This window comes from Mucilaginibacter sp. (assembly GCF_025359345.1).
Lineage (GTDB): Bacteria > Bacteroidota > Bacteroidia > Sphingobacteriales > Sphingobacteriaceae > Mucilaginibacter.
The window spans coordinates 173,015-230,685 of sequence record NZ_JANYGQ010000032.1; the positions used below are offsets into that span (position 1 = coordinate 173,015).

53 protein-coding genes (2 of these 53 running past the window's edge) are annotated in these 57,671 nt (G+C 42.7%); 27 read left to right on the forward strand and 26 right to left on the reverse strand.

Annotated elements, in window-relative coordinates:
* The 5 genes in view from moaA to Q0R52_RS21205 are tightly spaced (at most 39 nt apart) and all read left to right on the forward strand, a layout consistent with a single transcriptional unit that may run on beyond the window.
* Positions 1 to 43 carry the end of a GTP 3',8-cyclase MoaA gene (gene moaA, locus Q0R52_RS21185; RefSeq protein ID WP_295798187.1) on the forward strand. It extends 947 nt beyond the left edge of the window, so 43 of the gene's 990 nt are visible here — the last part of the coding sequence; its start codon lies off the left edge, out of view; it ends in the stop codon at positions 41 to 43.
* Between the two features lie 26 nt (positions 44 to 69).
* Entirely contained in the window at positions 70 to 1,263 is a 1,194-nt protein-coding gene (locus Q0R52_RS21190) for a molybdopterin molybdotransferase MoeA (RefSeq protein ID WP_295798191.1), read from the forward strand.
* A gap of 39 nt (positions 1,264 to 1,302) precedes the next feature.
* Positions 1,303 to 1,773, forward strand: a complete 471-nt coding sequence (gene moaC / locus Q0R52_RS21195; protein ID WP_295798194.1) for a cyclic pyranopterin monophosphate synthase MoaC — start codon at positions 1,303 to 1,305, stop codon at positions 1,771 to 1,773.
* Complete coding sequence (locus Q0R52_RS21200) at positions 1,733 to 2,920, forward strand: NTP transferase domain-containing protein (protein ID WP_295798196.1); 1,188 nt, start codon at positions 1,733 to 1,735, stop codon at positions 2,918 to 2,920. The genes moaC and Q0R52_RS21200 overlap by 41 nt, the downstream gene beginning before the upstream one ends.
* Positions 2,917 to 3,975: a HesA/MoeB/ThiF family protein gene (locus Q0R52_RS21205; protein ID WP_295798198.1), complete on the forward strand. Its 1,059-nt coding sequence runs from the start codon at positions 2,917 to 2,919 to the stop codon at positions 3,973 to 3,975. The genes Q0R52_RS21200 and Q0R52_RS21205 overlap by 4 nt, the downstream gene beginning before the upstream one ends.
* A gap of 59 nt (positions 3,976 to 4,034) precedes the next feature.
* On the opposite strand, the gene Q0R52_RS21210 is transcribed toward Q0R52_RS21205, so the two are convergent.
* Positions 4,035 to 4,454, reverse strand: coding sequence for a molybdenum cofactor biosynthesis protein MoaE (locus tag Q0R52_RS21210; protein ID WP_295798201.1), 420 nt, complete (start codon positions 4,452 to 4,454; stop codon positions 4,035 to 4,037).
* A gap of 131 nt (positions 4,455 to 4,585) precedes the next feature.
* Here Q0R52_RS21210 and Q0R52_RS21215 point away from each other — a divergent pair, with 131 nt between their 5' ends.
* Entirely contained in the window at positions 4,586 to 7,636 is a 3,051-nt protein-coding gene (locus Q0R52_RS21215) for a COR domain-containing protein (RefSeq protein ID WP_295798202.1), read from the forward strand.
* A 9-nt stretch (positions 7,637 to 7,645) separates the two neighbouring features.
* Here the strand turns inward: Q0R52_RS21215 and Q0R52_RS21220 are convergent, their stop codons facing one another.
* Positions 7,646 to 7,888 carry a MoaD/ThiS family protein gene (locus Q0R52_RS21220; protein WP_252790479.1) on the reverse strand — a complete coding sequence of 81 codons (243 nt, stop codon included), beginning with the start codon at positions 7,886 to 7,888 and terminating at the stop codon, positions 7,646 to 7,648.
* Positions 7,889 to 8,043: 155 nt separating this feature from the next.
* Here Q0R52_RS21220 and fdhD point away from each other — a divergent pair, with 155 nt between their 5' ends.
* The 10 genes from fdhD (at position 8,044) to Q0R52_RS21270 (ending at position 18,745) form a co-directional block, all read left to right on the forward strand.
* A complete protein-coding gene (gene fdhD, locus Q0R52_RS21225) occupies positions 8,044 to 8,907 on the forward strand; it encodes a formate dehydrogenase accessory sulfurtransferase FdhD (RefSeq protein WP_295798205.1) in 864 nt (287 codons plus the stop codon).
* Entirely contained in the window at positions 8,891 to 9,247 is a 357-nt protein-coding gene (locus tag Q0R52_RS21230) for a hypothetical protein (protein ID WP_295798208.1), read from the forward strand. Before fdhD ends, Q0R52_RS21230 begins: the two co-directional genes overlap by 17 nt.
* Positions 9,244 to 11,568, forward strand: coding sequence for an FdhF/YdeP family oxidoreductase (locus Q0R52_RS21235; protein WP_295798210.1), 2,325 nt, complete (start codon positions 9,244 to 9,246; stop codon positions 11,566 to 11,568). Before Q0R52_RS21230 ends, Q0R52_RS21235 begins: the two co-directional genes overlap by 4 nt.
* A gap of 32 nt (positions 11,569 to 11,600) precedes the next feature.
* Entirely contained in the window at positions 11,601 to 12,155 is a 555-nt protein-coding gene (locus Q0R52_RS21240; RefSeq protein ID WP_295798213.1) for a histidine phosphatase family protein, read from the forward strand.
* A 150-nt stretch (positions 12,156 to 12,305) separates the two neighbouring features.
* Positions 12,306 to 13,169: a fumarylacetoacetate hydrolase family protein gene (locus Q0R52_RS21245; protein ID WP_295798214.1), complete on the forward strand. Its 864-nt coding sequence runs from the start codon at positions 12,306 to 12,308 to the stop codon at positions 13,167 to 13,169.
* A gap of 7 nt (positions 13,170 to 13,176) precedes the next feature.
* Positions 13,177 to 14,409, forward strand: a complete 1,233-nt coding sequence (locus Q0R52_RS21250) for a DUF6786 family protein (protein ID WP_295798216.1) — start codon at positions 13,177 to 13,179, stop codon at positions 14,407 to 14,409.
* A gap of 69 nt (positions 14,410 to 14,478) precedes the next feature.
* The gene (gene fucP, locus Q0R52_RS21255) at positions 14,479 to 15,756 is read left to right on the forward strand and encodes an L-fucose:H+ symporter permease (protein ID WP_295798218.1); all 1,278 of its coding nucleotides are present in this window, start codon (positions 14,479 to 14,481) and stop codon (positions 15,754 to 15,756) included.
* Between the two features lie 103 nt (positions 15,757 to 15,859).
* On the forward strand, positions 15,860 to 16,648 hold the full coding sequence (locus tag Q0R52_RS21260; protein WP_295798220.1) for an SDR family oxidoreductase: 789 nt from the start codon (positions 15,860 to 15,862) through the stop codon (positions 16,646 to 16,648).
* 94 nt (positions 16,649 to 16,742) lie between these two features.
* Positions 16,743 to 17,573, forward strand: coding sequence for an amidohydrolase family protein (locus Q0R52_RS21265; protein WP_295798223.1), 831 nt, complete (start codon positions 16,743 to 16,745; stop codon positions 17,571 to 17,573).
* 5 nt (positions 17,574 to 17,578) lie between these two features.
* The gene (locus tag Q0R52_RS21270) at positions 17,579 to 18,745 is read left to right on the forward strand and encodes a glycoside hydrolase family 172 protein (RefSeq protein WP_295798227.1); all 1,167 of its coding nucleotides are present in this window, start codon (positions 17,579 to 17,581) and stop codon (positions 18,743 to 18,745) included.
* An 88-nt stretch (positions 18,746 to 18,833) separates the two neighbouring features.
* On the opposite strand, the gene Q0R52_RS21275 is transcribed toward Q0R52_RS21270, so the two are convergent.
* Positions 18,834 to 20,066, reverse strand: coding sequence for a PDZ domain-containing protein (locus tag Q0R52_RS21275; protein WP_295798229.1), 1,233 nt, complete (start codon positions 20,064 to 20,066; stop codon positions 18,834 to 18,836).
* A gap of 481 nt (positions 20,067 to 20,547) precedes the next feature.
* On the opposite strand from Q0R52_RS21275, the gene Q0R52_RS21280 reads away from it, so the two are divergent.
* Positions 20,548 to 21,903, forward strand: a complete 1,356-nt coding sequence (locus Q0R52_RS21280) for a hypothetical protein (protein ID WP_295798231.1) — start codon at positions 20,548 to 20,550, stop codon at positions 21,901 to 21,903.
* Between the two features lie 56 nt (positions 21,904 to 21,959).
* On the opposite strand, the gene Q0R52_RS21285 is transcribed toward Q0R52_RS21280, so the two are convergent.
* Positions 21,960 to 24,092, reverse strand: coding sequence for a tetratricopeptide repeat protein (locus Q0R52_RS21285; RefSeq protein ID WP_295798233.1), 2,133 nt, complete (start codon positions 24,090 to 24,092; stop codon positions 21,960 to 21,962).
* A 334-nt stretch (positions 24,093 to 24,426) separates the two neighbouring features.
* Between Q0R52_RS21285 and Q0R52_RS21290 the strand changes: the two genes are divergently transcribed.
* The 4 genes from Q0R52_RS21290 (at position 24,427) to Q0R52_RS21305 (ending at position 28,037) form a co-directional block, all read left to right on the forward strand.
* Positions 24,427 to 25,515 (forward strand): aromatic ring-hydroxylating dioxygenase subunit alpha, encoded by a 1,089-nt coding sequence (locus Q0R52_RS21290; RefSeq protein ID WP_295798235.1) that lies wholly within the window; start codon positions 24,427 to 24,429, stop codon positions 25,513 to 25,515.
* Between the two features lie 179 nt (positions 25,516 to 25,694).
* Positions 25,695 to 26,231 (forward strand): YceI family protein, encoded by a 537-nt coding sequence (locus tag Q0R52_RS21295; RefSeq protein ID WP_295798237.1) that lies wholly within the window; start codon positions 25,695 to 25,697, stop codon positions 26,229 to 26,231.
* Positions 26,232 to 26,503: 272 nt separating this feature from the next.
* Positions 26,504 to 27,298, forward strand: coding sequence for a hypothetical protein (locus tag Q0R52_RS21300; RefSeq protein WP_295798240.1), 795 nt, complete (start codon positions 26,504 to 26,506; stop codon positions 27,296 to 27,298).
* A gap of 118 nt (positions 27,299 to 27,416) precedes the next feature.
* A complete protein-coding gene (locus Q0R52_RS21305) occupies positions 27,417 to 28,037 on the forward strand; it encodes an L-threonylcarbamoyladenylate synthase (protein WP_295798242.1) in 621 nt (206 codons plus the stop codon).
* A gap of 98 nt (positions 28,038 to 28,135) precedes the next feature.
* On the opposite strand, the gene trpA is transcribed toward Q0R52_RS21305, so the two are convergent.
* From trpA to trpD, 4 genes are all read right to left on the reverse strand, one after another.
* The gene (trpA, locus tag Q0R52_RS21310; protein ID WP_295798245.1) at positions 28,136 to 28,906 is read right to left on the reverse strand and encodes a tryptophan synthase subunit alpha; all 771 of its coding nucleotides are present in this window, start codon (positions 28,904 to 28,906) and stop codon (positions 28,136 to 28,138) included.
* 147 nt (positions 28,907 to 29,053) lie between these two features.
* A complete protein-coding gene (trpB, locus tag Q0R52_RS21315; RefSeq protein ID WP_295798248.1) occupies positions 29,054 to 30,235 on the reverse strand; it encodes a tryptophan synthase subunit beta in 1,182 nt (393 codons plus the stop codon).
* Entirely contained in the window at positions 30,235 to 30,861 is a 627-nt protein-coding gene (locus Q0R52_RS21320; protein WP_295798251.1) for a phosphoribosylanthranilate isomerase, read from the reverse strand. The genes trpB and Q0R52_RS21320 overlap by 1 nt, the downstream gene beginning before the upstream one ends.
* Positions 30,861 to 31,850 carry an anthranilate phosphoribosyltransferase gene (trpD, locus tag Q0R52_RS21325; protein ID WP_295798253.1) on the reverse strand — a complete coding sequence of 330 codons (990 nt, stop codon included), beginning with the start codon at positions 31,848 to 31,850 and terminating at the stop codon, positions 30,861 to 30,863. The genes Q0R52_RS21320 and trpD overlap by 1 nt, the downstream gene beginning before the upstream one ends.
* A gap of 475 nt (positions 31,851 to 32,325) precedes the next feature.
* On the opposite strand from trpD, the gene Q0R52_RS21330 reads away from it, so the two are divergent.
* Entirely contained in the window at positions 32,326 to 33,120 is a 795-nt protein-coding gene (locus Q0R52_RS21330) for an ion channel (protein WP_295798255.1), read from the forward strand.
* A 91-nt stretch (positions 33,121 to 33,211) separates the two neighbouring features.
* Here Q0R52_RS21330 and Q0R52_RS21335 read toward each other — a convergent pair whose 3' ends face one another.
* From Q0R52_RS21335 to recR, 3 genes are all read right to left on the reverse strand, one after another.
* Positions 33,212 to 34,027: an SDR family oxidoreductase gene (locus tag Q0R52_RS21335; RefSeq protein WP_295798258.1), complete on the reverse strand. Its 816-nt coding sequence runs from the start codon at positions 34,025 to 34,027 to the stop codon at positions 33,212 to 33,214.
* Between the two features lie 196 nt (positions 34,028 to 34,223).
* Positions 34,224 to 35,054, reverse strand: a complete 831-nt coding sequence (locus tag Q0R52_RS21340; RefSeq protein ID WP_295798261.1) for a glycosyltransferase family 2 protein — start codon at positions 35,052 to 35,054, stop codon at positions 34,224 to 34,226.
* 254 nt (positions 35,055 to 35,308) lie between these two features.
* Complete coding sequence (gene recR / locus Q0R52_RS21345; protein WP_295798265.1) at positions 35,309 to 35,926, reverse strand: recombination mediator RecR; 618 nt, start codon at positions 35,924 to 35,926, stop codon at positions 35,309 to 35,311.
* Positions 35,927 to 36,044: 118 nt separating this feature from the next.
* Here recR and Q0R52_RS21350 point away from each other — a divergent pair, with 118 nt between their 5' ends.
* The 4 genes from Q0R52_RS21350 to Q0R52_RS21365 all read left to right on the forward strand — a co-directional run bounded on the left by Q0R52_RS21350 (position 36,045) and on the right by Q0R52_RS21365 (position 40,965).
* Positions 36,045 to 37,541: a sodium:solute symporter gene (locus Q0R52_RS21350; protein WP_295798268.1), complete on the forward strand. Its 1,497-nt coding sequence runs from the start codon at positions 36,045 to 36,047 to the stop codon at positions 37,539 to 37,541.
* Between the two features lie 92 nt (positions 37,542 to 37,633).
* Positions 37,634 to 38,341, forward strand: a complete 708-nt coding sequence (locus tag Q0R52_RS21355; protein WP_252790506.1) for a TIGR00730 family Rossman fold protein — start codon at positions 37,634 to 37,636, stop codon at positions 38,339 to 38,341.
* A 65-nt stretch (positions 38,342 to 38,406) separates the two neighbouring features.
* Positions 38,407 to 39,645: a TCR/Tet family MFS transporter gene (locus Q0R52_RS21360; protein ID WP_295798276.1), complete on the forward strand. Its 1,239-nt coding sequence runs from the start codon at positions 38,407 to 38,409 to the stop codon at positions 39,643 to 39,645.
* A gap of 105 nt (positions 39,646 to 39,750) precedes the next feature.
* Entirely contained in the window at positions 39,751 to 40,965 is a 1,215-nt protein-coding gene (locus Q0R52_RS21365) for a TCR/Tet family MFS transporter (RefSeq protein WP_295798279.1), read from the forward strand.
* A gap of 102 nt (positions 40,966 to 41,067) precedes the next feature.
* Here the strand turns inward: Q0R52_RS21365 and Q0R52_RS21370 are convergent, their stop codons facing one another.
* The 15 genes from Q0R52_RS21370 to Q0R52_RS21440 form a co-directional block, all read right to left on the reverse strand.
* Positions 41,068 to 41,748 (reverse strand): TIGR02117 family protein, encoded by a 681-nt coding sequence (locus tag Q0R52_RS21370; protein ID WP_295798281.1) that lies wholly within the window; start codon positions 41,746 to 41,748, stop codon positions 41,068 to 41,070.
* A 154-nt stretch (positions 41,749 to 41,902) separates the two neighbouring features.
* Positions 41,903 to 43,150: a glutamate-5-semialdehyde dehydrogenase gene (locus tag Q0R52_RS21375; protein WP_295798284.1), complete on the reverse strand. Its 1,248-nt coding sequence runs from the start codon at positions 43,148 to 43,150 to the stop codon at positions 41,903 to 41,905.
* Positions 43,144 to 44,223: a glutamate 5-kinase gene (proB, locus tag Q0R52_RS21380; protein WP_295798286.1), complete on the reverse strand. Its 1,080-nt coding sequence runs from the start codon at positions 44,221 to 44,223 to the stop codon at positions 43,144 to 43,146. Before proB ends, Q0R52_RS21375 begins: the two co-directional genes overlap by 7 nt.
* Before the next feature lie 237 nt (positions 44,224 to 44,460).
* Positions 44,461 to 45,222, reverse strand: coding sequence for a phosphate ABC transporter ATP-binding protein (locus Q0R52_RS21385; protein WP_295798289.1), 762 nt, complete (start codon positions 45,220 to 45,222; stop codon positions 44,461 to 44,463).
* A gap of 1 nt (position 45,223) precedes the next feature.
* Positions 45,224 to 46,069, reverse strand: coding sequence for an ABC transporter permease subunit (locus tag Q0R52_RS21390; RefSeq protein WP_295798292.1), 846 nt, complete (start codon positions 46,067 to 46,069; stop codon positions 45,224 to 45,226).
* Positions 46,066 to 46,959, reverse strand: a complete 894-nt coding sequence (pstC, locus tag Q0R52_RS21395) for a phosphate ABC transporter permease subunit PstC (protein ID WP_295798293.1) — start codon at positions 46,957 to 46,959, stop codon at positions 46,066 to 46,068. Before pstC ends, Q0R52_RS21390 begins: the two co-directional genes overlap by 4 nt.
* A 102-nt stretch (positions 46,960 to 47,061) precedes the next feature.
* Positions 47,062 to 48,036 carry a PstS family phosphate ABC transporter substrate-binding protein gene (locus Q0R52_RS21400; protein WP_295798295.1) on the reverse strand — a complete coding sequence of 325 codons (975 nt, stop codon included), beginning with the start codon at positions 48,034 to 48,036 and terminating at the stop codon, positions 47,062 to 47,064.
* A gap of 11 nt (positions 48,037 to 48,047) precedes the next feature.
* Positions 48,048 to 49,181: a porin gene (locus Q0R52_RS21405; protein ID WP_295798297.1), complete on the reverse strand. Its 1,134-nt coding sequence runs from the start codon at positions 49,179 to 49,181 to the stop codon at positions 48,048 to 48,050.
* Positions 49,182 to 49,536: 355 nt separating this feature from the next.
* Complete coding sequence (locus tag Q0R52_RS21410) at positions 49,537 to 49,965, reverse strand: MarR family transcriptional regulator (protein ID WP_295798299.1); 429 nt, start codon at positions 49,963 to 49,965, stop codon at positions 49,537 to 49,539.
* 1 nt (position 49,966) lies between these two features.
* Positions 49,967 to 51,052, reverse strand: a complete 1,086-nt coding sequence (locus Q0R52_RS21415; protein ID WP_295798301.1) for an efflux RND transporter periplasmic adaptor subunit — start codon at positions 51,050 to 51,052, stop codon at positions 49,967 to 49,969.
* A gap of 4 nt (positions 51,053 to 51,056) precedes the next feature.
* Positions 51,057 to 54,290, reverse strand: a complete 3,234-nt coding sequence (locus Q0R52_RS21420) for an efflux RND transporter permease subunit (RefSeq protein ID WP_366520929.1) — start codon at positions 54,288 to 54,290, stop codon at positions 51,057 to 51,059.
* Positions 54,291 to 54,302: 12 nt separating this feature from the next.
* The gene (locus Q0R52_RS21425) at positions 54,303 to 55,643 is read right to left on the reverse strand and encodes a TolC family protein (protein ID WP_295798307.1); all 1,341 of its coding nucleotides are present in this window, start codon (positions 55,641 to 55,643) and stop codon (positions 54,303 to 54,305) included.
* Positions 55,644 to 55,781: 138 nt separating this feature from the next.
* Positions 55,782 to 56,150, reverse strand: coding sequence for a hypothetical protein (locus Q0R52_RS21430; protein WP_295798309.1), 369 nt, complete (start codon positions 56,148 to 56,150; stop codon positions 55,782 to 55,784).
* A 118-nt stretch (positions 56,151 to 56,268) separates the two neighbouring features.
* Positions 56,269 to 56,688, reverse strand: a complete 420-nt coding sequence (locus Q0R52_RS21435) for a hypothetical protein (protein ID WP_295798310.1) — start codon at positions 56,686 to 56,688, stop codon at positions 56,269 to 56,271.
* Positions 56,689 to 56,709: 21 nt separating this feature from the next.
* Positions 56,710 to 57,321, reverse strand: a complete 612-nt coding sequence (locus Q0R52_RS21440; protein ID WP_295798313.1) for a WbqC family protein — start codon at positions 57,319 to 57,321, stop codon at positions 56,710 to 56,712.
* Positions 57,322 to 57,357: 36 nt separating this feature from the next.
* On the opposite strand from Q0R52_RS21440, the gene Q0R52_RS21445 reads away from it, so the two are divergent.
* Positions 57,358 to 57,671 carry the start of a lysophospholipid acyltransferase family protein gene (locus Q0R52_RS21445; RefSeq protein WP_295798316.1) on the forward strand. It continues 571 nt past the right edge of the window, so 314 of the gene's 885 nt are visible here — the first part of the coding sequence; it begins with the start codon at positions 57,358 to 57,360; its stop codon lies beyond the right edge, outside the window.

The window sequence follows — 57,671 nt, forward strand, 5'->3', positions numbered from 1 at the left end:
AAACGTAAGAATACATGAATCAATGGCCACCATTGGTGGTTAATAGTTTAACATTACAAAGCCGGTGCTATGATAACTGTTGAGGAAGCCGAAAAAATAATACTTGCACAGGCAACGGATTATGGTGCTGAAATTATCCCGTTTGAGCTGGCCCTGGGCAGGGTACTGGCCGAAAATATAAAAGCCGACCGCGACCTGCCGCCATTTGACCGGGTAACTATGGATGGCATTGCCATTAATTACGACGCTGTTGCAGATGGTATAAGCACTTTTAAGATAAAAGCCACCCAGGCTGCCGGAGATGAACCGGTTGAAATAGAAGAGAATGACGAGTGCGTAGAGATAATGACAGGGGCAATGCTGCCTGCATCGGCCGATACGATAATCCGCTATGAGGATCTGTCGCTTCGTGCCGGTTTGGCAACGCTTGTAACGCAGGAGATAAAACGCGGGCAGAATATTCACTACAAGGGTAAAGACAAAAAGCATAACGACCAGGTAGCCGAAATAGGCCAGGTAATAACGCCGGCGCTGATCAGCATGATAGCCTCGGTTGGCGAAACGGAGTTAAGGGTGAAAAAGCTGCCCCGGGTAGTTATTATTTCTTCGGGCGATGAACTGGTTGAGGTCGACCAAATCCCGTCGCCATACCAGATACGCCGGTCGAACAATTACACGGTAAAAGCAGTTTTACAGCAGCATAATATTGAAGCCAATATGCTGCATTTGCCGGATGATCCTGAGGTTATAAAAAAACAATTAAAAACCTGCCTTGAAAATTATGACGTATTGTTGCTTAGCGGCGGCATATCGATGGGCAAGTTTGATTATATGCCAAAAGCGTTGGAAGAACTGCATGTGGAGCAATTGTTTTATAAGGTGCAGCAGCGCCCGGGAAAGCCGTTTTGGTTTGGCAAGCACAATAAAGGGCCGTTGGTTTTTGCTTTCCCTGGCAACCCTGTAGCCACGTTTATGTGCCTCCACCGCTATTTTTTACCCTGGTTAAATGCATCGGTAGGGAAGGAGCCGCAAATAACAATGCGGGCTGTATTAAATAACCGGGTAAGCTTTCATCATCCACTAAAATATTTTTTGCAGGTAAAACTAGACCAAAACGAATACTGCCAATTGGTAGCTACCCCGGTTGAAGGCAATGGCTCAGGCGATTTTGCTAACCTGACGGATACTGATGCGTTTATGGAGCTGCCTGCGCAGCGCAATGAGTTTAAAAAGGGAGAGGTTTTTAAGATATATACTTTTTAGTTTTGAACAGTGGTTCGTACAAAATTGACGGAATAAAAAATGCTAACGCACATAGATAATAAAGGCAACCCTACAATGGTAGATGTATCTGTTAAACAGGTTACACATCGTACAGCAACGGCGCGTAGTATTGTATTTCTTCCCGCCGAAGTTCTGGAACATTTAACTAACGATGATATACAGACCAAAAAAGGCTCTGTATTTCAAACGGCAATAATTGCCGGTATTATGGCAGCTAAAAAAACAGGTGATCTGATTCCGCTTTGCCATCCACTGGGTTTGGACAACTGTAAAATAGAGATCGGCTTTAATGAGAAACAAGAAGTGGTTATTGATTGCACTGCAAGCATCACTGCTAAAACCGGAGTAGAGATGGAAGCCCTGGTTGGTGCCTCGATAGCTGCTTTAACTGTTTACGATATGTGCAAGGCTATGAGCCACGATATAATAATAAAGGAAACGAAGCTAATTGAAAAATCAGGGGGGAAACGTGATTTCAAAAGAGCATAGCAAACATACGGCCCTTGTTAGGCCCGCATTCGGAACGTTTAACCGCAACGAGTGGGCAATTGTTGGCGCACCCTGCACTAATATTAAATTATTGGCCGGCCAGGTTATCAGCGCTTTACAGTCAAATTACAAATGCGCTTATGTTGATACCACACACAACGATCACGTTGTTCAATTACCGGGTAAACTAGCTTCGGGTGCTGTATTCGAATATACCGACGAAATTAATTACCGCCAACTGAATTACAGCACTGATTTTAACAGTTTTAAACTGCGGGAAACATTTGCAGCGGCCGATTTGGTAATGGCAAACGGCAACCATCACCAATGCAAAGCGCAGGTGGTTATTATCAGCGAAAATAAAACGGCGTCCTTACAAAAAAGAATCGACCAGCTAACCAATGTACAGCTATTGCTGCTGGCCGATGGTACAGAAGATGTTTTCGACTTTATTAAGGATGCAATACCGAACTGGCAGCAACTGCCGCTTTACCAGGTTAGTGACATTGAAAACATCGTTACATTTTTTAAAACACAAATGCAAAAAGCCAAGCCTGTGTTAAACGGACTGGTACTAGCGGGCGGCAAAAGCCAGCGCATGGGTTTTGATAAAGGCGAGGTTAACTGGCACGGCAAGGCACAACGCTATCATATGGCCGATATGCTGAAAGCGTTTTGTAGCGACGTTTATATTTCGTGCCGTACCGATCAGCAACAGGAAATTGACGCTTCTTACACGAGCCTGCCGGATACTTTTACCGGTCTTGGGCCTTATGGCGCCATATTATCTGCATTTAGAGAAAAACCAGACAGCGCCTGGTTGGTTATAGCATCAGATTTACCGCTGATGGACAAACCCGCATTACAATATTTGACAGATAACCGTGACCCCTCATCTGTCGCCACGGCTTATAACAGTCCGCAAAATGAATTCCCGGAACCGCTGATAACCATTTGGGAGCCAAAGAGCTATCCCGTGCTGTTGTCTTTTTTGGCGCAGGGTTATTCGTGTCCCCGCAAGGTTTTGATAAATAGCGATGTTACACTTTTAAACGCACAGAACCCAGACGTGCTTACCAATGTTAATACACCCGATGAACTGGAACGTATAAAAAGAGTTCTTCATCAAAAAATAGCTGCAGAATGAATCCCGAATTTTTACGATACAGCTGCCAGATAGCTTTGCCCGGTTTTAGCGAACAAAGCCAACATCAATTACAAAACGCCAGGGTACTGGTGGTTGGAGCAGGAGGACTTGGCTGCCCGGCTGCCCAATATTTAACAAGCGCCGGCATAGGCACCATCGGAATCGCCGATTTTGATATCGTATCAGAAAGTAACCTGCACCGCCAGGTATTATATGGCCCGGCGGATTTTGGCTTAAAAAAAGTTGCAGTGGCCTGCGAACGCTTACAAAAACAAAACCCGGATGTAAAATTAGTGCCGCACGATGTAAGGATAACATCGCAAAATGTAATGGAGTTGATCGCCGGTTACGACATAATAGTTGATGGAACTGATAATTTTGAAACCCGTTACCTTTTAAACGACGCTGCGGTGTTGAGAGGCATACCACTGGTTTATGGCGCTATTTACCAGTTTGAAGGCCAGGCAGCGGTGTGGAACTATAAATGCCCTAATGGCAAACTATCGCCCAATTACCGCGACCTTTTCCCGAGCGTAAACGCTGCCCAAATTCCTAATTGTGCTGAAGGTGGTGTAATACCCACCCTTGCCGGGATAATAGGCTGTATACAGGCAAACGAAGTGATCAAATATACTACCCAAACCGGCGAGCTGCTGGCCGGGAAGATTTTGGTTTTCGATGCACAAACCATGCAAAGCCGGGTAATAAAAATTGGTGAGGCAACCCAAACCCATATAACAAAGCTGGTAGAAACGATGGTGATCCCAACCCTAACGGCTGATGAATTAAAAAATGATTTAGCGCAAAGTGCGGTCAAGCTAATTGATGTGAGAACAGAGGAGGAACGCGAAGAATTTAACATAGGCGGAGAACACATCCCCATAGCTAACGTTCTTGCTAATGTAGATGCTATTGCTCAAAACAATAAAACAGTTTTCTATTGCACAACAGGTAAACGCAGCGCCGAAGCGGTGAAAATCGTCAAAAATAAATACCCGGATGCAAATGTGTTTTCGTTAGAGGGCGGAACACGATTGATAGATTGGAACGATTAGCAGGATAAAACATTCGAAAGATTAAAAATCTTGTAAATCCTCAGCATCCTTAAATCGTGTTAAGGATGCGCTGCCACCCAAACTTCGCCATCTTCAAAAATTTCTTTTTTCCAGATAGGCACGGTTTGTTTCAATGTATCAATGATGTAACGGCATGCATCAAACGCGGCAGCACGATGTGCAGCTGATACAGCAATAACCACAGGCACCTCGCCAACGTCCAATACTCCGGTACGGTGATGTATCAACACCTTTTGCACCGGCCATTTTTCAAAAGCCTGGTTGGCGATTTTCTCCATCTCGGCAATGGCCATTGGCTCATAGGCCTCGAACTCCAGCCGGATTACTTTTTTGCCTTTGGTTGCATTACGCACAGTACCGATAAATACATCGATGCCGCCTGATTCGGGCGACATGATCCAATCGATGGAAGACTGGGTGTTGAGCGAAGTAGTGGATATTTGGATTTGCTTAAACAATTTATTACGTTTATAAAGATTATCAAATTGCACCTAAATCATGTCGCGATTTTACTCATTCCGGTTTTAAAAACCCTTTCCCAATATGAATAATAGTTCAATCGTGGTAACATCATTAATGTTGGAGGAATATGATAGACTACAATAGTATTAAAAAAATTGAAGAATTACTGAAACAAAGGTTTTTCTTAGAAAAAAGTACAGAAGATGAAGGTAATAGTTATTACGTTGACGAGTCCGACACTATTACTAGATTATCGGTAACTGGTTGTGATTTAAGTGAATTTGATGAATTTGTCAATTGTTTGAAAGATTTTAACGGTTTGGAAGACTTACGATTAAATAATGACACCATCACTAATATTTCATCGCTAAGAGAGTTGGAAAATTTAACAAGCTTGTATTTGAGTGGAATTACCTCGCTTGACATTTCTTCTATTATCGAGCTGAAAAAACTGAGACTTTTGTCTTTGTATTCTAATAAAGTTATAAATATTTCGTCTTTAAAAAAGATGGAAAAGATAGAAAGTTTGACGATTAAGAAACAAGAGCTTATAGATATCTCGTTCTTAAGCAATTTAAATAATCTTAGGCATTTAAATTTAAGTCAAAATAAGATCAAAGATATTTCGCCTCTACGAAAGCTTAGCCAATTAGAAATATTGACACTTGAAAGTAATCATATATCCGACGTCTACCCTTTAAAAGAGTTGACTAAATTAAATGATCTACGATTGAATTTTAATAAAATTTCGGATATAACAAGTTTGAAAGAATTAATAAATCTACACCATTTATCAATTCATGATAATCAAATTGAGAACCTATCACCATTGGAAAATTTATGTAATTTAGAGTCACTATATTTAAAACAGAACAAAATATCGAATATAGAGCCATTAAGAAAGCTATTTAAATTAGAACTTCTGTTGCTCTACCAAAATCGAATAAAAGATATTTCCGCCTTAAAAGATCTAAAGAAATTAAGCAATTTAGGTTTGAATGATAATCAGATCGAATATCTACCTCCTTGGATTACTAAATTCACTATGAGAATAGGCATGAATGCGGTATGGAAGCACGGTTTTATTACACTGAATGGAAATCCGCTCAAAAGTCCTCCACAAGGAATAGTTCAGCAAGGGAAAAAAGCCATTAAAAATTATTTTAACCAAATCGAAAAAGAAAAAGGGAAGATAGAATATTTATTCGAGGCTAAATTGTTAGTCATAGGTGAAGGTGGAGCAGGTAAAACAACATTTACTCGAAAGATAATCGATTTAAATGCTAAAATGCCTAACGAAAAGGATACGACGCTCGGAATTGAAATAGGTAAATGGACCTTCGATAGCAGTCATGTTTTAATGAGCGGAAAAGAGGACGTGAAATTTCACGTTAATCTCTGGGACTTTGGAGGTCAAAAGATCTACCAAGGCACCCATCAGATATTTTTTAGTGACAAATCGTTTTATGTACTGCTCTCCGATACCAGAGAACAAAAAACGGATTTTTCTTATTGGCTAAACACTGTTGAGCAACTAGGTGGAGCTGAGAGTTCGCTAATTATAGTTTTGAATAAAAAGTTTGGACATGAATCGAAAATTGATGAAAGTGGTTATCGAAGTCATTTTGGAATGATAATAAAAGATGTCATAGAACTAGATTTAAAAAATGATGTCGGTAATTTAGTTTTATTACAAGAAAGGGTAAAGTTATATTTAAAAGATCTTCCAGGGATAGGAGATCCTTTACCTTCATCTTGGGTCGACATAAGGGATGACCTGTCTCACGAAAAGTTAAATTTTATTTCTTTTGACAGATTTAAAGAAATTTGTCAACAGCGAAGCATCGATGATCCGAGTATTTTGCACACTCTAAGTGGATATTTTAATAGAATTGGGGCTTTTACACACTATATCGATGATCCCCTACTACAGGAGAGGATTTATCTAAATTCTAATTGGCTAGTTAAAACAGTTTATGAAGTGTTGGACAATGAACTCGCAAAGTCTAAAAAAGGTAGAGTTAACGGTCTAGATATAAAAAGGATTTGGATAAACAATGAACTTCATTATGAAGTCAATAAACTTACTCAATTAATGCACAAGTTTGGCTTGATGTATCATATCCCAGATACTGATGATTATGTGATTCCAGCACATTTACCAACCGTTACTCCTTACAAAAAGTGGGGGTATTCTTCAAATAGCGGAATTCTTCAATTTACATATGAATTTGATAAGTTCATGCCACAAGGCATAATGTCTCGTTTAATTGTTTCATTAAATCATCATATTAAAAACCATGATTTAGTTTGGCATAGGGGAGTCAACGTCGAATATAACGGAACTTATGCTGAAATAATTGAAAGTTATGGTGGAAATAATCGTTTTGAGATCCGAATTGTGGGGGGTAACAAGATAGAACTACTTGCAATAATACGGGAGCGTTTTGCTGAAGTATTAAAGCCCTTTAATAATTTAAAATATAAACAATTAGTTCCGTGCATATGTGAAGAGTGTAAAGATTCTACTGAGCCTGCATTTCATGATTATCATTTATTACTCAAGTTTAAAGAAAAAGGAACTGGCTCACAGTGTAGTAAAACAGGTGAAATTATAATCGCGGACGAATTATTGAAAATAATTGAATCTTCAAAAAAAACGTTGAATCTTGACACTAGCAATGAGACAGCTATCCGGACAGTTAAAATTTTCTTGGCTTCTTCATCTGAGTTAACAACTGACCGAAAGGAATTCCGTGAATTCATTAGTGTTGAAAATGATCGCCTTCATAAAAAGGGCATTTATCTGGAAGTCGTTCAATGGGAATACTTTATTGATTCGATGTCAAAACAAAGCTTGCAGACAGAATATAACAATGCGCTTAAGGATTGTGATATTTTTGTCAGTTTGTTTTTTTCCAAGGTAGGTAAGTACACAACTATAGAATTTGAAAACGCGTTCGGCGAATTTAAACGCAATGGCCGACCTCTAATTTACACATTTTTCAAAAATGCAACTGTTGATTATAATCTTATAAAAAAGGCCGATATTAATTCAAAGTTCAAGTTGGAGGAAAAATTAAAGAGACTAGGGCATTTTAAAACAATTTACAAAGATCTTAACGACCTGAAAAATCAATTCAAACGGCAATTGGAATATTTTTTAGATGGTGAGTGAATGCGTTTTTCATCCCCCGCTAACTGGCGGAATTATGGCTATCTCATCCCGCTCATGCAAGTTATCGCCGGGTAAAGCATACTCATTATTTACAGCCACCATATACGATGCCAGCTGTTTTAAACGCGGGTATTGCTGCTCCAAAATGTATTTTAAATTATAAACTGTAGCGTCATTTGCCAGTTCCAAATTAACCGACGTGCCCCCGAATATATCCTTTGCAATGCCAAACGCCAGAATTTTAATGTTCATGCCTCAAAATTAGATGAAAATACTTAGAAATAACACGTGTAGGATCGAAATATTTGAACTTACATTTAAAGAAAAACAATCTTAAATTGCGTTGGTTTTTATAATATGCAAAGCGCTGAGTTTATCTCACGTCTCAAATGCAACATCTCAAATCTATGTCTTCAATAAAAAAGGTAACAGTTACAAAAGTAAACGATGCCGAAGGTGCTGCCGCAACCTTCGATGTCCTGGCCGTTGAGGAACCGCTTGAAATACGGCTTGCCTACACTTTAAACGGAGAGCCCAAAACCCAAAACGTATCGGTTACCATGCGCACGCCTGGCAACGATGCTGAACTGGCTGCGGGGTTTTTATTTACTGAGGGTATTGTGAAAAATGCTGGTGAGATTGCTGATGTTGATTATTGCTTTATCGCTTGTGCAGAAAACAAGGAGAACGTAATTCAGGTTAAACTGCGTGAGGGTGTTGTTCCGGATTTGAAAAACACTGAACGGAATTTTTACACTACCTCCAGCTGCGGGGTTTGTGGTAAAGGCTCCATCGATGCTATTCGTACCGTTGGCAATTTTATTAGCCAGGCTGATGATATTACAATTTACAGTGATTTACTTTATAAGCTACCACAAATATTAAGAGAACAGCAAGCGGTTTTTGAAGAGACAGGCGGGTTACATGCCTCTGCACTATTTAATTTAGATGGCGAACTGCTTCTGTTACACGAAGACGTCGGCAGGCATAATGCCCTGGATAAGTTGGTTGGTGCAGCACTGCAACAAGGGCTGCTGCCGTTAAATAAACATATTTTACTGTTAAGCGGCCGAGCCAGTTTCGAGCTGGTACAAAAAGCTGTAATGGCAGGCATTAGGATTATCGCAGCAGTTGGTGCCCCATCAAGCCTGGCGGTAGAACTGGCTGCAGAATTCGATATAACCTTAGCCGGTTTTTTACGCAACCGGCGTTTTAATATTTACACAGCGGTACGCCGCATACTAACCCCTATACATGAAACTTCGAATTAAGAATAATTCCGTTAGATACCGGCTTACACAATCGGACGTTGCCACTTTGGTTAAAAATAGGCTGCTGGAAGATAGCGTTGATTTTGGCGTTAACAAGCTGGTTTATTCCCTGCAAATTGTTGACGATTACCAGCTTTCGGCAACATTTAATAATAACACAATAACACTATTTATGCCCACAAGTATGCTAACCGAGCTGGCCGAAACAGATAAAGTAGGATTTGAAAATATAAGGCACCTGCCGCATTTGTTGGTCGAAAAGGATTTTACGTGCCTGGATAATCTTGCTGAAGACCAAAGCGATAATTATCCCAATCCATTAGTTGCCAAAAAGTTATGAGTAAGAAGATAAATGCCCCTGCCGAAGAAAATCCGGAAGAACTGCTGGATTTAAAACTTACTAAGCCAAAAACCTGGGCGGCTGGTATACCCGCGGTTACTGAAGCGTTAGTCGACGTACTTAAAGAAGCGGGTCCTGTTCGTGGAATGGAGGCACTGTTTCACATGAACCAAAAGGGCGGTTTTGATTGCTCCAGTTGTGCCTGGCCCGACCCAGACGACGATCGGTCGCCTATTGCCGAATATTGTGAAAACGGCGCTAAAGCCCTGGCTGAAGAAGCCACTACCAAAAAGCTAACCGGCGAATTTTTTGCTCAAAACTCCGTAGCCGACCTTGCCAAACTGAACGATTACGAGATCGGTAAAAAGGGACGGATTGCCCAGCCGGTTTACCTGCCAAAAGGGGGCACGCATTATACGCCTATTGGCTGGGATCTGGCTTTCAAAATTATTGCAGATCATTTAAACGAACTTGCATCGCCAAATGAAGCAACTTTTTACACATCGGGGCGCACAAGTAACGAGGCGTCATTTACCTATCAGCTGTTTGTAAGGGAGTTTGGTACCAATAACATGCCCGATTGCTCAAACATGTGCCACGAGTCTACCGGGGTAGCCCTGGCCGAGTCAATTGGGATCGGCAAAGGAACCGTAACGTTGAATGATTTTTATGATACGGATGTAATTATCATTATGGGCCAAAACCCAGGTACTAACCACCCCCGTATGCTTACCGCACTGCAAAAAGCAAAAGACAACGGCTCTAAAATAATTGCCATTAACCCCTTATTCGAAGCTGGACTGATGGGTTTTAAAAACCCTCAAACTGTTAAAGGCCTGATGGGGATTACCACTCAATTAGCCGATTTATACCTGCAGGTAAAGATAAACGGAGATATGGCCTTGCTAAAAGCGATCGAAAAACTCCTGTATACAGCTGAATTGGAAAATCCCGGAACGGTTTTCGATCATCAGCATATTAAAAACAATACGGTTGGCTACACTGAATTTTTGCGCCACCTGGATAAGTATAAAATTGACGATTTGGCAGTTGCAGCCGGTGTTCCCGTAAGGCAGATACAGGAAGCCGCAGATATGCTTAAAAACAAAAGCCGGATAATTGTATGCTGGGCCATGGGCGTTACACAACATGTTAACGGGGTGGCTACCATTAAAGAAATTGTGAACCTTGCTATGCTAAATGGCAGTATTGGCAAGCCCGGCGCAGGTCTTTGCCCTGTGCGCGGCCACAGCAATGTGCAGGGAAACCGCACCATGCTGATCTACGATAAGCCTTTTGAAAAGCAACTGGATAAACTGAAAGAAGTTTACGGGTTTGAGCCGCCGCGGGAGCACGGCTATGATGTGGTGGAAACTATTAATGCTATGAACGAAGGCAAACTTAAGGTGTTTTTTGCCATGGGCGGCAATTTTCTTTCGGCAACGCCGGATACTGCCTATACGGCCGAAGGTTTGCGAAAAATGAAACTGACCGTTAACGTATCAACCAAGTTAAATCGCGGTCATTTGGTACATGGCGAAGAATCAATCATACTGCCCACACTCGCGCGCAGTGATAAAGATGTGGTTGGCGGTGAAGTACAGTTTATTACCTGCGAAAACTCGATGGGGGTAATCCAAAGTTCAAAAGGGGTATTGAGCCCTATATCTGATAACCTGATGAGCGAGAATCAGATTGTTTGTGAACTGGCTAAGGTAACATTAGGGAGTAAGTCTGTTGTTAATTGGGATAGGTTTGCCAAAAGCTACGATGCTGTTAGGGATGATATTGAAAAGGTTATACCCGGTTTCGATGACTATAACAAGCGTGTGCGCAAGCCCGGTGGGTTTTATTTACCTAACGCGGCCCGCGAGGGTAAGTTCGAAACCAAGGAGTTCGGCAATAAGGTGCCCTTCACAATTTCTGAGTTGCCTGATCATAAGCTTGCCGACGATCAGTACATGATGTGCACCATCCGCAGCCACGATCAATTTAATACTACCATTTACGGGCTCAACGACCGTTACCGGGGCATTCACAATGAACGCCGGATAATATTCATGAACCGCAACGATATTCAAAAGGCGGGCTTTAAGGAAGGGGAGAAAGTAGATTTGTTTAACTATCACGGTGACAAGGAAAGGGTAGCACGCTTATTTGTAATCATACCTTACAATATCCCCGAAGGCAATACGGCCACATATTACCCCGAAACAAATGTTTTGGTGCCCATTGATAGCGTTGCCGAAAAAAGCAATACACCAACATCAAAACTGGTTATTATAAAAATAAAAAAGTACGTGCCGCAAAACTTAAACTAACAGCCGGCGTTGTCAACACACATCTATATTATATGAAAAACTTTTTTTTAGCGTTGGCAGTAATTATTACTATCAGCAGTTGTTCCGGGGCCAATGCCCAACAAGCAGGAAATGTAAAAATTATTTTTGTTCGCCACGGCGAAAAAGAAGCTACCGGCGATAATTTAAATTGCCAGGGCTTAAACCGTGCCATGGAACTGCCAAAGGTGTTAGTCGGCAAATTCGGTACGCCTGCAAAGGTTTTTGTACCAGCTGTCAATTCAAAAAAATCAACGGGACATGCCAGGATGTTTCAAACAGCAAGTCCACTGGCTATAAAGTATGGCCTGAAAATAAACAGTCAGTTTGACGTAGACGATTATTCTGGCCTAGCAGCTGGTCTTGAAGCGCAATCAGGCACTCTATTGGTTATATGGGAGCACAAAGCCATGGACAATATTTTAAAGGCGCTGGGGGTAAAAATGCACGGCACCAAATGGGGTGATGATGATTTCGACAGCATTTGGATTGTAACCATAAAAAACGGGAAAGCTGAGTTGACGATGGATAAAGAAGGGTTGCATCCGGCGGGTAGTTGTGCGTTTTGATGTTCTCCTGGATATGCGCAGGGCAATACCCCCGCGCATATCCAGGAAAATAATGTAACAAACCAATTACCTGCCAACTGCCCACTCACAACTGCCAACTTTCCTCACCCCACCATACACATTTAAAGAAAATTTTCTTTAAACTTGGTCATGAAATTGTACAACACAATTAAAGGCATCCTGCTTGAACATGACGAAGGTGCATTTATAATCGATGAACCTTGGGACACCCTGGTAAACAGGGATAAGCTCGAAAAATATCTATCAACCAAAGCAAAAACCGCAAAGCAACTAGCCGCTGCTGAAAAAGCGCAATGGCTAGCCAATGAAGCTATTTTGCCGCCGATAAGCCGGCAGGAGGTTTGGGCAGCGGGAGTAACCTATTTAAAAAGCCGTGATGCACGTATGGAAGAGTCGCAGGGTTCTGGTGCGGCGAGTTTATACGATATGGTTTACGACGCGCAGCGACCGGAGCTGTTTTTCAAAGCAGCTGCCTCACGCGTAGCCGGCCATGGGCAGCAGGTTTACATCCGAAAAGATTCTGCCTGGAACGTACCTGAGCCAGAGCTTACTTTATTTATCAATTCAAAGGGTAATATACAAGGCTATGCCGTTGGTAATGATATGAGCAGCCGGAGCATCGAGGGAGAGAATGCGCTTTATCTGCCCCAGGCAAAAATCTACGAAAAAAGTGCGGCAATTGGCCCATGTCTATTTGTGAGCTCGGAACATATCGGAGGAGAAACCGCTATTAAGCTCAATATCAAGCGCAATGGCAAGGTTATTTATAGCGATGAAACAACCGTATCTCGCATAAAGCGGACGTTTGACGAACTGGTTGGCTATTTGTATGCCGAGTGCGATTTTGCCTACGGATGCTACCTGATGACCGGTACCTGCCTGGTGCCGCCTGGTGAATTCACTTTGGCCGTTGGCGATGAGGTGGAGATTTCCATTGATAAAATTGGTACACTTGTAAATACTATCGCCCTTAATCCCAAACATAAATCCTGAATTTAATATGAGCGTTTTAAAGTATTCATCCATTATGCTGGCTGCGTTGTGCTTAACTGCCTGTCAGCAAAATAAAGCCCCGGAGCAAAAACAGGCTGAAAGCCCTTATGCGAAAGGGACATTTGGCTATGATCTTGATTTTTTAAAGAAAAAGGACAGCGTCATCGTTTTAAACAGTAAAGATGGGAGCGGGCAAATCATCGTTTCGCCAAAATACCAGGGCAAGGTGTTTACCTCGACTGCCGACGGCGCTAACGGCAAAAGCTTTGGATGGATAAACTATAAAACGTTCGACCAGCCAAAACTTGATGAGCATATGAACGCCTATGGTGGCGAAGACCGGTTATGGCTCGGCCCTGAGGGTGGTAAGTTCTCGCTGTTCTTTAAACCTGGCACCAAAATGGAGTTTGCTAACTGGCACACCCCCGCAGCTGTTGATAACGAGAGCTGGAAGCTGGTATCGCATACCGATAAAAAAGCTTCGCTCAGCAAATCGGCATCGCTGCTTAATTACGCGGGCACCACGCTTAGCCTTTTAATAAACCGCGATATTGAGATGCTGGAGGCAGCAGATGTAAAGATAACGCTGGGTATCGATGTAGATAGTAAGGTAAAATCGGTGGCCTTTCATACCACTACGACGCTGACAAATACGGGTGATAAAGCCTGGGACAAACAAACCGGTGCGCCTTGCATCTGGAATTTGGACATGTTTTCGCCGTCATCAAAAACAATTACGGTGGTGCCTTATAATGATGGCCCGGGAAAAATTGCCACAACCGACTATTTTGGCGAGATACCCAAAGAAAGGATTAAAATAAACAACGGCATCTTGTTATTTAAAGCTGATGGAAAGTTGCGCGGCAAATTGGGTATGCAGGCTGCCAGGGCTAAAACCATGGCGGGCAATTACGATGGCGAAAATAATGTATTAACCATCGTAGTATTTGATACCGACCCGAAAGCCACCTACCTTAACCAGGAATGGCGCACAGATCGTGACCCATTTGTAGGCGATGCCGTTAATGCCTACAACGATGGCCCGCTGACCGATAAAACGCAGATGGGGCCGTTCTTTGAGTTGGAAAGCGTATCGTCGGCAGCATTTTTAAAGCCAAATGAAAAGTTATCACACAATCACAGCGTGTTTCATTTTACAGGGGATAAGGAAGAATTAAATACAATCGCCTTAAAAACTTTAGGAATTTCGCTGCAGGATATACAAGCTGCGTTTAAATAATTATATTCAGCCTTTTGAAGCTGAACGCTCTTTACAGAACCAATTATTAACCGATTTTAAACCTATTTCATGTCAAAAGACCAAAAGTTTATTGCACTGGCTTTAGTTACGTCCCTGTTTTTTATTTGGGGATTTGCACTGAACCTTAATCCAATATTGATTGCCCACCTGAAAAAGGCGTGCCAGTTAACCGATTTTGAGTCATCACTGGTTGATTCGGCTTCTTATTTCGCGTATTTCCTTTTGCCTATTCCGGCCGCAAGGTTTATGCACACGTATGGTTATAAGGGTGGGATACTACTTGGTTTGGTGCTTTTCGCCATAGGCTCGTTCCTGTTTTTTCCGGCAGCTGCAGTAAGGAGCTATTATTTCTTTTTAGGGTCTTTATTCGTGATTTTTAGCGGGGCAGCATTTTTGGAAACTGCTGCAAACCCATACATCACAGTATTGGGCGACCCGGCGACAGCAACCAGGCGTATAAACTTCTCGCAATCGTTTAATGGTTTGGCGGCCACACTTGGCCCGTTAGCCGGTGGTGTGTTTATTTTGAAAGGGGGGAATTTATCGGCGGATGAGGAAAAGGCTATGTCAGCAGCGCAGCTTGATGCCTACCTGAACAAAGAAGCCGCTGCTGTACAAATTCCTTACCTTATTATAGGTTTAGTTGTACTGGTTGTAGCCATTTTGATATATCGGACGGCGTTGCCGGAGATTGTAGAAGAAGGCAGTGAATCTATTGATGGCGAAACAGGCACATTGCTCAATAAAATTTGGTCATTGCTGAAAGTAAATCAATTGAGAAAAGGTGTGATCGCTCAATTTTTTTACGTAGGTGCACAGGCTGGAATATTAGGGTTTTTCATAAGATATTCTGAGCGGACCGCAGGGCTAACGGAAACGTCGGCCAAGTACCACCTTGCTGCTGCCACTTTTTGTTTCATGTTAGGAAGGTTTAGCGGTACTTATTTAATGAAATTCATAAACCCGGTAAAGTTGCTTGCATTTTACTGCCTGATGAATGTGTCACTGCTGATAGCTATCTTCTTCTTGCACGGGATATTTACTGTTTATGGGCTGATGGGGGTTACATTTTTTATGTCAATAATGTTTCCAACAGTATTTTCGCTAAGTACTATAGGGCTGGGTTCAAGAACAAAGCTTGGGTCGTCGCTGGTAATAATGGGAATAGTTGGGGGAGCGATAATTCCTCCCATAATGGGAAAGATTTCAGACCGAAGCAGCATTCAATACGCCTATTTGGTACCCATCGTATCTTTCCTTTACATATTTTATTTTGCCTGGCGGAACTTGAATGTGAAAAATGTGGAGATGGTTGCGGGGCATTAGGCAGGGGGAAATAAACAACTTTGTTGCCGCGCTCGTTCCTCGCTCGCAATGACAAAATGGTCACTATAGCGAGCGGGATAAATTGCATTAATAATTTAACATCATGGATTTAGGATTAAAAAATAAAGTAATAGTAGTAACCGGCGGGGCAAAAGGTATTGGCGCCGGCATTGTAAAAGTATTAGCTGCTGAAGGCGCAATACCTGTTATAGTGGGCAGGAGCGAGGAGGATAACCTTATAACTGTAAAAGAGGTTGAAGCTGCGGGCGGACAGGCACACCATGTAGTAGCCGAACTTACTGACCCTGCCGCCTGCGAAAACGCAATAAATAAAATCCTGCAACAATTTGGCCGTATCGAAGGTCTTGTTAACAATGCAGGGGTAAATGACGGTGTTGGGCTTGAGCATGGAAATTACGAAAAGTTTATGGCATCGCTGCATAAAAACGTGGTTCATTACTATTTGATGGCTCATTTTGCTTTACCTGCCTTGAAAAAATCGAAAGGGGCCATATTGAATATAACTTCAAAGACTGCTGCCACAGGGCAGGGAAATACATCTGGGTATGCTGCCGCAAATGGCGGACGCAACGCCCTGACACGTGAGTGGGCGGTTGAATTGCTTAAATATGGCATCAGGGTAAATGCTATTGTAGTTGCCGAATGCTGGACACCGTTATATGAAAACTGGATAAACACTTTGCCCGACCCAATTGCAAAACGCAAGGATATTGAATCCAAAATCCCGTTGGAAAATAGGATGACCACTGCCGAAGAAATAGCTAACATGACGGTATTCTTATTGTCTGAACGGTCAAGCCATACAACCGGGCAACTGATTTATGTAGACGGCGGATACGTGCATTTGGACAGGGCGCTGGCGAATGCATAGATTGAGTTGATTAAGAGAATGGTTGATTAGGTTAATAACACGTACGGTTTAATCTTGTAAATTCATAAAATCCATAAATCGTGTTAAGAAACAAATGAAAATAGACTCCCACCAGCATTTTTGGAAATTTGACCCGGTAAGAGATGCATGGATTAATGAACCCATGGCTGCAATTAAGCGCGATTTTTACCCGGAAGACCTTAAACCAATATTAAAAAAGCATCAAATAGACGGTTGCGTAGCTGTACAGGCTGACCAATCAGAAACCGAAACTGAATTTTTACTCGAGCTGGCCGAAGAAAATGAGTTTGTAAAAGGCGTTGTGGGCTGGGTTGACTTTATGGACCCACACGTGAGGGAGCGGATTGCACATTACAGCGAACATAAAAAACTGAAAGGGATGCGCCATGTGCTACAAGGTGAATCTGACAGGGCCTATATGCTAAACCCGCAGTTTATGAAAGGCATTGCCGCCCTAAAGAACTACGATTTGGCTTACGATATCCTCATTTTTCCCGACCAGTTAGGCTACACCAACCAGTTTGTAAAAAACATTTCCGGGGTACGCTTCGTAATTGACCATATTGCTAAGCCTGATATTAAAAATCAGAATATTGAAAAATGGGCCAATAACATCAGGCTTATTGCGAAATATGATAATGCTTGGTGCAAAATATCAGGCATGGTGACCGAGGCCGATTGGCAAAACTGGCAGCAAAGCGATTTTGAACCGTATCTTGATGTGATATTTGAGGCGTTCGGTGCTAACCGGGTAATGTTTGGGTCTGACTGGCCGGTTTGTAATGTGGCAGGCGGGTATGATAAAATGATTTCGATAGTTGAAAATTACGTGTCGAAACTATCAACGGAAGAACAGGCCCGGTTTTGGGGACTTAACGCAATTGAATTTTATAAACTTAATTAATGATAATGATGAAAAAGTCAGCTTTAATTGTTTTGATGGGTGCTTTTGTATGTTTCTCGGCAGCAGCACAGGAAAAGTTTAATGGCCTGGGCGTAAACATGGGAAACCTTTACCGCATGTCGGATGCGAAAACCCGCTCTATCGGTCCTGAGAATTTTAATGGCGAAAAAGGCAAAGGTGGGATGGCTACTACAGGTACAGGCGCGGGGCCTTCACGGGAGTTGGGTCAGGGCTGGAAAGTTAGCCCCAGCGTCGTGATAAAAAAACACACTACGTACACGGTTGCAGAAATAAATGAATCGGGAGCCATACAGCATATATGGATGACGCCTACCGGCAACTGGCGGTACTCCATCATCCGTTTTTATTGGGACGATGAAACCACACCATCAGTAGAAACGCCGGTTGGCGACTTTTTCTGCATGGGATGGGGCAGGTATGCCGCGGTAACTTCACTGGCCGTGGTGGTGAATCCGGGCAGCGGGCTAAATTGTTACTGGCCAATGCCTTTTCGCAAAAAATGCCGCATAACAATGGAGAACATTGCCGACGAAGACATGGTGCTGTACTACCAGGTTGATTATACTCTTACCGATGTACCTAAAGATGCGGGCTATTTCCACGCGCAGTTCCGCCGGGTAAATCCCTTGCCGTTTAAGCAGGACTATACAATAGTTGACGGAATTACCGGTAAAGGCCAGTATGTGGGTACATACCTTGCTTATGGCTCAAACAAAAATGGCTGGTGGGGCGAAGGCGAAATAAAATTCTTTATGGATGGCGATACCAAATTCCCAACAATTGCGGGCACTGGTACCGAAGATTATTTTAACGGTGCCTATGATTTCGACAGCCAGCATAAAAAGGCTGATGGCTCTGAAACCAGCCAATACACTGAGTTTAGCGGCCCTTACACGGGTCTGCCGCAGGTATTACGCGGCGATGGCCATTACGACATAGCACAACGGTTTGGACTTTACCGCTGGCACATAGCCGACCCGGTACGTTTTGAAAAAGATTTAAAAGTTACCCTGCAGGATCTAGGCTGGCACCACGATGGCCGTTATATGCCCTTACAGGATGATTTGGCAACCGTAGCCTTCTGGTACCAAAGTGAGCCGCACGGGGTATTCCCGGTGTTCCCGTCGAAGGATGTGCTTGAGGTAAACTAAGATTTTTAAGATTTATTGGATTAAAGGATTTACATGTTGTATAGAGCTGTCATTCATCGTGTAAATCTTTTACATCCTTAAATCGTGTTTATATGCGCCGTTTCAGTGTAATTATCACATTGTCATACTTCTTATCGTGGTAAACCTCTAACAAAAGGCTGCGGTCATCCTGCGATTTAAAAAGATTGTCAACCTCTTCTAAGCTCATATTTGCAATCAGTTTGAAGTTTATCGACACAATTTCATCGTCTTTTTCAAGGCCGACTTTATCTGCTGCAGAGCCAGGCTCTACACGGCTGATGATGATCCGCCTGAAGCCATCGCCATCTGCGTAATATTCAAGGCCGCTCATGTCCTGCTCAAAAGGCGCTTTAAAACCGGGGCCGGGTTTAAGGTACATGGCGCCACCAGCGTAATCAAAAACTACCGTAAACCGCTTAAGCAATCCAATGCCCAGGTTGCCATCGCGTTTTATGTTAATGTATTTTCTTAACGAATCGTCTTGTGGGAAAGAAGAAATGATATCCTTTATTTTGTATTTGCCCATCGCAATTTCATTCACCCTGCTGATGTACCCGTTTATGGGGCCGCTAAAGCCAACCCCCAGGTTTGCATGGATACATTTTTTGGTTAGCTCTGTTTTGTCGGAAACATTTTCGAGTGAAAGGGGGTGACCAGCACCAAGGTCGACAATAAGCTTACTCCTTTTAATTTCGCCGCTGGGCATCACAATATTTGTTTCAAAATATGGCTTGTGATCTTCTATGGTTATTGGCACCCGTTCACCTTTTGCAAATCGTTTGGTCTCGCTGGGGCGGTATACAGTGAGGGTTGAATCGCTGAAACTTACTTTTACCGCCAGGTTGTTGAAAAATTCATAACCCAACAACCCATGTATGGGCATTCCTGCGTAATTCGACAAGCCAAACTGGTCTTTTTTTAATATCGCGGCATTAACCCCATAGCTGGTAAGGCCGGGTATACCAATATTTAAAACAGACGATGCATACGCCTCGTACGATTCGTTTTCGCCAAAACCACGGAGCTTAAGAATGCGCCTTGATGACATATCAAGCGAGTCGATCAACAACGGATCGGTAATAATCATCAGGCCGACGCCCGTATCCATCACAAAATTATAGGGGCCCTTGTTATTGATCCGCAATTTGATAATAATCATATTACGTACCAGCCTGAACGGTATAGTTACTTTATTGCGGTTGCTATTTAAATCGAATGACTGGGAGTAGGCTGTTGTGAAAATAAAGCAATTTAAATACAACAGCCACATCATAAACCGGTGTGTATTTTTACTAAACATAACAAAAAAATTAATGTACGTTAAACACTGCCGGGTTTTGCGCCGGCTAATATAAAAGCACAGCCACCCAGGCTGGCTTCTTTAAATGTATCTGTAATATAGGCGCTTATGGGCGCTTGTTTTATAATTGGTGGAATTTCTATTAAATTTACGAATAAAAATATTAGTATTCCAAAGTAAATATGCAAGCCAATTTTGCCTGCTAATCAGTACCGGGAGCCAAGAACAAGAAGTAAAGCAATTAGCCAGCTGCTTGGTGTCAGTACAGTTATAATCTCCCGGCGCTTATCTTCACCGGGTGATTATCGCTCATTTCTTTTTGATTCATGATTCTTAGCTCCCGAATCTGATTTATTGTATAAATTTATGCAGATATTGATTCGAAAGCTATTCAGGGCTTATACAAGTTTGTACAAGTTTGTACAAGCCCCACTATTCGGCAGGATGTGGTATTTTTGTCTTACTATACAGGATATTGACTATGCATAACGACGAGTTTTACATCGAAAAAGCCAAAAAGTTATTTGAAATAAATACCGGTTGGGGCGATAGCGGCGAATGGACAAACCAGGATTTCGTAATATTGAGTGAGAAAATACAGGAAAAAACCAATGTAGCATTAAGCCATGTAACACTTAAACGTGTTTGGGGGAAAGTGAAATATGAAAGTCTTCCTAATACCCATACTCTTGACACGCTTGTACAGTTTTTAGGTTATGAAAACTGGCGCAGCTTTAAATCGCAAAACGGAAATGGCGTGGTACCTGCGCAGCCGATAATCCAGCCTGCCGCAATTATTCCGGCGATTGAGGCGAAAATTCCAGCTACACAAAAAAGGCCAATTGTTGTTAAATTTGCATTATTCGGTGTTTGCGTTATAGCCGTAATTGTGTCGGTGTTTTCTGTTAAGAAAAAGCAGCCTGTAATTAACAACGGCGATTATAAATTCAGCAGCAGAACGGTGGTAACTGCCGGGCTGCCTAACTCTGTAATTTTTAACTTCGATGCAACCAAATCACCCTATGATTCGGTTGTGATCCAACAATCGTGGGATAAGCACCGGCAGGATAAGGTATCAAAAAACGACCACCAGCACACCTCAATTTACTATTATCCCGATTACTATAAAGCAAGGCTCATTGTAGGCGGAAAATCGGTAAGCGTGCACAAACTATTAATAAGGTCAAACGGCTGGTTGCCGATGGTAACGCAATCGCCGGTGCCGGTTTATTTTACAAAGGAAGAGGCTATTGTAAACGGTAAAATGACTATGCCGATTGAAAAAATCCAGGCAAAAAATGTAAAGCTGCAGCCTGTTCCGCTTGATATGCTATATGGTAACGTGCGCGATTTTGGTGAGATATATAGCGATAATTTCACTTTTGAAACTTCCGTTAAAAACGATTACAGGGAAGGGGCGGCAATATGTCAATTAAGCAAAATCTACATCCTGTGCGAGGGCACGGCTATTTATATTCCTCTATGCAGTAAAGGCTGCATATCCTCGCTCGATTTATTGTTTACCAATTACTATACGTCAGGAAAGCAAAATGACCTGTCGGTATTCGGGGTTGACTTTAATTCGTTTGTAAAAGTGAAGATTGAAACGGTTGACCGTAAGGCCAAAATATTTTTGAACGACAAATTGGTTTACAGCATAAACCAGGATATCGTTAAATCAAAAATAATCGGGTTTGATTTTGCCTTCCAGGGCACAGGCTCGGTTGACTACGTCAAACTAAGCAACGGTAAAGTAAATTACCGGGATGACTTTAACGATACATCAGGAGGAACGCTGACTCAAGATTTAAACGCCAAGAGTCAAGAATCAAGATAGGAAAGCGCAACTTAACAATAAGCTAATTCTTGACTCTTGGTTCTTGTTTCTCTTTTTTACTTACAAAGTTTTCGTTGTTCTTCAACCGCTTCTTTCGAGCCAAGTTCAATGGCCTTGGTTAAGTCCTGGCAGCCGCTTTTGTCATTTTCCTGTAGTTTGGCAACTCCGCGGCTAAGCCATACATCGTAGTTGCGCGGGTTTAGTTCAATCGCAGTTGCAAAATCTTTTAGGCCGCCGTCATAGTCGCGCAAAAACATTTTGGCTTTTGCCCGTTGTACAAAGTTTATTTCGTCTTTAGGGCTAAGCTTTATTGCCTGTTTAAAATCGGCATTCATTGCTACGGTATCCTTCATATGCGCTTCGGCCAGGCCGCGGTAGGCATAAGTTTTAATATTGTCGGGGTTTATCAGTAATACACTGATGTAATCATAAGCTGCACCTTCGTAGTTCTTCTGGATCATTTTTAAATTACCACGATAAAAGTACGCATCGTCATTATTCTGATCTTTTTCAAGCGCCTTGCTTATGTCGGTAGCAGCGCCATCGTAATCTTTTAACATCATTTTCAGGTTAGCCCTGCCGCTGTAAGCTTGTGATATAGCGTTCGAGTCAACGGCTATTGCGCGGTCAAAATCAATTAAAGCGCCCCTGGTATCACCTGTGCCGGCCATTGCGGTGCCCCGTAAAACCAATATTTTGCCGTTTTTGGTATATGGTGTAACTGTTTTGTTAAATAGCAGCAGGGCTTCGTTATACTGCCTGTCGTCAATTAATATTTTACCAAGCCGCATATAAGCCTGCTGGTTTTTAGGATCAAGCTCAACTTCTTTTTTAAAGTCGGCAATTGCGCCGGGTTTATCGCCCATGCGGCTTTTGGCAATACCACGGTTTAAGTAGGCATCGGCATTCGCCGGCGACATATTTATTGCTGTAGTAAAATCGGCAATAGCGCCGGGGTAATCAATCAGCATCATTTTCATCTCGCCACGACCAAAATAGCCTTCTGTACTTTTTGGATTCAGGCGAATCGCTGAGTCATAATCAGCCAGTGCACCAGTTGTGTCCTGTAAGCCACGTTTTGCCTTGGCACGGGTTATATAAGCATAACCATCAGGGTTTTTAGCATAATTAACAGCATTGTTTGCGTCGTCAAGCGCGCCGTGGTAATCTTTTTGGTCTATTTTTAAATCGGCACGGTTTTGAAATGCTTCTGCCAGGTGGGCATCAAGTTCAATGGCCTTGTTATAATCGGCCATAGCAGCATCTTTGTTGTCACTTTTACTTTCTGATATGCCGCGGTATAAATACAATTCTGGATTTTGTGGGTCAAGCGTTATTGCTTTATTAAAATAGTCGATGGCTGCTTTATTATCCGAGCTATTGCTGATGGCTTTAGCCAGGTAATAATACAGGTTATGCAGGCCGGGGTTCATCTGGCTTGCTTTTTTGTAATCCTCAATAGCGCCTTTATAATCGCGCAGGTTTGTTTTTACATTGCCGCGATAAAATACTGCTTCGGCGTTGTTAGGGTTCATCCGCAACGTAGTATTGTAATCGGCAACGGCGCCGTTATAATCCCCGATTGTACCTTTTGAATTTGCACGATAGTAGTAAACGTCGGCATTGTTGGGATTGAGCCTTATGGCAACATCGTAATCCTGTATGGCCCCTTTGCTGTCATTTATATTTGATTTGGCTACGCCACGGTACTCGTATAACTCAGCATTGTTGGGTGTAAGGTCAATTGCTTTTGTAAAGTCTTCAATGGCACCTACATAGTCGGCGGAGTTCAAGCGCGCGTTTGCGCGATAGTGGAACATATCGGAATTACGTAAGCCTAAGTCGATAGCTTTGGTATAATCATCAATAGCGCTTTTGTAGGCTTTAATATTACCGTTAGCATTTGCGCGGTAGTAATAGGCGTTTGCATTGCCTGGATCGATAGTTACAACCTTTGTATAGTCGTTAACTGCGTCGTCATATTGCTGGCTGTTACTATATGCATTTCCGCGATACAGGTAAGCTTTTACATTACTGCCGTTCAACTCGATAGCTTTAGTGAACTCAGGAATTGCAGCTTTATAGTTTTTTTGTGCCGACAGGTCGTTTGCCATTTTCAGATGCTGATCTGAGGTTTGGGCAAGGGCCAGGTAAGGTATAAATGAAATGATAACTAAAAGTCTTTTCATAATTGTGTTACATCAAATTGGCAATAAACAAGCCAAACATGGTTTTTGATTTAGACTGAATGATAAAACGTTTCCTGTATAAGGTATTTTAATGCCCGTTGGATACTTAAATATCTCCGAAAATTAAACCTACAAGCAAAAATACAACCAAATGTGTAATTTTTGCCCCTGAAATCGTCCGGTGCTGTAATACGCAAATTGGCTGCAAATGGTTATAGTTTTATGAATAGGGGATTAGTTGCTCACTTTGGGGATTTAAAATCCCTGCTTAATTTTAAATGGTTTAGGTAGATTGAGGTTGATTTCCTAATTTACCCGCCGAAACCAAACGACTATGACCAAATATTTCGTCGACCCGGATATTGCAAAAGCAAAAACATTGCATGCTGATTTCTACACAGATGGCGACGTTTTTGAGCAATGCAAAGAAAAAATATTTACCCCGTCGTGGCAGTTTATTGGCGATGAAGACCTGGTTAAGGAAAAGGGGGACGTGCATCCGTTCGTACTTTTGGAAAACTACCTTAATGAGCCCTTATTAATAACCCGTGATAAAAACGGCGACATAAATGTATTATCGAACGTTTGCACGCATCGCGGCAACCTGGTGGCCGATAAGGCTTGCAAGTTAAACAACCTACGCTGTCGCTACCATGGGCGGATGTTTAACCTTGATGGCAGTTTTATTTCGATGCCTGAATTTAAGGAGGTGGAAAATTTTCCGACCGGGGATGACAACCTGCCGAAGCTGAATGTTTTTAAATGGAGCAATTGGTTGTTTACATCGCTTAACGTTAAATTTCCGCATGATCTATTTTTCCGGGATATGACAGAACGCATTAATTGGATGCCGCTGGAGGATTTTAAATTTGAAACTTCATTATCGCGCGTGTTTAATGTAAAGGCCAACTGGGCATTATATTGCGAAAATTATCTTGAAGGCTTCCATATACCTTTTGTGCATGCAGGCTTAAATGCTGTTATCGATTTCGGTGAATATGCTACCGAATTGTTTTTTCCTTATTCCAGTCTTCAATTGGGCCTAGCTAAAACCGATAAGGATTGTTTTCATTTACCCGAATCATCGCCTGATTATGGGAAAAATGTGGCGGCCTATTATTTCTGGGTGTTTCCAAATATGATGTTTAATTTTTATCCATGGGGATTATCAGTCAACGTAGTTGAGCCCGTTTCGGTTGGCGAATGCCGGGTGAAGTTTTTCTCATATGTGTGGGATGCTTCGAAGCTCGACAAAGGAGCGGGGGCAGGGCTGGATAAGGTTGAGCAGGAAGATGAAGAAATTGTAGAGAACGTTCAACGGGGCATACGTTCAAGATTTTACCAGCACGGGCGGTACTCGGTAACCCGTGAACAAGGCACCCATCATTTTCACCGTATACTAGCCGAGTTTATGAATAAGTAATACACGTTTCTGTACTATTTGGTAATATAAATTAATCAATTACTTTATAACAAAAGCCCAATTTACGTGTTGTAAAACAGCATTGTAAACGCAATGTAATAATGGGTATTAAAATTATGTGTTTAAACATCTATTATTTATCTTTGACCTATTAAAACAATCATAAAAAAATTAAAGTCATGGCAACAATAACAAAATGGTCTATCGACCCAATGCACTCAGAAGTACAGTTTAAAGTAAAACACCTTGTAATATCAACAGTTAGCGGTTTCTTCAAAAGCTTTGAAGGCTCACTGGAAACAGAAGGGGATGATTTCGAAAATGCAGACATCACTTTCGCATTGAATATCGACAGCATTGATACTAATCAAACACAAAGAGACGAGCACTTAAAATCAGCAGAATTTTTTGATGCTGCCCAATATCCACAAATAACTTTCAAATCAACATCGTTTACAAAAACTGATGATGAAGAATACGAATTGAAAGGCGATCTGACCATTAAAGGCATTACCAAGCCGGTTACGTTGTCTGCAGAATTTGGCGGCTCGACCGATGACTTTTATGGCAACACAAAAGCAGGTTTTGAAGTAACCGGCAAAATCAACCGTAAAGAATTTGGTTTAACCTGGGATGGCATTACCGAAGCGGGATCAATTGTGGTAGGCGAGGATATTAAGCTGTTGATTAACGTACAGTTTGCAAAACAGAAATAAGTTGTATTGAGTTGAGCGGGCTTGATTAATTTGATTAGTTCAGGCCTTTATAAAAAAGCCATTTGTTAACGCGAATGGCTTTTGCTTTTCTATTGGAAATTTAACCACAGAGATGCAGAGGTGGCACAGAGAGCACAAAAAAAATCATTATAAAGGCTCGGAGATCTCGGTGTTTTTTTCTAAGCGTCTTTGTGGTTAAAAATCGCCGATGCTGAATTTATCGCTCGCTATCATTTATTAATGATTACTTTAGTGAAGCAATAATTAACCGGATGAAATACAGCTTTTTAGTCTTATTATCGTTAATAGTTCTTGGGTGCAAACAGCAAGCTCAAAAAAATGAATCGCCACAGATCGCCGCTGGCGCGGTCGACACTAACTTTATTAAATATGAGCATAAGCTCGACAGCATCGGCAAGGACAGTATTAATATCAGTGCCGACCCTGAAATGCCGATATTTTATAAAACTTCGGAATTAAAAGATTTTATCAGACACCGGCCAGAGCTTATCAGTGAATATACTGAAGAGCCCTCAATTGAATATGCTAGGAAAAGGTTAAGCCCCGACGAGCTTGACGAGCGTGCGGGCAAGACAGAACCCGATTATTCATTCAGCAGCGAGGTAGGGCAGGATGATTATTACAGTTTATATGCCTATTTCCTGAGATTTAGAAACGGTGACAAACCTTTTGCAACGCAACGGATTAAGCTGATAAAACTCTACGGAAATATCAATTCGATATTCGAAAAACTTAACGGCGGTACTTATTTTGGCCACCAGGAAACCAGGATATTGGGCGATGCTGAATACGCGGTATCATTGTACCCGAAAAATAAAGACGATTATTATGTAAAAACGTATAATATTGCAGCGCAAAAACGACTTTATATTGGTGCGCTAAAGCAACGAATTGATGATGAGTTAAGCGCTAATACCGATATCCCTGGAAAAGATAAGCCTGCCACAAAAGTCCGTTTGTATAAAACAGTAAATGATATTGACGGTTTAATAACGGAATACTTTTATTTAACAATGGCACAGCAGTTTCAGCATACAAATTATTAGAAGTATCCGAACCTGGATTAAACAGATTAATGGATTTATCGGATACAGGCCATAAAAATCCTGTGAGTCAAATAATCTGTTTAATCCAGGTTCAGAAAATTAAATCCGAAATCAAAACATGCTCATAAAAATATACCCTGAAAACCCCAACCCGAAAGCCATTGAACAAGTGGTGGAAGTGCTGCGCAAAGGCGGGCTGATAATTTACCCTACTGACACGGTTTACGGCCTGGGCTGCGATATAACCAACCACCGGGCTATCGAGGCTATCTGTAAAATAAGGAACATCAAGCCCGAGAAGGCCAACTTCTCGTTTATTTGCTACGATTTAAGCCACATATCCGATTATATTAAGCCAATTGATAACCATACCTTCCGCGTGCTTAAAAAAGCCCTGCCGGGGCCGTTTACGTTTATCTTTAATGCTAACCATAATGTGCCTAAGCTGCTAAGCTCTAACAAAAAAACAGTGGGTATCAGGGTGCCGGCTAATGACATTGCCCGCGAAATTGTAAAACAACTAGGCAACCCAATCCTGTCAACATCAATAAAAGACGACGACGAGATAATTGAATACTCCACCGACCCGGAATTAATCCACGAAAAGTATGATGATTTGGTTGACCTGGTAATTGATGGCGGCTATGGTGAAAATATTCCCTCAACTGTAGTTGATTGCACCAGTGGCGACTTTGAGGTTATTCGTGAAGGTAAGGGGGACTTGGAATTATATTTGTAAAGACGGAATATTTTTCGTCTCGAAACGATATCGTGGACGAACGGCATTGTTTGTTACCTATGTGCGGGAGGCGTAAAATATTGCGTCTCTACGGGAAATTACGGCCTAATCCCTTTTACAAACTCGTCAATCTTTTCCAAATACCCTTTCGTCCCCAAAAGCTTCACAAACGCACTGCCCACAATCGCTCCGGCAGCATATTCGCATGCTTTACTGAACGATTTGTTATCTGATATACCAAACCCAATTATCTCAGGGTTTTTCAACTGCATGGCTTTAATTCGTTTGTAATAATCCTCGATATTAACCGATACCTGTAAATTACCGCCTGTAATAGATGAAGAGGAAAGCAGGTAGATAAAACTGTTACTCAACTCATCAATCTTGCGGATGCGATCTTCGGAAGTTTGCGGGGTTACCAGGAAGATGTTGCTTAGGCCATTGGCTTTAAAATAACCGGCGTACAAGGTTTCATATTCATACATGGGCAAATCAGGCACAATAACACCATCAACGCCAACCTCGGCTGCTTTTTTGCAGAAACGTTCCACGCCGTATTGTATCATCGGATTGGCGTAGCCCATCAGCAGGATTGGGATAGTAACCCGTTTACGCAAATCAGCCAGCTGGTCAAACAACAGGTTTAGCGTCATGCCATTTTCCAGCGCTTTTTCAGAACTGTGCTGGATGGTTGGGCCGTCGGCCACAGGGTCGGAGTAGGGGAAGCCAACTTCCAGGAAATCAACCCCGGCTTTTTCCAAAGCTTCGGCAATATCAAGCGTGGTATTAATTTCCGGGTAGCCGGCGGTATAGTATATGGACAACAGGTTATCCTTTTTGGTTGAGAATAGTTTATTAAGACGGTTCATGTTTATTTTGTCGATAGTCCATAGACCGTAGTCGATGGAAGAATTATATTTAGTCGATAGTCCATAGACCATCGTCCATGGGGAAAAGTTATTTATTCGATAATTTACTATGGTCTATGTTCTATGGTCTATCGACCATGGACTTTCTCAGTAGCCAAAATATTTAATATACGTATCCAAATCCTTATCCCCCCGGCCTGATATGCAGATAACCACATTGTCGGCTTTGTCAAACTTCATTTTTTCAAGCTGCGCGAGGGCGTGGGCTGTTTCAATTGCGGGTATAATGCCCTCTAACTGGCAACATAACAAGCCGGCCTGTAAAGCTTCATCGTCGGTAACGCTTACGTATTGCGCGCGGTTTATTTTATAAAGATGTGCATGCTGCGGGCCAATGCCGGGATAATCTAATCCTGCTGATATTGAATAAGGTTCAACAACCTGTCCGTCATCTGTTTGCATCAATATAGTGCGGCTGCCATGCAGCACGCCTTCTTTGCCGAGGAACGTTGTGGCTGCGGAATGCCCGCTGTCGACGCCTTTGCCGGCTGCTTCAACTGCTACCAGTTTCACCTGTTCATCATCTAAAAAATGATAAAACATTCCCATCGCATTGCTGCCACCGCCTACACAGGCCATTACGTATTGTGGTAACTCGTTGCCGGTGTGTTCCAGCAGTTGTTTTTTTGTTTCGAACGATATCACAGATTGAAAACGGGCCACCATGTCCGGATAAGGATAGGGGCCTACCACCGAACCAATGATGTAATGGGTATCAACCGGATTACCAATCCAATCGCGCAGGGCCTCGTTTGTGGCGTCTTTAAGTGTTTTACTGCCCGATACGGCCGGTACAACCTTTGCGCCAAGCATTTTCATACGCGACACATTGGGTGCCTGCCTGGCCATATCTATTTCGCCCATATAAACCACGCACTCAATACCCATCAGGGCACAAACCGTAGCGGTGGCTACGCCGTGCTGCCCGGCGCCGGTTTCGGCAATAATGCGTTTTTTGCCAAGGCGCTTTGCCAAAAGTATTTGGCCTATAGCATTATTTATTTTATGCGAGCCGGTGTGATTTAAGTCCTCGCGCTTAAAAAATATGTTTGCGCCATATTTTTCTGAATACCGCTTGGCGTGATACAATGGCGAAGGCCGGCCCACGTAATCCTTCAAAAGCTGGTTAAACTCGGCTCTAAATTCGTCGCCGTTAATAATGTTTAGATATTGCTGGCGCAGTTCTTCCACGTTAGGATAAAGCATTTCGGGGATATACGCCCCGCCGAAATCGCCATAGTACCCTTGTTCATTAACTCCGTATTTCATTAGTATGTGCTTTGTTTAATGATGCTGAATGCTTTTTCTAGTTGATCAATGTCTTTTAATGCCGGCGATATTTCAAATTTGCTATTAAGATCGACTCCGTAAAATTTGGGATGGTCAATCTTCAACGCTTCTTCAATATTGTCCGGGCCCAGTCCGCCGCTTACGAAAAACGGAATCTCTAAATCGTATTTATCTAAAATAATCCAGTCGAATGTTTGCCCGGAACCGCCGTGACTTTCTGTTTTAGTATCAAATAAAAACAGGTCGACCTTGTTTTTATATTTATCCAATTGTTTAAAATCAAACCCGCTGTTAACGCCGAAAGCTTTGATTACGATAGCTTCGTTCCTGAGCGCTTTACAGAAATCGGGGCTTTCGTCACCATGTAGCTGTATGAAGTCGAAATTGTATTTATCAACCAGTTTGGTGATATTTTCAAGGCTTTCGTTTACAAAAACCGCCACTTTGTTTACGGTTGATGGGATATCTGCAAGCGCTTCGGCCTGTAAGCTACCCACAAAGCGCGGCGACTTGTCATAAAATATGAAGCCAAGGTAGTCGGGGTTTAAAGCCGCCACTGCTTTTATATTCTCTGCATCCCGCATCCCGCAAAGTTTTATCTTCATTAGTTGGCTATTAGTGTTTTAAAGCTGGTTAAGGCCTTTTTCCTGATCAATGATTCTTCGGCCTCGTAAAAACAATCGGCAAAGCTGGCTTGGGGCTTTATGGTGTTTATTGCAAGCGCTGCATTGCATAAAACCACGTTACTCTGTGCAGGCGTTGCCTCGTTATTAAGCACCTTCATAAAAATATCTGCCGATTCGCTAATAGTACTGCCGCCTAAAATTTCATTTGGATTAAGTTTCGCAAAACCGAGGCTTTCAATGCTATTTATTTTTTCACCACCGGCCGAAAATGTCTTAAAATCGCAGGTGAGTGAAACTTCGTCGTATCCTTCAAGGGCATTAAGTATGGTGTACTTAACATCTGATTTTTGGTATAGATATGCGTAGATACGGGCTAATTCCAAATTAAAAACACCTACCAATTGATTTTGGGGTTTTGCCGGGTTAACCAGCGGGCCAAGCATATTGAAAAACGTTTTAACGCCCAATTCGCGGCGGATAGGCGCTACCGTCTTCATAGCCGGGTGAAACAATGGTGCGTGTAAGAAGCAAATATTGGCTTTATCAATATTAGTTTTAAGCTTATCTGTGTCATTTGTAAACACGCTGCCCAAAAACTCCATCACGTTTGATGAGCCACATCCCGACGAAACCCCGTAGTTACCATGCTTGGCTACTTTGTAACCAGCACCCGCAACTATAAATGACGCCAGGGTTGAGATATTAAACGTATCCTTACCATCGCCGCCCGTTCCGCAAAGATCGATTACTTCGCCGGTTTGTAAATCTATCGGTAAGCAAAGCTCCAGCATAGCATCCCGAAAACCTTCCAGTTCGTTAACGGTAATACTGCGCATGCAATAGGCTGTCATAAATGCAGCCATTTGCGAGTTGTTGTATTTGCCCTGCGCAATAGCCGTCAAAATTTCCTTCGACTGCTCGCGGGTAAAAGTTTTGTGTTCAAAAAGGTGATTTAATATCGCTTTCATAAGCCCAAGCCCCTACAGGGGAATTTGTTATGGTTAATTTAAATTTCTTTTACTCCTGGCGCTATTCCTTGCCTTACCATCGGCCTAAACCGGGGCAAAAAAAGAAGGGCTGCCGTGTATGGCAACCCTTCTGTATATTTTTTAAAAAACAAAAAATGGAATTGCCTTACGATTACCCGTTAAGCCACCACCAATTGTTGTTTAATATATTTGCTTTCATTTTGTGCCACAAATATGGAAATAGTTTTTACTAAAAGCAAGCAGAATGATATTTTTACAAAAGCTGAAAAATACTGCACACTATTATGGTTAAAAAAGAGCGCAAAATAAATCCTGAAGACGACCTTGGCTTTGGCCCTCAGCCGGTTATAAAAAACCAGCCGCTGATGAATAAAGATGGCTCGCCAAATGTACGGCGGGTAGGGCTGCCCTTGTTCAATACTGCAAATAATTATCATACGTTGATAACTATGAGTTGGAGACGCTTCTGGCTGCTGGTATTGAGCGGATATTTGATACTAAACATCATATCGCTTTTATTTATATGTCGTTTGGGTCAAACAGCCTCGACGGGACTTCGGGACATACGCAATTTTCCCATTTTATGGATGCCTTCTTTTTCTCGGCACAAACCATATCAACTGTGGGGTATGGACATATTAGTCCGAAGGGAATGGCCGCAAACAGTGTAGCAGCTTTAGAGTCGATGATGGGACTCCTTGCTTTTGCATTAGCCACGGGTTTACTGTACGGACGCTTTTCAAGGCCGTCAGCACAAATTATTTATAGTAAAAATATTATCGTTGCGCCTTATGGAGATAAAGGTAAAGGCGTTATGTTTCGCCTGGCCAACTTGCGCCGCAATATGCTGATTGACTTAGAAATTGAGATTATTTTTTCGTATAATGAGACAGTTGATGGTAAAATAGTCCGCCGTTTCTTCCCGCTCGAACTGGAGCGCCGAAACGTAAGCGTGCTAACCCTAAACTGGACAATTGTGCACCCGTTGGATGAAAATAGCCCCATGGGCGATATGACAAAGGAGGATTTGATAAAATCGGAAGCGGGTTTTGCTATCCTGTTACGGGCATTTGATGATACTTTTTCGCAAACAATTCACTCGCGCACCCAATACCAGGCCCATGAAATTGTTTGGGGAGCCAAATTTAAACCAGTCTTTGACAGGGACGAGGATGGTCGTATTGTTTTGGATTTAAGCAAAATTAGTGAGCATGCGCCTTTTGAGTTGGAGAAGATGGGGGAGGATTGACCCTGATTCACCTGATTTAAAGATTACCGCGATGCCCGTCTGTCTGCATCAAGAAATTCTTTAGTCATACAAATCATGATTCTTGCAAAAGCTATTTCAATAAAGAATTTCGCTCTTTCTTCATCTTATTATAAACCAGCTTATCCAGCAAACCCGGAAAAAACTTTCCGATCAGCACCGTTAATTTTCCTTCGCCGGTCATAATCAACGTACGGCTGCGGTTTTCAACGCCGTTGGCTATGATTTGGGCAACTTCTTCGCTGGTCATCATGCTTTGCTCGTTGAGCGTACTTTCTCGCTGCTCCTGGCCATTTTTATCCAGGGCTGTATTACGGATGTTTGATGCAGTAAAGCCAGGGCAAGCAGTCATGACATGTACGCCGGTTTTTAAATTCTCAATTCTTAATGCGTCCAGGAAGCCATTCATCGCAAATTTTGATGCAGAGTAGCCTGTGCGACCCGGCAAGCCCTTGTAGCCGGCAATTGACGATACGCCAACTACGCTGCCTTGTGCTTTTAATATATGCGGCAGCGCATATTTTGTACAATAAACAGCGCCCCAAAAGTTGACATCCATTACCGATTTTAATACTTTAACGCTTGAATCGTTAAAAAGCGCCCGCATGGATATGCCTGCGTTATTAATCAGCACATCAATATGATCGAACGTAATAAGGGCTTGCTTTATCAATAAATCGCAATCTTCTTCAATAGTTACATCGCACTGCACGGCTATGGCCCTAATATTATATTGTTGTTCAATCTGTTGGGCAATTGTGCATAAATTAACAAAATGCCGCGCGCCTAATACCAGATTTGCACCGCGTTTGGCAAATTCAATGGCAAGTGATTTACCGATGCCTGAGGAGGCGCCGGTTATTACGATAACTTTGTTGGCGAGATTCATGGCGCGAAGATAATTTATCCGCTGATTATTCAAATGTAAATTTAAACAATGCTATATTTCGCCTCAAATAAGATGTTTTTAATGTAGGGACGCAATACTTTGCGTCTCTGGACTTTCAGCACGAAAAAAATATTTCGCGTGTTTACCGGCATGCGGGCGACGCAAAATATTGCGTCTCTACAAATCGGACGGAGCATTAAACCTCATACCCCGAAGGAACCATTTGCGGCACCCCTTTTACCTTAATGTCAGGCACTTTTATCAGGTATTTAAAGGCAAAAAGGAACATAGCCCCGTAATAATACTTAATGTACTCCCAACCAAATGATGCCTGTTTTTGGCTCTCGAAGTTGATGATGTATGTTTTTGGATAGTAGTAGTTTTTATAGCCCGCAAGGCGTAACCTGTGCGACAAATCGATATTGGCTCCGAACATGAAAAAGCGCTCGTCAAATAAACCAACTTCGTGTAACGCCGATCGGCGCAGCATCATACATGCACCATTTAAAATATCAATTTCTGCTTCACGGAACTCTTCAACCCAGTCTTTGCGGTTACGATCGTAAAGCCTTGTTTTTGAAAGATGTTTGGCAAAGCCGATAAGTTTTAAAAATGTGCCCCAGGCAGGGGTAAGGCCATGGATAGATTCGGGTAAAAAGCGCCCCTGCGGGCTTAGCATCCTGATGCTCATACCACCTGCATCGGCATGGCTATCCATAAATGCAATCATTTTCTCAACCGAGTCTTTGATTGCTAAAGTATCCGCACTGACTAATAAAATATAATCGCCTGTACAAAGCTGCAAAGCCTGGTTATTTGCTTTCGCTATACCCTCATCTTCGCTGTTTGCTATAACCTGTATCTTCGGAAAGCTGGTTGCAAGCATCTCCAATGAATGATCGGTTGAGGCATTATCAACTACAATTAATTCATAATCAATATGCTTGCAGGCCTCAATTAAGGAAGTAATTGACTGCTTCAGCAATATGCGCGTGTTATGATTAACAACAATTATGGATAGGTTCATACCGGTTCGACAGTTAAATTATTATAAGGATTAAGCAATGCGATATTTTTTTTTACACACACTTTACCCTCAAAATAATTAGCACCAAAAGCTATGCCACAGGCAATCGGGATAAACGATATGTGGAAACTTTACCTTGTTGTGTAAATTATCAGGTGTTTTTTACTGTTTATCAGTATTTTATGGGTTGGTTTTCTTCGCTTTAAGATGATTTATGGCGTTGACGCTGTATGGAATTTAAAACATGTGTCGCTTTATTTCGACAATGAGTTAATGTAGGGTACGCGCGTAGCTATTGATCGCCCCAGCGTGATTTCATCCACATACTCCAGTTCCCCGCCAAAAGCTATGCCCCGTGCTATGGTTGAAATAGTTATATCGAAAGACTTTAACCTTTTGTCCAGGTAAAAAATGGTGGTGTCACCTTCCATTGTGGCACTTAGCGCGAATATGATTTCTTTTACATCATTTTCTTTAAGGCGGTCAAGCAGCGAGTCTACTTCCAAATCCGAGGGGCCTATCCCGTCCATTGGCGATATAAGGCCCCCTAAAACATGATATACACCATTATATTGATTGGTATTCTCTATAGCCATAACGTCGCGGGTATCTTCCACAACACATATAATGGTATGGTCGCGTTTGTGCGATGCACATATCTCGCATACCGGGTGGTCGGAAATATTTAGACAAACCCTGCAAAACTGTATTTCGTTACGCAGCTTGCTTATACTCTTGCTAAATTTCTCTACATCCTCCTTATCCTGGTTAAGCAGGTGTAACACAAGGCGTAAGGCTGTTTTTTGTCCCACCCCCGGCAGTTTAGCAAATTCGGCAACAGCGTCTTCCAGCAACTTCGATGAAAAGTTCATGTTGCTAAATTAAAAAATAATAGGTAAATCGCTTAGAGTTCATGGTTAATAGTTCATGGTTCATATAGAACAGGTGTGAGCGGGCATGAACTATGAACCATCATCTATGAATTAATCCATGTCTCCCGGAATATTACTAACATTTATCATCGGCTATTTCCTGGTACTGCTCGTCATCTCCTGGCTGACTTCCCGCAAATCAGCTGATAACGATACATTTTTCGTAGCCAACCGTAATTCCAAATGGTACCTGGTGGCTTTTGGGATGATCGGCACCGCTTTAAGCGGCGTTACATTTATCTCCGTTCCCGGCAAAGTAGGTGCACCAACCGGCGACCAGTTTGAATATTTCCAATTTGTTTTGGGTAATGCAGTGGGCTTTGTAGTTATAGCTACAGTTTTGTTACCATTGTATTACCGGCTGAAACTCACATCGATATATAGTTATATTGAAGGAGTACTTGGGGTGTGGAGCTACAAAACGGCTGCTGGGATCTTTTTAATCAGCCGGGTTATCGGTTCGTCGTTCAGGCTTTATTTGGTGGTAATAGTTTTACAAAAATTTATTTTCGATAGCTATGGTGTGCCGTTTGCTGTAACAGGGCTGATATGCCTGGTACTGATATGGAGCTACACATTTAAAGGCGGATTGAAAACCATTATTATTACCGATAGTCTTCAAACGTTGTTCCTGGTGTCGTCGGTATTTTTGTCGATTTACTTTATTTGCCAGAGCCTGCACTATAATGTCTTTGAAGCCATAGATGCAGTTAAAAACAGCAGCTATTCTAAAATATTTTTTTTCAATGATTTTTTGACCAGCAAATTTCACTTTAGCAAAGCGTTTCTTGGCGGTTTGTTTATTACTGTTGCCATGACCGGCCTCGACCAGGATCTGATGCAGAAAAACCTGAGCCTGAAAAATATCCGCGAAGCGAAAAAAAACATGTTCAGCTTTACTGCTGTTTTTGTGGTGATCAATATTTTCTTTTTGTGCGTAGGAGCCTTGCTTTATATCTATGCGGCTAAATATGACATCAAGGTTGAAAAAACTGATTACCTGTACCCAACAATTGCGCTGAAATATCTCGGACTTATACCGGCAATGGTATTTATGCTGGGGTTAACAGCAGCTACCTTTGCAACAACAGATTCGGCCTTGACTGCGTTAACCACTTCGTTTTGCGTAGATTTTTTAGGGTTTAACAAACGGGGCGATGTAAACGGTAAGAAAATGGTGAGTACCCGTCACTATGTGCATATTGCATTTTCTGGGTTAATGCTGCTCACGATAATTATATTTAACGCTATAACCAATACTGCGGTGGTTAACGCCATATTTAAAGTGGCCTCCTATACTTACGGGCCTTTACTGGGACTTTACTCGTTTGGGTTGTTTTTGGGTAAAAGACAGGTATTTGATAAGTTAGTGCCGTTTATCTGTTTAATATCACCGGCGATTTGCTATTATTTAAGCATGAACTCTGCCCAACTATTAGGCGGCTACATTTTTGATAACGAATTGATAATTGTAAACGGATTAATTACGTTTGTTGGCTTATGGATTACGTCGTCGAAGAAAACTCAAATAAATCTAAATTATAACACGGCCTAAAACTTATCAATACTATTTATTGTACTATATAACTAATTACTTCTCCCGGACTTTTCGGTCTTTTCCGAATTCCTGGACTTCCAACTACTACTATGACAGGTGAAGAAAAAATAAGACAAGCGTTTGAGAACAAAAACTGGCAGGAAATAAAGGTAACCGACTCGTGGCAGATATTTAAAATAATGGCCGAATTTGTTGACGGCTTTGAAAAACTGGCGAAAATCGGCCCATGCGTGTCCATATTTGGCTCGGCACGTACGCATAATGATAACCCATACTATAAGATAGCCGAAGATGCCGCCCGTATTTTAACTGAACGCGGCTACGGCGTGATATCAGGCGGTGGCCCGGGTATTATGGAGGCGGCAAACAAAGGCGCCTACGAGGCCGGCGGTAAGTCGGTAGGGTTAAACATCGAACTGCCTTTTGAACAGTTTCATAATAAGTATATCGACAGGGATAAGATATTGGAGTTCGATTACTTTTTTATCCGAAAGGTAATGTTTATGAAATATTCGCAAGGCTTTATTGTATTGCCCGGCGGCTTTGGTACGATGGATGAATCATTCGAGGCGATTACCTTGATACAAACCGGTAAAATAGCCCGCTTCCCCATCATATTTGTCGGGGTTGACTATTGGAAAGGCCTTTTTAACTGGGTAGAAGAAAAAATGCTGGCCCAGGAACACAATATACATCCGGACGACCTGATGCTTTACCGCGTGGTTGATACCGCCGAGGAAGCCACCGAGCACATTTTCCGTTTCTATGATAAATATGTGCTGAAACCGAATTTTTAAGAATCATAGAACGCTGCTGATTTTTGTTGTGGGGTATACAGTTATAATTATTTATTTTGCGCCCTATGCACAAACCTAAAAAGCAGGCGGCGCTTGGTTTTATTTTCGCCACGCTATTTATTGATGTTATGGGCCTGGGTATTATTATACCCGTGATACCAAAACTGATTGAACATTTAATTCACGGCGATGTAAGTGATGCATCATGGTATGGCGGCTGGCTTACAACAGCCTACGCAGGTATGCAGTTTCTGTTTGCACCACTTATTGGGAACTTAAGCGACAGATTTGGTCGTAGACCAGTGTTGCTTTGTTCTCTTTTAGGTTTTAGTGTCGACTATGCATTTTCGGCGTTTGCGCCAACTATAGGCCTGTTGTTTGTAGGGCGGATAGTAGCAGGCATAACAGGCGCCAGCTTTACTACAGCTAATGCTTATATAGCAGATATTAGCGAACCTGAAAAACGGGCAGCTAACTTCGGCCTTGTTGGTGTTGCCTTTGGGCTTGGATTTATTGTGGGGCCGGTAATAGGTGGTATGTTGGGAAAATATGACGTACATTACCCTTTTATTGCAGCGGCTGCACTGGCGCTGCTTAATGCCATTTATGGATATTTCATTCTGCCCGAATCGTTAGCGCCGGAAAACAGGCGTCCGCTGGATGTTAAAAAGATTAACCCGTTTACGTCGATTTTTAAGCTTAAGAAATATAAGTCTGTTATCGGCCTGGCATTTTCATTATTCCTGGTGTACTTCGCGGTACAGGCCGTACAAAGTGTGTGGACCTTTTACACGATGCAAAAGTTTGGTTGGAACGAGGCCGCCATTGGCTGGTCGCTTGGATTTGTTGGGTTGATGGTTGCAACGGTTCAGGGTGGTTTAATAAGAATAATATTACCGAAGCTTGGACAGGAGCGGAGTATATGGATCGGTTTGCTTTTATACGCAATCGGGCTGGCATTATTTGCTTTTGCTACTAAAGGTTGGATGATGTACGCCATACTTGTACCTTATTGCCTTGGAGGAATTGCAGGCCCCGCTATACAGGGTTATATGAGCAACAGTGTGCCGGCTAACGAGCAGGGAAATCTGCAGGGCGGCTTAACGGGTTTAATGAGCTTTAGCTCCATATTCGGACCGTTGGTTATGACTGAATCATTTTACTATTTCACCAAGCCTAACCCGTTTTTTCAGTTCCCGGGCGCGCCGTATATTATTGGAGCGATATTGATGTTATTAAGCGCTATATTGGCAGTGAGAAGTTTCAGGCGGGGAAGGGAAAGACTAGCTAATGAGCCCGCGTAAAATTGCAGCGTCTCCCGGACTTTCGGACTTTTTCCACTTTCCGGACTATTTTCACCAAATAAAAACTTTTACCCCGGTTTATCCTTTTCACATGGAACTAACGATATGGCAAAACCCAAAAAAAACGCAGCGCTTGGATTTATTTTTATAACCATTTTTATCGATGTGCTGGGTTTGGGCATCATTATACCCGTGTTGCCAAAGTTGCTGCAAGTGCTCGGACATATCGATGTAAGCAAAGCATCGACCTATATTGGCTGGTTAACTTTTGTTTATGCATCTATGCAGTTTGCATTTGCCTCGGTAATGGGTAATCTTAGTGACAGGTACGGCCGCCGGCCAATTCTGCTGATTTCATTATTTGGTTTCGGTATTGATTACCTGGTTATGGCTTTTTCGCCCACTATATTGTGGCTATTTGTAGGCCGTACCATAGCGGGCATTTGCGGTGCAAGCACATCAACGGCTACGGCTTATATCGCCGATGTAAGCACCGGGAGTAAAAGGGCCGCAAACTTTGGCCTGGTGGGCGCGGCATCAGCCGTTGGTCTTATATTCGGGATCGCATTGGGCGCATACCTGAGCGGGATTAACTTAAGGCTACCTTTTATGGCAGCCGCGGCTTTCGCTTTTGCTAATGGATTTTATGGCTTGTTTGTTTTACCCGAATCGCTTGCGCCAAAATATCGCCGGAAATTTGAGTGGGGTCGGGCTAATCCATTTTTATCGCTATTGCGGATATATAAAAAACGCCCTGCGCTTGCAAGCTTGTTGAGTGCCACAGCAATTGTTTACATAGCACAAAAGGCAGTCGAGTATTTACTGTCGACCTATCTTTACGAAAAGTTTAACTGGACACCAGCCAGCGTCGGTACACTGGGGATTTTTGTGGGATTGGTTTTGGTTGGTATACAAGGCGGTTTGATCCGGTACACTGTTCCTAAGTTTGGTCAGCAAAAAAATATTATCTGGGGACTTATTTTTTATGCGATTGGTTTGGCACTTATAGCATTTGCCTCAAAGGGATGGATGCTTTACCTGTTCATGATCCCTTATTGCCTGGGGGGCTTGTCGGGCCCGGCAATGCAGGCGATAGCCACCGATGAAGTAGCTAAAAATGAGCAGGGCGAATTACAGGGAGCCTTTGCCATATTAAACAGCATCAGCCTGATTGTGGGGCCTTTGCTATTAAGCTATGTGTTTTTCTTTTTTACCAAAAGCCCTAAAACCATTCATTTTCCAGGAGCGCCATATTTGCTGGCATCAATTTTAATGCTGATAAGCACTGTTATTGCCGTTAGAAGTTTTAAAAAAGCGTAAAAGACTGCAAAATAAATTTCTTGTAGAGACCAGTACTTTTGCGTCTCCCGCCGATAGGTAACAAGGGGGAAGACTCGCTGCATCTGGGAAGGAACAAAAAAATTACTTATACTGGTTAAAAATCCCTTTATCAAAAGGTGTCCACAAGCAAGCTTTTTGACCGCAGGCTTTCAATGCGTTGTTTGCCCATGTATTACAGGTGTAAAACAGGTTATATTTGCCTTGGGCTTCATAAAAGGCATCGTAATTGTTGTAATTAGCGTTTGTTTTTATGTTGATGAAATTATTATTCGAATCGGTTTTAAAGCTGGAGCGGATATATTTTATCAGTCTGCTGTATTGTTCGTTGCTGATAAGTATTTTTTTGCAATCATCGCCCTTCTGCAGGTTTTTGTAAAATGTGGTATGCATAGCTGATGTGCTGAGCGCAAAGGCAGCTTTAAAAGCGATGCTGAATTTCAGCTGCGCCCAGGTTGGAGTATTTAAATAAAAGCCTTTATCGCCCCAACCAAAGGCAACAAATGTTGCGGTGGTATCTTTACTGATAGTATTTTCGAACTTAATATCCTTGCGCCAGTCGCAAAGGTTGTTTGCGATAGGCAAAACCACATCGGTATGCACCCCATTAGTATGGATGTAAATGGTAATATCGGGCGAGCTATTGGCTTCTTTATCAACGCCTATTTTGGGTAGGGTATACACGGCCAGTGCATACAACGCAATAAAGGCGATAAAACCCAACAATATACGACCAATGATTTTGAAGATTTTTTTGAAATTCATGTGAAGGTTAATTTGGTTTCCGTTGTCGAGACGCGATGCATCGCGTCTCCCGTTGACAGGTAGCCCACATTTTCTCTTTATACACCTATCTGGCAATAGGTAACCCAAACCTGCCGCTTTTATAAGACGCAAAATATTGCGTCTCTACGAAAAATCAGGGCCTTACTTGGCCGTTTCCGCGTACCACCCATTTATAGCTCGTTAATTCTTCCAGCCCCATCGGCCCGCGGGCATGCAGCTTTTGGGTGCTGATACCAATTTCGGCACCGAGGCCAAACTGTGCGCCATCGGTAAACGCTGTCGATGCATTTACATAAACGGCGGCAGCGTCAACTTCGTTTAAAAATTGCTCAACACGCCCGGTATCTTCAGATATTATAGCTTCACTATGTTTGGAACTATACTCTTTTATATGTTCAAGGGCATCTTCAAAACTCTCGACAACTTTAAGCGACATCCGCATGGCTAAAAACTCCGTTCCGAAATGTTCCTGTTTGGCGTGGTTTAAAAAGCTATCGGGGTAGTGGCCCTTTAATATGGTAAATGCGGTTTTGTCGGCATAAATCGAAACCTTTTTTTCGCCGAGCTGCTTCACCAGTTGTGGCAAATCACGCAGGCGGGTATAGTGAACAATTAAGCAATCCAGCGCGTTGCAAACGCTTACCCGGCGGATTTTGGCGTTGCATATAATATTGGCACCTTTCTCTAAATCGCCAAACTCGTCAAAGTAGGTGTGCACTATACCCGCGCCGGTTTCAATTACAGGCACCTTGCTGTTATTTCGCACATGATCAATCAATTGCTGGCTGCCACGCGGTATCAGTACATCAACGTAACCTGTTGCGTTTAACAGGGCGTCGCTGGCTTCGCGTTCGGCCGGCAGCAGAGTGGCCATGTTAACTTCTATATCATGACTTAATAAAACATCATTAATAATACTAATGATAGCTTTGTTTGAATAATGCGCATCGCTGCCTCCTTTTAAAATACAAACATTCCCGGTTTTAAAGCATAACGAAAAGACGTCAAAAGTTACATTCGGCCGGGCCTCGTAAATTACGCCGACAACGCCAAGCGGTACACGCACCTTTGTAATATGCAGGCCATTCGGCATGGTTTTTTCTGAAAATACATCGCCAAGTGGCGTCTCCAGGGAAGCCACATTTTTTATTTCTTTGGCTATATCGGTAATACGATCAGCAGTGAGCGTCAAACGGTCGTATTTGGGGTCTTTACGGTCCATCCGGTCCAGATCCTTCTGATTTTCTTTTAGTAGGTACTCGGTTTTGGCAATAGCTGCACCTGCAAGGTCGGTTAAAACCTGGTTAACAATAGTTGGGGCTATGATTTTGCCGCTTGCTGCCTTTGCGTTTTCGAAATATGTAGAATAATTCTTTAACATTCTAAATAAAGGTAGTCATAATGTATCAATGCTTTTTGATTTTTTTGGCCGATGAATTCAACCGCGCGTTCAGAGCCGTATTCGGCTATGCCCAGACCGATTGGTTTATCGTTTTCGTCAATCAGCTTAATGATTTCACCTTTTTTAAACGGGGAAATGATATTAATAACCCCTACAGGCAACAAACTGGATGCCTTTGCAGATGTTAAGGCGGCCTTAGCGCCTGCATTTACCTGTACAATCCCTTTTGCGTAATTACCTGCATGGGCAATCCATTTCTTTTTGCCGGACGCTGACTTATTGGGAACAAAATAGGTATGTGGTATTTTATCAGCCAAAACATCCAGCAAAATATTTTCGCGCGTGCCATTTGCAATATGTACGGCAATACCCAATTGTGCAACCTTTTGTGCCATGGTGGATTTGGTTATCATCCCTCCACGGCCAAACTGCGAACGGCTGCTGCTTACAAATGAAGCAAAGTCGATATTTTTGCCGTTGACCTCTTCAATCACTTTGGTACCATCAATATTGGGGTTACCGTCATAGATCCCGTCTACGTTCGTTAAAACAATTAATGCATGGGCGTTAAGCATCGAGGCAATCAAGCCGGCCAATTCGTCGTTATCAGTAAACATTAATTCAGTTACCGATACCACATCGTTTTCGTTTACAACCGGGATAACGTGGTGCTGCAGTAATATCTTCAAACAGTTTTTCATGTTGAGGTAGTGCAGCCTGTCGCGGAAGTCTTCTTTGGTTACCAGCACCTGTGAGCAGAGGATATTATATTTTTCAAACTGCTGGGCGTAGGTATTGATCAGCTTAACCTGGCCGATAGAGGCGAACAACTGCCGGGTAGCAATGGAGTCAAATTTTTCGGAAATTGAGATTAAACTACGACCGGAAGCAACGGCCCCTGACGACACCAGCACTACTTCAATTCCCTGTCGTTTTATTTTTGCAATCTGCTCAACCAGGTGATTGATGCGGTTTAAATCTGGTAAGCCATCTGGCTGTGTTAATACATTTGAGCCAATTTTTATAATGATTCTTTGGTAATTGTAGGCCATTTTGATAATAAATGGTGCAATATACGGGTAAAGTATGGGAGATGTTATTGTTTTAGAGTGGTTTTTATATAATTTCTATTGTTTTGGTATAGAATTGACTGATTGCTGCATTGTTTTGATAAAACTTCTATAGTTTGTGTGCTTTTTTGATATATTTTCTATGCCTCGGTGACGCGGGGTGATGCCCCGGACACAGCGTATTTGAACCTTGCCGAGGCAGTAATATTAGTTACGAGGTCAACTAATATACCCTTTCACATATTCTTTCGTCAATTCTTCTTTCGGGTTTAGCAAAACCTCTTCAGTGGGGCCAAACTCAATTATCTTGCCCATGTAAACAAAGATGATATAGTCGGATACCCTGCGTGCCTGCCTGAGAATGTGGGTTACCAACACGATAGAATATTTCTCTTTGAGGCTGATAAATAAATCTTCAATAATGGCGGTTGAAACCGGGTCGAGGGCTGAGGTGGATTCATCACCCAAAATTATTTCCGGGCCTACAGCAAGGCCCCTGGCCAGGCACAAACGCTGCTGCTGGCCGATGGATAGGCGCGTTGCCGAAGCATTCAACCTGTCTTTGACTTCGTTCCATAGGCCAGTGGCTTTTAATTGCTCCTCAACCAACTGATCGAGCACCTGTTTTTTGCGGATGCCATGTATACGCGGCCCGTAGGCAACGTTGTCATAAATAGACATTGGCAGGGGATAGGGCCTTTGCGAAAGCAGGCCCATTTTTTTGCGGATGTGGGTTACTTCGGCATCGGGGGCATAAATGTCCTCGCCATCAACCAATACCTTGCCGGTAATTTTTACATCGGCCGTATTGTCCCAAAGCCTGTTGAAGGATTTTAACAGCGTGGTTTTGCCGCAGCCTGATGGACCGATGATAGAGGTTACTTTTTTATCAGGGATATTGATATTGATATCCTTTAAAATATGTTGGGCGCCAATGTGTACATCCAAATGTTGAACGCTTATATGCGGGGTCTTGGTCATTTTAAATTTTGTGTTTCGAGAATTTTTTAATTAGTATATCTGCCAATACTGTAATGATAAGTACGATGATAGTTAGTATCAAGGCCGAAGCATATCCACGCCCCTGCACTTCTTCCACCGGGCTGCCCAGCTGGAAAAATATGGCCAGCGGAAGGGTAGCGGCTGGTTCATGTAAGGATGTGGGGATGTTATCACTAAAGCCCGCGGTAAACAATACCGATGCAACATCGCCAATTGCGCGACCGAAGTATAATAGTATCGCTGTAAATATTCCTGGTCGTATCTGCCTTAAAACCACCTTTGCGGTTTCCCAACGGGTTGCGCCAAGAGATAAGGTAGCATCGCGCAGTTCAAACGGTACGGTGCGGATAACTTCATCAAGCGTACGCACCAATATTGGGATAACCAGCAGCGTAACAGCGATTATACCACCGAGCAACGAAGCCCTGATACCGAAGTAAACCATAATAAGGAAGCCGAACGCACCGTAAACTATTGACGGGATGCCAAACAGCACGTCAAACGCCATGCGGATGGTATTCGATAGAAAACGCTTGCCATCCATATATAAATTAATGAATATAGCAACGGGGATGCTGATGATAAGCCCTAGAACTGTAGCGCCACCGGCAACATAAAACGAGCCAATAATGGCGTTTAAAATCCCCCCTTCTTTACCAATGTAAAAGCCGCCACCCGGTGTTTTGGTAATCATATCCCAATTCATGTAAGGAAGGCCTTTGAAAAATATGGTGCCAACTATCAGGAAAAAACTGCCTGATACAATGATGGTGGCCAATATCATCAGCACACGGAAAAATAGTTCTTCAAATTTTCGTTTTCTCATGCGGCCAGTCTCCTTTCGAGTCGGGCAAGTATCACCCTCGAGATAATATTAAACAGTAAAATAATAATGAAAAGCAGCAGGGCCGCAAACATCAGCGCCGAATCGTACGAGGGGATGGAAAGCATCTCGCCATAGTTATTAGCAATAAGCGCGGGCAATGGATAACCCGTATCGAAAACAGAATGTGGCACCACAGCATTATTACCGCAAACCATTAAAACTGCAATGGTTTCACCAAAGGCGCGCGATATGGCGAGCACCGTAGCTGCGACTATTCCGGGCAAAGCCTTCCGCAGTATCACCTTTTTTATGGTTTCCCACTTGGTAGCGCCAAGGGCAAGCGATGCGTCTTTCAGTTCCTGGGGGATTGTACGTAACACTTCGCTAATAATGCTAACAATCAGCGGAAATATCATTACCGCCAAAACGATGCCGCCTGCCAGCACGCTGTAACCCGTTGAAAACTCAACAAAATGCGGTGCAATATTAGCCTGGATAAGCGGGATAATAAACAACACCCCCCAAACCCCAAAAATAACCGGCGGTATACCCGAAAGTAAATTTACAAAAGGGGTGAGGATGCGTTTTATCCTGGCGGGCGCGTATTCGACAATGTATAATGCCGTAAGCAGGCACAAAGGCAGGGCAATAATGATGGCAATTGCAGTTACCCACAACGTGCCCATTATAAACGGGAAAAAGCCGAACAGGCCTTTCAACGGTTTCCATACACTTGTGGTTATCAGTTCGGTCCAGCCCAATCGCTGTATTATCGGGACGGATTTGTAGTATAATCCGATGCCGATGACCAATAATAACGAAACTGATGCCAGCGTAAACACCAGCATCAGTTTCGAGAGGATCTTATCTTTGAGTAGTCGAAAGTTCATTTTGTAAGTTGTAAAGGTTGTAAGCGTTGTAGTTGTTGTAGAAGTCGAAAAGGAGCAAATTTTAACATTTACAACCCTTTCAACATTTACAACATCTTCAACCTATTCAACCTTCTTCAGTTCCTCCTGTATTTTTGCTTTTGAAAGCGCTATGTAGCCGTTGGCGTCCACATCTTTTTGGCCCTGGGTCAGTACAAATTTTACAAACTCAACCAGTTCTTTTTTCTTTGGTTTACCTTTAAATAAAAAGCCGAGGTTACGTGCGGGTGGCGACGGGTATTTGCCGGCTGCTATGGCATCTGTTAAATGGTCAACCGTATCATAAAAATTTTCGTCGGCATCTATTTTTCCGTTACCGTTTACGTCGATAGGCAGGGCATGTACCCCATCAACCTGTTTGCGGGTTTTTAAATCGTACAGGTAGGCAATATTGTTGTAACCAATGGCGGTTACATCTTTTTTAACCGCTTGCGCTAGTCCCGGGTCGCCATAAACCCCTACACCAAGCAGGTCCTCCTGCTTTTTACCAAAATACTTGGCCCAGGTTTCACCTGCACCGGCAGCATCCGAGCGGTTGTAAACATGGATAGGTACGGATACTTTACCTGCAAGCTGGCTCCAGTTTTTGACGTTGCCGGTAACAAATACGTTTAAAAACTGGTCGCGTTTAACGCCTTTGGCAAGCAATGCCGCAGCGTTGGGGTTTCCAGTATTAAACGTTGGCAGCACAGCATCTTTTGTTACGTAAATGGTGTATGCGCCTTTTTTAACTTCAGCCGGGTCGATATCCCTCGATGCGAGGCCGATATCAACCAGCCCCGATAATGCATCAGTAATACCTTTACCCGCGCCGCCAGCAGAAATGTTGAACTTCACGTTGGGGTGCAGTTTTTTAAACTCGTCTGCCCATTTTACAGTGATGGGATAAAGGGCAAATGCGCCTGATATGCTAATGGTTCCTTGCAGATCGTCTGCCGGTTTTGCACTACCGGGTATAAACGATGAGCCGCCTACGGCTACCGATAGCAATGCAATGGCTACTGTCAATGTCTGCCTTGTGAATAATGTGTTTTTCATAATAATTTATTTTAGAAAACTATTTGCAACTGCGCATTAAGTAAGTCGTTTTTAATTTGTGTTACCTGTTCCCTGCGGATGCTGTAGTCGATGGTTAATCTTGTCCAATCGTTAAAGTAATAGTTGAAGCCGCCGATGTACCAGTTCGATTTGTCTGTTAATACCGATTTGTTAGGGTCGTAGGTGTCATATTTGGCAGCCAGCTGTAATTTTTTAGGGATTACGTAATAGGCAGCCTGTGCGTACCAACCGCTTTTCTGTATAATGCCATCGGCACCTTTATCGTATTCTGCGGTCAGCGATAATCCGTCCAACACATACCTTGCATCGAAACCAGTGCGGTTGCGTTTGTGGTCGGCTGCCGGATTACCGTAATTACCAAGGCCACTATAGAAGTTCGCAGATACCGCCAGGTTTTTAACCGGGTGAACAGTTAACCTGCCGCCAACATCTTTATGGTTGTTATTATCAGTGGTAACATCGTAGCCTGCGCCATTAAACACCCCCAACGAGTAATCAAAAAGGTAAAAGTCGTCGTTTTTCGCAAAGCTGCCGTTTACCTGGATGCCAATGTCGCGGCCATTTGAGTTACCTATAACATCTTTGGTGCGGGATACCATCGCTTCCACAACCTGTGAGCGGTCGGAGAACTCCAGTTGCGAATCAGATGTTAAGCTTTCAACGGAAAATGGTATTTTAAACTGGCCTGCAGAAAATTTAAGGAAGTCGCCGACTTTGTAAGCTACAAATGCATCTACCAGTTTTACTCCTGTGCCTCCAAATTCCGTATACACATCATACGACCAATTGGGAGAAACTTCGCCCCTAAGGTCAAGACGTACACGCCTTAAGTCGAAGGCATTGTTAACTCCTTTTTGCGCAAAGCCCTGGTAACGGGCCTGTACCAGGCCACTTATCTGTAGTGCCTTACCAAGGGATATGCCATGCTGATTGGCCGCTTTGTCTTTTTTTGCCTGTTCTTTTATAGCCTGGTCGGCACGGATGGAATCTGCCTCCTGCTGGCTGAGTAAATTCTTTTTTATTAAGAGATTTAAAAGGTCTTCATTTTGCTGCGCTTTAACATTAATGGCGCTGAAAAGCACACTCAATACAAGTGCAGTTGCAATTACGTAAGGTAATTTCATTTTAAGTTTTTGTCGGGAAAATTGTGATTAAAAAATATTAATTATGTGTTGGAGTGACTTAGGATCAACAGCAACAACACATACAATATTGTGGGGTGTAATGATAATGACGAGTGAAAATAAAGGTTAGCAAATAATGCTTTAAAGTTTTCATTGTTTGTTTTAATTCTATAATATCTACCTATTTAGTAGTGTAAAGATATAGCGAATATTTTATATCGCAAATATTTAACAAGAATTAATTCTTCTAAATTGTAATAAGTATTATAAATAATTGATTTATAGGTAAATAAAAAACCGACAAATGTTAACCATTTGCCGGTTTAAAGAGTTGTAGCGATGCTGTTTTACTTATTTATACCACATTGATAAGGCTTTTTTCGATAATTGACAATGTAAAAAGACAGCTTTCAAATTCATTTTCTTTGATGTTACTGCTGATTATTCTGTCGTTTTCAATCAATGCTTCATTAATAAGTGGAATGCTTTTTGCACCTTTTGCCGATAGCTTTACAAAATGTTGCCGTCGGTCCTTAGGATTTTTCTCTATATCAACATATTGCTTCTGCTGCAAGTACCGGAGCATGGCCACTATGCGTGATTTATCGATATGCATACTTGCAGCAAGTTGTTTTTGTGTAACCGGCTGATTTTGCCGTGCTAAAATCAAAAGCACATCAAAATACTTATTAATATCAAAGTTGTTTAATAAGTTGGACAGTGATACGGTATATAGGCGTGCTATCCGCCGCAACTTTGTCGAAAAAGATTCAATATCCTCCATGTTATTCATTTAATGCTTCACCGTCTTTAATTTCGTCTGAAGCATGTAGTACAATTTTATCGCCAGGCTTCATTTTTCCAAAAACCTCGGTTGAATCGTGACTTGCAAGGCCCTCTTTAATATCAACAAGCGTTGCTTTGCCGCCGGCCACAGTCACTAAATACTCCCGTTCTGTAGAGCGCACAATAGCGGTATTGGGAACCAGCATTGATTTGGCACCTGATAGCATGGGTATTTTGACTTCGGCATACATGCCCGGTTTAAGTTGCTTGTTTTTGTTGATCACGTCGATTTCTATTGCCTCGCTTCGCATACTGCTCAATGCATTAGCCGAGCGGCTTATCCGGGCAGTTTGGGTTTGGCCGGGCATGGCATTGAAGGTAAAAGCTACCGGCTGTTTTAAATCAACTTTATCCACGTAATCTTCCGGGATAAAAACTTCCAGTCGCAGCTTGCTGATGTCCTGCAAAATAAGCATTGGTTGGTCGGTGGATTTGCCGGGGGCAACCAACGCGCCCGGCGATACGTTGCGCTGGATAATCATACCATCGAAGGGCGCATAAATATTTAAATAGCCCTGCATGGTTTTTACCGAGGCCACGTTTGAATGTTCCGATTCGGCCATGGCATCATCGGCTTTCATTTTTGCGATGGCGTTGTCCAAATCGAGGGGGGATACAGAACCGGGTTCACCTGCTGCTTCTTTTAGCCGCTGGTATTTTTCCTTGCTGGCCTGGGCATTTTCCTTTGCCTGTAAATAACGCGAATTAGCCGATTGTAACTGGGATTCCATTTCAGGCGCCTCGAGGGTAATTAATAGCTGACCTTTTTTTACTATCGAGCCACGGTCTACAAGTACTTTTTTAACAAAGCCATTAACTTTTGGGAAAAGATTGACTTCGTTATAAGGGTTTAACTGCCCGGGTAGCCTCACTGTAGTTGAAAGTGCCTTTTCGGCAATGGCGCCAAACTGGTATTTAGTGGCTGTTTTGCCAACTGCTGACGTTAGGTCGACTGGTTTTTGGTTGCCTGAACAGCCTGCAAAAAATGAGGCTAAGCCGGCTAATATGATGAGTTTAATTTTCATGATTTTATAGAGTTGCTGGTTGTATTTCAGTTGATTCATCGGGCATTAACGATGGTGATTTATAAGTGGTTTTACTTTGTACCCATGCAAATACCATAGGCAATATAAACAGGGCGGCAATTGTTGAGGCGAATAAGCCGCCGATAACCGCCCGACCAAGCGGCGCCGTTTGTTCGCCAGCCTCGCCCATGCCTGATGCCATGGGCACCATGCCCGCCATCATGGCGAAGCTGGTCATTAATATGGGACGCAACCGTATGGATGCACTCGTTATAGCCGCGCGGGTAGCGTCGCGGTATTCCAGTCGCAGCGATTCGCCGTTGGTAACAATCAATATCGCGTTAGCAACAGATACACCGGTGCTCATAATCATACCCATGTACGATTGCAGGTTAAGTGTTGAACCGGTAAGCAGCAAGGCTGTTAATGAGCCTAATATTACCGCAGGAATGGTACAAAGTACAGTAAGCGATAGTTTAAACGACTGGTAATTAGCTGCCAGCAATAGGAATATTACCAGTACCGCAAATAATAATCCGTTTTGCAGGCTGCTGAAGGTATCGGTTAGCAAACTCGACATTCCTTTTACTTCAGCAATGGCCCCTTTTGGTGGGGCGCCAACCTCTTTCAAAATCTTTTGTACTGCGGTTGTGGCGGTGCCTAAATCCTTTTTATAGATGTTTGCGCTTACGGTTAAAAAACGGCGAGGGCCGGTTCGGTCATACTCTCCAGGGGCGTAGGTGACTTTAAAGTTGGCAACATCGGCAAGCGTTGGACTGCTTTTACCTTTCAGCAAAGGGATTTCCTTTAGCTCATCCATAGTATTCATTACGTATTCAGGTATTTGCACCTGCACCTGGTATGTATAAGCCTTGTCCTCGTCAAGCCATTGGTTCTTCTCGGTAAAACGGCTTGAGGTGGTGCTGGCTGTAACGGAGCGGCCAATTTCCGTAACATTCAGCCCAAACTGTGCTACCTTGAGCCTGTCGAGCGTAATGGCAATAGCGGGCACCTTTAATGGCTGGGCTATTTGAACGTCGCGCATGTAATCAATTTTTTTAAGCCTGGTAACAACACGATTGGCATAATTTTCAATTGAATCCATATCCTTACCGGCAACCCGCACTTCAATCGGGGTAGACGCCCCCTGGCTCATTATTTTTTCGGTCATGTCAATGGGCTCAAAAGTTATACGGAGATTGGGTAAGGCTGCTGCAATGTTTTTACGCAAAGCGTCTTTCAGCTCATCCATATTCATTTTATAGCTTTCATCTACTTGTACCTGCAGCACCGCCTCATGAGTGCCTGTGTTAAAAATGTAGAGGTTGCTGCTGCCATAACTGCTCGGGATCAATCCGACATAAGCCGATGATATATCAACGTGGTGCTTCACGGTTTTATCAATTATCTGTAGCACCTGTTTGGTTGCGTCTTCGGTTCGCTCAAGGCGGGTGCCGTCCGGCTCTTTAATTCGTATTTGAAACTGCCCGTTGTTCAACTTTGGCATCATGTCTTTCCCGATAATCACAAAACACAAACCCGCCAACGCAATAACGGCAATAAGATACACCGGTATAATTATACGTTTAGCCGGCATCCAGCGCTCTAAAATTTTTATAAACCGCAACTTAACTTTTTCAAAAAAGTCATTTTTCTCCGGCTCGTTTTTTTCGTTCTCGAGGTGCCTGTTAACCTGTAATTCTTCTGAGCGGTCCATGGCCTCGCCGGCATGGGCGTGTACTTTTCCATGCTCATAATGCTGGTAACGCTCAGCTTTTATCATCCAGTTGCTTAATATAGGCACCAGGGTTTGTGCAAGCAGGTACGACACAATCATAGTTAAACCAATGGATAACGAAAGCGGTAAAAACATGGCTTTCGGCACGCCGTTCATCAGGAACGATGGGGCAAACACGGCCAGGATACATAACAAAATCAGCAACAATGGGAACGAAATCTCTTCGCAGGCATCATAAATGGCCAGTCGCTTTGATTTGCCCATTTCCAGGTGCTGGTGTATGTTTTCAATGGTAACGGTCGCCTGGTCGACCAATATCCCTATCGCAAGTGCAAGACCGCTCAACGTCATGATGTTGATAGTCTGTCCACAAAGGCTTAGCAATAGTACACCAATTAAAATGGACACTGGAATGGTTATTACCACAACCAAACTGCTGCGCAAATCGCGAAGGAAGAGCAAAACCATTAGGCCTGTAAGCAACGCACCCAGGCCACCTTCAGTCATTAAACTCTTCACAGCATTCACAACGAAGATCGACTGATCAAATTCGTAGGATATTTTTACGTCATCGGGCAGCAAGCTTTGCATTTCGGGCAATTTCTTTTTCAGGCTCTGCACTACCGACCACGTAGAAGCATCAGCGGTTTTAACGATTGGAATGTAGACGGAGCGCTTGCCATTAATAAGCGCGTAATCTACTGTTATGTCTGATGCATCGGCCACGCGGGCTATATCTTTAACATAAATTGGCACGCCATTTTTTGTTTTTATGGGGATGTCGCCAAACTCCTCAGATTTTTTCACCAGGGTGTTAACAGTAGTTGTAAACATAATGTCATTTAGCCGCAGGTTACCTGATGGCGACATTGCATTAAACTTTGATAACGCCTCAACAACTTCATCGGCGGTAAGATTGTAACTCCGCAGCTTGTCTGGGTCGACATTTACGGTTATTGACCGCGAGTTGGCGCCAAACGGGGGCGGGGCCGATAAGCCTGGCACCGTTGAAAACAATGGACGAATACGGGTAGCTGCCATGTCGTAAATCTCTTTAAGACTGCGGCCCTTTGCCGACATTACTAACTGACCGACCGGCAGCGAAGACGCGTCAAAGCGTATAACCTGCGGCGGAAGCGCACCGGGCGGAAAAAATTTCATGGCACGGTTGACCTGTAGCGCAACCTGGGCCGATGCTTCGGCCATATTCGTGCTTTCGTAAAAGCTTAGTTTAAGCAGTGTTAACCCTTGTATATTTTTGCTGGTGATGGTTTTTACACCGTTTACATACAAAAACTGGTCTTGCATACGGGTGGAAAAGAAACCTTCCATTTGCTGCGGCGACATACCACCGTACGATTCAATTACATATATAGTAGGCAGGTTTAACTGCGGAAATATATCGATAGGGATATTTATTGCACTTAGCACTGCAAAAATCAAAAGGCTCAGAGTAACCACCACTACGGTGATAGGTCTTTTGAGTGCGGATGTGACCATTGACATAGCTGATTATTTTAAAAAGTTTAAAACTGTATTTACCTGGTTTTGGGTAATGGCCTTCTGGAACAGCGCATTAGCGTACTCGTATTTCGCCTGCATATAGTCGGTTTCGGCGCGATAGAGGATATTTAGAGCTGCGTTAAGCTCGATAATGTCCGTTAACCCACTTTTGTACAGTGATAGTTTTTGGCGATAACCATCGCTCGCTGCTTTTAGCTGTTTGGGAATTTCCTTAAGGCGTTCAAGTGCCGTTTCCATTTCGGCATCGGCTTGGCTGGCGCTAAGTGCGAGCGCTTGTTTTTGCTCCTCCAGGTTTTTCATAGCATAGCTGGTAGCGGCTTTTTGAGTGCTTAGCTTTAACTGCCTGCGCCGTAAATCAAACAAGTTATATGATATGCCCAGCCCGACCAGGTAATTACCCCTATCGAACCCGTAGCCGTTTGAGACGTTGTTGTACTGTCCGTTCCCGTTAATGCTTGATCCACGCTCCCAAGCCGCTGCGTTGAGCGAAATTTTTGGGTTATAAAGTTTTTTAACCAGGTTTTCCCGTTCAAGGTTATCCTGGTAAACAGATTTATAGAAATTTATAAGCGGATGATTAGCAGTATCAGCAGCAAACAGGTAGGCCGTTGGCTGGTTAATCAGGCTTAATTCAACTGTAGTATCAGGCACAATTGATTGGTAGGGCAGCCCGCTTATTTCAGACACGCGCAGTTGCAATTGTTTAAGCTGATTTTTTAACTCGATGTAGTTTAACCGCGCTTTTGATAGTTCGGCTTCGGCTATGCTGGTGTCCACCCCGGCACGTACACCGCTTTTCGCAAGGGATTGTATGGAGAGCCGAATTTGCTCGTTACGCTGTATGTTGCGGTATTGGATATTTAAAAAATCCTGTAGGCGCAGTAGTTGTAAATAACTGCCAATGGTATAAGCCTGTAACTGGTATTTTGATTGCGCAAACTGGTTTTGTTCAACCTGTACGTCGGAGTTGGCAACCCTGTTTTGAGCGCTGTATTTACCGAAGTTGTATATTTCCCAATCAAGCGCCGCAATGCCCAGGTTGTCGCCAACGGCCGTGGTTACACTGGTGTTGCGAATGCCGCCAGAGCTTGAAGGAACCATGCCAAAACCAAAATACGGCCCGGTGGTGTTGTTACTGGTACCAATATCGGCCTGGTAGTTTAGTTTTAAATTGGGCAGCCAGCTGCTGCGAACTTCGGCAGCCTGGGCTTGCCTTATAAGTATAGCTGCCGAGTCGGTAAGCAGGGCAGGGGCCTCTCGGCTTACATTGCTGAGCAGTTGTTTTAAAGTTATTGGGGGTGTTTGCTGTGCTGTTGCAGCCATCGCCATAAAAGACAACGGTAAAATGCACAAACACTTTCTTAAACTTAACATGTTGAATTCAGAAATTATTTACGAATGAATAATGTATGCCATCGGCGGAAGCCAGAGGCATAAGGGTTTCACAGGATGATTAATTCAGGAATATCAAATAGTAAGGTTGCAGTTGAGCAGGTACGAGGGTTGTGCGGGAGACAGGCATAAGCGCAGTCTTCGTAAAGTACGGTTGGATAAATTTTGCGCGGCAAACGCAAAAGGTAAAATTATACCTAACAGTACAGCAAAATGCAATAAAACAAAGCCGAGCGGCTCAGCCAATTTTTTCTGAACAAAAGTTGTATCAAAATTACCATCTTCCACATACTCCTGTTTGCGTTTTGTGAACGCCTTTACGCAGATAGTTAAATGTTTCAAGTGGTTAATGTTTGCAAGAGAATTAAAACCGATAAACGGCTTGGCAACCAACATCAGCACCGCGAAGCAGAAGAAAACAATAGCCGACTTAAACAATTGCATTTTTGTAACCACGTATTAGTAACCGCAAAAGTAGGTACAAAATTGTGCGGTTTTTGTTTATATATATTACCGTAACATTAATGTTGCATTAAGGGACGCTGTCCTGAATAAGCTATTTTTAATTTGGCGGTGTTCTAAAACCGCCTAACCTGCCTTTCCAAACCTGGTATAATACCCAGCCGAAAGGAAATAGCCAAATCAAATCGTTAAATACATTTACCCATAAAAAAGACGGGTTTAGCTCACCCAGCCAAACGTAATAAATGGCCCCCGGCGGGCCTAAAAGCTTGCCTAAAAACCCAACAAAAATAAGCGGCCAATATCTCACCGGGTCTTTCGAGGCGAAATAATAGGCTACGCCGTAAACGCCCACCAGCATCCCGATGCATTTTAATAAAATAATTACAAAGGCTGATGATGGATTGCCAAACAGCAGTATTTGCGGATGAAACGAAATTAATGCACCCCAAAACAGGTTGTAAAGGGCCGCAAAAAATAGTATGATCTTCGCCCATTTTAGTTTTCGTTTGTTATCCATTATTGGTATTACGATGTTGATTTACAGGTAGTTTACAGAATGCGGCCCCTGGTTAAACAGCAAATCAACAATGCTTAAATTTTTGATAAAGCCTTTACGGTCTTCAAATACTTGGAAGTACGCCATTTGGTTGAAATCTGTTTCCCGTTTTGGGTTAATGGATTCGCGGTAGTCTATAAGTTCCGGGTAGTTAGTTTCGTAGCTATCAGTATATTTAAAGTCGATCTTAATTTTCATCGCCTTCAATACAAACTGTAAAAGCTGCTCGTTATATTCGAAAAGGTAATCAAACTTTTTTTCATAAAAAGGCGTCAGTTCGTCCTCATAATATTCAAAATAAGCCGAGCGACGGTAACAGGCCTGCAGGCTAAGCCAGTGCAGGCGCTGCCAGTTGAAATCGTAGCTTATTTTTATGTCCTTAACTTTGGTGTGATTTTTTGAGCCCTTTATTACAGGTACCGTAAGCCCCAGCACGCCATCTGGTGTATAAACATTGGCACGGTTGCGGTAAGTTTGCTTAGGGAAATGTTCTTCTTTTTCAATAAGGATATTGGCCCGATAAGTATTCAATTTTACAAAATACTCTACCGGCGGAAGATAAAACATAGGTAACACAGCGCCTTTTTCAATCATATATTTTATGTTTGTACCAAAAATCGGACGAAAATAATGATAAAAAAAGGGCTTTCAAGATTAGGTACATTCTTTTTATACCTGGTTTCGCTGCTTCCCTTTTGGTTTTTATACCTAATAGCCGACCTGCTATATGTAATACTTTACTACATAACAGGCTACCGCCGCAAAGTTGTACAGGAGAACCTTAGCAATTCGTTCCCCGAAAAAACGGAAACAGAGCGCAAAGCGATAGAAAAAAAATACTTCAAGTATATGGCTGATTTGATGATTGAAACCATTAAATCGGTAAGTATGTCGCGCAAGTCGGTTAAAAAACGGATGATATGCACCAATCCCGAATTGCTAGA

Bases quoted from the DNA above. Each gene is read 5' to 3' on its own strand.
- Q0R52_RS21245 (WP_295798214.1), top strand. From the start codon at position 12,306: ATGAAATTGTACAACACAATTAAAGGCATCCTGCTTGAACATGACGAA.
- Q0R52_RS21275 (WP_295798229.1), bottom strand. From the start codon at position 20,066: ATGTTTAGTAAAAATACACACCGGTTTATGATGTGGCTGTTGTATTTA.
- Q0R52_RS21420 (WP_366520929.1), bottom strand. From the start codon at position 54,290: ATGGTCACATCCGCACTCAAAAGACCTATCACCGTAGTGGTGGTTACT.
- pstC (WP_295798293.1), bottom strand. From the start codon at position 46,959: ATGAACTTTCGACTACTCAAAGATAAGATCCTCTCGAAACTGATGCTG.
- Q0R52_RS21290 (WP_295798235.1), top strand. From the start codon at position 24,427: ATGACCAAATATTTCGTCGACCCGGATATTGCAAAAGCAAAAACATTG.
- Q0R52_RS21355 (WP_252790506.1), top strand. From the start codon at position 37,634: ATGACAGGTGAAGAAAAAATAAGACAAGCGTTTGAGAACAAAAACTGG.
- Q0R52_RS21335 (WP_295798258.1), bottom strand. From the start codon at position 34,027: ATGAATCTCGCCAACAAAGTTATCGTAATAACCGGCGCCTCCTCAGGC.
- moaC (WP_295798194.1), top strand. From the start codon at position 1,303: ATGCTAACGCACATAGATAATAAAGGCAACCCTACAATGGTAGATGTA.
- Q0R52_RS21385 (WP_295798289.1), bottom strand. From the start codon at position 45,222: ATGACCAAGACCCCGCATATAAGCGTTCAACATTTGGATGTACACATT.
- Q0R52_RS21270 (WP_295798227.1), top strand. From the start codon at position 17,579: ATGATGAAAAAGTCAGCTTTAATTGTTTTGATGGGTGCTTTTGTATGT.
- Q0R52_RS21365 (WP_295798279.1), top strand. From the start codon at position 39,751: ATGGCAAAACCCAAAAAAAACGCAGCGCTTGGATTTATTTTTATAACC.
- Q0R52_RS21235 (WP_295798210.1), top strand. From the start codon at position 9,244: ATGAGTAAGAAGATAAATGCCCCTGCCGAAGAAAATCCGGAAGAACTG.
- Q0R52_RS21295 (WP_295798237.1), top strand. From the start codon at position 25,695: ATGGCAACAATAACAAAATGGTCTATCGACCCAATGCACTCAGAAGTA.
- Q0R52_RS21370 (WP_295798281.1), bottom strand. From the start codon at position 41,748: ATGAATTTCAAAAAAATCTTCAAAATCATTGGTCGTATATTGTTGGGT.
- recR (WP_295798265.1), bottom strand. From the start codon at position 35,926: ATGAACTTTTCATCGAAGTTGCTGGAAGACGCTGTTGCCGAATTTGCT.
- fdhD (WP_295798205.1), top strand. From the start codon at position 8,044: ATGTCTTCAATAAAAAAGGTAACAGTTACAAAAGTAAACGATGCCGAA.
- Q0R52_RS21260 (WP_295798220.1), top strand. From the start codon at position 15,860: ATGGATTTAGGATTAAAAAATAAAGTAATAGTAGTAACCGGCGGGGCA.
- Q0R52_RS21265 (WP_295798223.1), top strand. From the start codon at position 16,743: ATGAAAATAGACTCCCACCAGCATTTTTGGAAATTTGACCCGGTAAGA.
- Q0R52_RS21305 (WP_295798242.1), top strand. From the start codon at position 27,417: ATGCTCATAAAAATATACCCTGAAAACCCCAACCCGAAAGCCATTGAA.
- Q0R52_RS21220 (WP_252790479.1), bottom strand. From the start codon at position 7,888: ATGAACATTAAAATTCTGGCGTTTGGCATTGCAAAGGATATATTCGGG.
- Q0R52_RS21340 (WP_295798261.1), bottom strand. From the start codon at position 35,054: ATGAACCTATCCATAATTGTTGTTAATCATAACACGCGCATATTGCTG.
- Q0R52_RS21215 (WP_295798202.1), top strand. From the start codon at position 4,586: ATGATAGACTACAATAGTATTAAAAAAATTGAAGAATTACTGAAACAA.
- Q0R52_RS21440 (WP_295798313.1), bottom strand. From the start codon at position 57,321: ATGATTGAAAAAGGCGCTGTGTTACCTATGTTTTATCTTCCGCCGGTA.
- Q0R52_RS21435 (WP_295798310.1), bottom strand. From the start codon at position 56,688: ATGGATAACAAACGAAAACTAAAATGGGCGAAGATCATACTATTTTTT.
- Q0R52_RS21430 (WP_295798309.1), bottom strand. From the start codon at position 56,150: ATGCAATTGTTTAAGTCGGCTATTGTTTTCTTCTGCTTCGCGGTGCTG.
- Q0R52_RS21375 (WP_295798284.1), bottom strand. From the start codon at position 43,150: ATGTTAAAGAATTATTCTACATATTTCGAAAACGCAAAGGCAGCAAGC.
- Q0R52_RS21400 (WP_295798295.1), bottom strand. From the start codon at position 48,036: ATGAAAAACACATTATTCACAAGGCAGACATTGACAGTAGCCATTGCA.
- Q0R52_RS21230 (WP_295798208.1), top strand. From the start codon at position 8,891: ATGAAACTTCGAATTAAGAATAATTCCGTTAGATACCGGCTTACACAA.
- Q0R52_RS21360 (WP_295798276.1), top strand. From the start codon at position 38,407: ATGCACAAACCTAAAAAGCAGGCGGCGCTTGGTTTTATTTTCGCCACG.
- Q0R52_RS21250 (WP_295798216.1), top strand. From the start codon at position 13,177: ATGAGCGTTTTAAAGTATTCATCCATTATGCTGGCTGCGTTGTGCTTA.
- Q0R52_RS21405 (WP_295798297.1), bottom strand. From the start codon at position 49,181: ATGAAATTACCTTACGTAATTGCAACTGCACTTGTATTGAGTGTGCTT.
- Q0R52_RS21280 (WP_295798231.1), top strand. From the start codon at position 20,548: ATGCATAACGACGAGTTTTACATCGAAAAAGCCAAAAAGTTATTTGAA.
- Q0R52_RS21410 (WP_295798299.1), bottom strand. From the start codon at position 49,965: ATGGAGGATATTGAATCTTTTTCGACAAAGTTGCGGCGGATAGCACGC.
- trpA (WP_295798245.1), bottom strand. From the start codon at position 28,906: ATGAACCGTCTTAATAAACTATTCTCAACCAAAAAGGATAACCTGTTG.
- fucP (WP_295798218.1), top strand. From the start codon at position 14,479: ATGTCAAAAGACCAAAAGTTTATTGCACTGGCTTTAGTTACGTCCCTG.
- Q0R52_RS21415 (WP_295798301.1), bottom strand. From the start codon at position 51,052: ATGAAAATTAAACTCATCATATTAGCCGGCTTAGCCTCATTTTTTGCA.
- Q0R52_RS21190 (WP_295798191.1), top strand. From the start codon at position 70: ATGATAACTGTTGAGGAAGCCGAAAAAATAATACTTGCACAGGCAACG.
- trpD (WP_295798253.1), bottom strand. From the start codon at position 31,850: ATGAAAGCGATATTAAATCACCTTTTTGAACACAAAACTTTTACCCGC.
- Q0R52_RS21350 (WP_295798268.1), top strand. From the start codon at position 36,045: ATGTCTCCCGGAATATTACTAACATTTATCATCGGCTATTTCCTGGTA.
- Q0R52_RS21300 (WP_295798240.1), top strand. From the start codon at position 26,504: ATGAAATACAGCTTTTTAGTCTTATTATCGTTAATAGTTCTTGGGTGC.
- trpB (WP_295798248.1), bottom strand. From the start codon at position 30,235: ATGAAATACGGAGTTAATGAACAAGGGTACTATGGCGATTTCGGCGGG.
- Q0R52_RS21390 (WP_295798292.1), bottom strand. From the start codon at position 46,069: ATGAGAAAACGAAAATTTGAAGAACTATTTTTCCGTGTGCTGATGATA.
- Q0R52_RS21205 (WP_295798198.1), top strand. From the start codon at position 2,917: ATGAATCCCGAATTTTTACGATACAGCTGCCAGATAGCTTTGCCCGGT.
- Q0R52_RS21285 (WP_295798233.1), bottom strand. From the start codon at position 24,092: ATGAAAAGACTTTTAGTTATCATTTCATTTATACCTTACCTGGCCCTT.
- Q0R52_RS21320 (WP_295798251.1), bottom strand. From the start codon at position 30,861: ATGAAGATAAAACTTTGCGGGATGCGGGATGCAGAGAATATAAAAGCA.
- proB (WP_295798286.1), bottom strand. From the start codon at position 44,223: ATGGCCTACAATTACCAAAGAATCATTATAAAAATTGGCTCAAATGTA.
- Q0R52_RS21240 (WP_295798213.1), top strand. From the start codon at position 11,601: ATGAAAAACTTTTTTTTAGCGTTGGCAGTAATTATTACTATCAGCAGT.
- Q0R52_RS21425 (WP_295798307.1), bottom strand. From the start codon at position 55,643: ATGGCGATGGCTGCAACAGCACAGCAAACACCCCCAATAACTTTAAAA.